The 57,671-nt window shown below is 69.3% G+C and carries 45 protein-coding genes, 2 tRNA genes, 1 rRNA gene and 1 pseudogene (1 of these 49 running past the window's edge); 23 read left to right on the top strand and 26 right to left on the bottom strand.

Features of this window, described 5'->3' with window-relative positions; translation table 11 throughout:
- Both FJ309_03325 and FJ309_03320 read left to right on the top strand, forming a co-directional pair.
- Nucleotides 1-692 carry the end of a hypothetical protein gene (locus FJ309_03325; GenBank protein MBM3953646.1) on the top strand. 850 nt of this gene lie to the left of the window's left edge, so the window shows 692 of its 1,542 coding nt (coding positions 851-1,542); its start codon lies beyond the left edge, outside the window; it ends in the stop codon at nt 690-692.
- A gap of 49 nt (nt 693-741) precedes the next feature.
- Nucleotides 742-823: transfer RNA gene (locus FJ309_03320), tRNA-Leu, on the top strand.
- Nucleotides 824-969: 146 nt separating this feature from the next.
- Here FJ309_03320 and FJ309_03315 read toward each other — a convergent pair.
- Nucleotides 970-1,920, bottom strand: coding sequence for a hypothetical protein (locus FJ309_03315; protein MBM3953645.1), 951 nt, complete (start codon nt 1,918-1,920; stop codon nt 970-972).
- Between the two features lie 457 nt (nt 1,921-2,377).
- On the opposite strand from FJ309_03315, the gene FJ309_03310 reads away from it, so the two are divergent.
- The gene (locus FJ309_03310) at nt 2,378-6,769 is read left to right on the top strand and encodes a tetratricopeptide repeat protein (GenBank protein ID MBM3953644.1); all 4,392 of its coding nucleotides are present in this window, start codon (nt 2,378-2,380) and stop codon (nt 6,767-6,769) included.
- A 27-nt stretch (nt 6,770-6,796) separates the two neighbouring features.
- On the opposite strand, the gene FJ309_03305 is transcribed toward FJ309_03310, so the two are convergent.
- Nucleotides 6,797-7,108, bottom strand: coding sequence for a hypothetical protein (locus FJ309_03305; protein ID MBM3953643.1), 312 nt, complete (start codon nt 7,106-7,108; stop codon nt 6,797-6,799).
- A 263-nt stretch (nt 7,109-7,371) separates the two neighbouring features.
- Between FJ309_03305 and lpxA the strand changes: the two genes are divergently transcribed.
- Entirely contained in the window at nt 7,372-8,259 is an 888-nt protein-coding gene (gene lpxA / locus FJ309_03300; GenBank protein ID MBM3953642.1) for an acyl-ACP--UDP-N-acetylglucosamine O-acyltransferase, read from the top strand.
- 105 nt (nt 8,260-8,364) lie between these two features.
- Here the strand turns inward: lpxA and FJ309_03295 are convergent, their stop codons facing one another.
- Nucleotides 8,365-9,624 (bottom strand): sigma-54-dependent Fis family transcriptional regulator, encoded by a 1,260-nt coding sequence (locus tag FJ309_03295; protein MBM3953641.1) that lies wholly within the window; start codon nt 9,622-9,624, stop codon nt 8,365-8,367.
- Between the two features lie 379 nt (nt 9,625-10,003).
- Between FJ309_03295 and FJ309_03290 the strand changes: the two genes are divergently transcribed.
- The 7 genes from FJ309_03290 to cheB all read left to right on the top strand — a co-directional run bounded on the left by FJ309_03290 (nt 10,004) and on the right by cheB (nt 19,483).
- Entirely contained in the window at nt 10,004-11,425 is a 1,422-nt protein-coding gene (locus FJ309_03290) for a hypothetical protein (protein ID MBM3953640.1), read from the top strand.
- A 38-nt stretch (nt 11,426-11,463) separates the two neighbouring features.
- The gene (locus FJ309_03285) at nt 11,464-13,449 is read left to right on the top strand and encodes a methyl-accepting chemotaxis protein (GenBank protein ID MBM3953639.1); all 1,986 of its coding nucleotides are present in this window, start codon (nt 11,464-11,466) and stop codon (nt 13,447-13,449) included.
- 52 nt (nt 13,450-13,501) lie between these two features.
- Nucleotides 13,502-13,987, top strand: a complete 486-nt coding sequence (locus tag FJ309_03280) for a hypothetical protein (protein MBM3953638.1) — start codon at nt 13,502-13,504, stop codon at nt 13,985-13,987.
- Complete coding sequence (locus tag FJ309_03275; protein MBM3953637.1) at nt 13,984-15,333, top strand: chemotaxis protein; 1,350 nt, start codon at nt 13,984-13,986, stop codon at nt 15,331-15,333. The genes FJ309_03280 and FJ309_03275 overlap by 4 nt, the downstream gene beginning before the upstream one ends.
- Nucleotides 15,330-16,073, top strand: coding sequence for a chemotaxis protein (locus FJ309_03270; GenBank protein ID MBM3953636.1), 744 nt, complete (start codon nt 15,330-15,332; stop codon nt 16,071-16,073). Before FJ309_03275 ends, FJ309_03270 begins: the two co-directional genes overlap by 4 nt.
- A 65-nt stretch (nt 16,074-16,138) precedes the next feature.
- Nucleotides 16,139-18,403, top strand: a complete 2,265-nt coding sequence (locus FJ309_03265) for a hybrid sensor histidine kinase/response regulator (GenBank protein MBM3953635.1) — start codon at nt 16,139-16,141, stop codon at nt 18,401-18,403.
- 75 nt (nt 18,404-18,478) lie between these two features.
- Nucleotides 18,479-19,483 (top strand): chemotaxis-specific protein-glutamate methyltransferase CheB, encoded by a 1,005-nt coding sequence (gene cheB / locus FJ309_03260; protein MBM3953634.1) that lies wholly within the window; start codon nt 18,479-18,481, stop codon nt 19,481-19,483.
- Between the two features lie 40 nt (nt 19,484-19,523).
- On the opposite strand, the gene FJ309_03255 is transcribed toward cheB, so the two are convergent.
- Nucleotides 19,524-21,002 (bottom strand): hypothetical protein, encoded by a 1,479-nt coding sequence (locus FJ309_03255; protein MBM3953633.1) that lies wholly within the window; start codon nt 21,000-21,002, stop codon nt 19,524-19,526.
- A gap of 84 nt (nt 21,003-21,086) precedes the next feature.
- A complete protein-coding gene (locus FJ309_03250) occupies nt 21,087-22,724 on the bottom strand; it encodes a hypothetical protein (GenBank protein ID MBM3953632.1) in 1,638 nt (545 codons plus the stop codon).
- Nucleotides 22,725-22,905: 181 nt separating this feature from the next.
- On the opposite strand from FJ309_03250, the gene bshB1 reads away from it, so the two are divergent.
- From bshB1 to FJ309_03235, 3 genes are all read left to right on the top strand, one after another.
- The gene (gene bshB1 / locus FJ309_03245) at nt 22,906-23,589 is read left to right on the top strand and encodes a bacillithiol biosynthesis deacetylase BshB1 (GenBank protein MBM3953631.1); all 684 of its coding nucleotides are present in this window, start codon (nt 22,906-22,908) and stop codon (nt 23,587-23,589) included.
- A gap of 162 nt (nt 23,590-23,751) precedes the next feature.
- The gene (locus tag FJ309_03240) at nt 23,752-23,970 is read left to right on the top strand and encodes a hypothetical protein (GenBank protein MBM3953630.1); all 219 of its coding nucleotides are present in this window, start codon (nt 23,752-23,754) and stop codon (nt 23,968-23,970) included.
- A 1-nt stretch (nt 23,971) separates the two neighbouring features.
- Complete coding sequence (locus FJ309_03235) at nt 23,972-24,880, top strand: tyrosine recombinase (GenBank protein ID MBM3953629.1); 909 nt, start codon at nt 23,972-23,974, stop codon at nt 24,878-24,880.
- Nucleotides 24,881-24,958: 78 nt separating this feature from the next.
- Here the strand turns inward: FJ309_03235 and FJ309_03230 are convergent, their stop codons facing one another.
- From FJ309_03230 to FJ309_03220, 3 genes are all read right to left on the bottom strand, one after another.
- A complete protein-coding gene (locus tag FJ309_03230; GenBank protein MBM3953628.1) occupies nt 24,959-25,591 on the bottom strand; it encodes a response regulator transcription factor in 633 nt (210 codons plus the stop codon).
- A 251-nt stretch (nt 25,592-25,842) separates the two neighbouring features.
- Complete coding sequence (gene hemC / locus FJ309_03225) at nt 25,843-26,844, bottom strand: hydroxymethylbilane synthase (GenBank protein ID MBM3953627.1); 1,002 nt, start codon at nt 26,842-26,844, stop codon at nt 25,843-25,845.
- Nucleotides 26,837-27,616 carry a ComF family protein gene (locus tag FJ309_03220; GenBank protein ID MBM3953626.1) on the bottom strand — a complete coding sequence of 260 codons (780 nt, stop codon included), beginning with the start codon at nt 27,614-27,616 and terminating at the stop codon, nt 26,837-26,839. The genes hemC and FJ309_03220 overlap by 8 nt, the downstream gene beginning before the upstream one ends.
- On the opposite strand from FJ309_03220, the gene FJ309_03215 reads away from it, so the two are divergent.
- Nucleotides 27,615-28,808, top strand: coding sequence for a YjgP/YjgQ family permease (locus tag FJ309_03215; GenBank protein MBM3953625.1), 1,194 nt, complete (start codon nt 27,615-27,617; stop codon nt 28,806-28,808). The genes FJ309_03220 and FJ309_03215 overlap by 2 nt on opposite strands.
- A gap of 20 nt (nt 28,809-28,828) precedes the next feature.
- On the opposite strand, the gene FJ309_03210 is transcribed toward FJ309_03215, so the two are convergent.
- The gene (locus FJ309_03210) at nt 28,829-29,494 is read right to left on the bottom strand and encodes a hypothetical protein (GenBank protein MBM3953624.1); all 666 of its coding nucleotides are present in this window, start codon (nt 29,492-29,494) and stop codon (nt 28,829-28,831) included.
- Nucleotides 29,495-29,756: 262 nt separating this feature from the next.
- Here FJ309_03210 and FJ309_03205 point away from each other — a divergent pair, with 262 nt between their 5' ends.
- Both FJ309_03205 and csrA (FJ309_03200) read left to right on the top strand, forming a co-directional pair.
- Nucleotides 29,757-30,197 (top strand): hypothetical protein, encoded by a 441-nt coding sequence (locus tag FJ309_03205; protein ID MBM3953623.1) that lies wholly within the window; start codon nt 29,757-29,759, stop codon nt 30,195-30,197.
- A gap of 71 nt (nt 30,198-30,268) precedes the next feature.
- Nucleotides 30,269-30,538: a carbon storage regulator CsrA gene (gene csrA, locus FJ309_03200; GenBank protein MBM3953622.1), complete on the top strand. Its 270-nt coding sequence runs from the start codon at nt 30,269-30,271 to the stop codon at nt 30,536-30,538.
- A gap of 42 nt (nt 30,539-30,580) precedes the next feature.
- Here the strand turns inward: csrA (FJ309_03200) and FJ309_03195 are convergent, their stop codons facing one another.
- From FJ309_03195 to FJ309_03130, 14 genes are all read right to left on the bottom strand, one after another.
- Entirely contained in the window at nt 30,581-31,162 is a 582-nt protein-coding gene (locus FJ309_03195) for a thioredoxin family protein (GenBank protein ID MBM3953621.1), read from the bottom strand.
- A gap of 163 nt (nt 31,163-31,325) precedes the next feature.
- Nucleotides 31,326-32,108: a TatD family deoxyribonuclease gene (locus FJ309_03190; GenBank protein ID MBM3953620.1), complete on the bottom strand. Its 783-nt coding sequence runs from the start codon at nt 32,106-32,108 to the stop codon at nt 31,326-31,328.
- Nucleotides 32,109-32,110: 2 nt separating this feature from the next.
- Nucleotides 32,111-32,542: a hypothetical protein gene (locus tag FJ309_03185; protein ID MBM3953619.1), complete on the bottom strand. Its 432-nt coding sequence runs from the start codon at nt 32,540-32,542 to the stop codon at nt 32,111-32,113.
- 49 nt (nt 32,543-32,591) lie between these two features.
- Entirely contained in the window at nt 32,592-34,241 is a 1,650-nt protein-coding gene (locus tag FJ309_03180; GenBank protein MBM3953618.1) for an NADH-quinone oxidoreductase subunit N, read from the bottom strand.
- Nucleotides 34,238-36,037, bottom strand: coding sequence for an NADH-quinone oxidoreductase subunit M (locus tag FJ309_03175; GenBank protein MBM3953617.1), 1,800 nt, complete (start codon nt 36,035-36,037; stop codon nt 34,238-34,240). The genes FJ309_03180 and FJ309_03175 overlap by 4 nt, the downstream gene beginning before the upstream one ends.
- Nucleotides 36,038-36,085: 48 nt before the next feature.
- Nucleotides 36,086-38,488 (bottom strand): NADH-quinone oxidoreductase subunit L, encoded by a 2,403-nt coding sequence (gene nuoL, locus FJ309_03170; GenBank protein MBM3953616.1) that lies wholly within the window; start codon nt 38,486-38,488, stop codon nt 36,086-36,088.
- A gap of 163 nt (nt 38,489-38,651) precedes the next feature.
- On the bottom strand, nt 38,652-39,047 hold the full coding sequence (gene nuoK, locus FJ309_03165; protein MBM3953615.1) for an NADH-quinone oxidoreductase subunit NuoK: 396 nt from the start codon (nt 39,045-39,047) through the stop codon (nt 38,652-38,654).
- Nucleotides 39,047-39,778 carry an NADH-quinone oxidoreductase subunit J gene (locus tag FJ309_03160; protein MBM3953614.1) on the bottom strand — a complete coding sequence of 244 codons (732 nt, stop codon included), beginning with the start codon at nt 39,776-39,778 and terminating at the stop codon, nt 39,047-39,049. The genes nuoK and FJ309_03160 overlap by 1 nt, the downstream gene beginning before the upstream one ends.
- Nucleotides 39,778-41,019, bottom strand: coding sequence for an NADH-quinone oxidoreductase subunit NuoH (nuoH, locus tag FJ309_03155; GenBank protein ID MBM3953613.1), 1,242 nt, complete (start codon nt 41,017-41,019; stop codon nt 39,778-39,780). The genes FJ309_03160 and nuoH overlap by 1 nt, the downstream gene beginning before the upstream one ends.
- A 193-nt stretch (nt 41,020-41,212) precedes the next feature.
- Nucleotides 41,213-41,410, bottom strand: coding sequence for a hypothetical protein (locus FJ309_03150; GenBank protein MBM3953612.1), 198 nt, complete (start codon nt 41,408-41,410; stop codon nt 41,213-41,215).
- An 18-nt stretch (nt 41,411-41,428) separates the two neighbouring features.
- Nucleotides 41,429-42,637 (bottom strand): NADH-quinone oxidoreductase subunit D, encoded by a 1,209-nt coding sequence (locus FJ309_03145; GenBank protein ID MBM3953611.1) that lies wholly within the window; start codon nt 42,635-42,637, stop codon nt 41,429-41,431.
- 44 nt (nt 42,638-42,681) lie between these two features.
- A complete protein-coding gene (locus FJ309_03140) occupies nt 42,682-43,236 on the bottom strand; it encodes an NADH-quinone oxidoreductase subunit C (protein MBM3953610.1) in 555 nt (184 codons plus the stop codon).
- A gap of 55 nt (nt 43,237-43,291) precedes the next feature.
- Nucleotides 43,292-43,921 (bottom strand): NADH-quinone oxidoreductase subunit A, encoded by a 630-nt coding sequence (locus tag FJ309_03135; GenBank protein ID MBM3953609.1) that lies wholly within the window; start codon nt 43,919-43,921, stop codon nt 43,292-43,294.
- A gap of 88 nt (nt 43,922-44,009) precedes the next feature.
- The gene (locus tag FJ309_03130) at nt 44,010-44,537 is read right to left on the bottom strand and encodes a 4Fe-4S dicluster domain-containing protein (protein ID MBM3953608.1); all 528 of its coding nucleotides are present in this window, start codon (nt 44,535-44,537) and stop codon (nt 44,010-44,012) included.
- 749 nt (nt 44,538-45,286) lie between these two features.
- On the opposite strand from FJ309_03130, the pseudogene csrA (FJ309_03125) reads away from it, so the two are divergent.
- The 5 genes and pseudogenes from csrA (FJ309_03125) to FJ309_03105 all read left to right on the top strand — a co-directional run bounded on the left by csrA (FJ309_03125) (nt 45,287) and on the right by FJ309_03105 (nt 48,686).
- Nucleotides 45,287-45,460 (top strand): annotated as a pseudogene (gene csrA / locus FJ309_03125) (carbon storage regulator CsrA).
- 280 nt (nt 45,461-45,740) lie between these two features.
- Nucleotides 45,741-45,813, top strand: a tRNA-Glu gene (locus tag FJ309_03120).
- A 55-nt stretch (nt 45,814-45,868) separates the two neighbouring features.
- The gene (locus FJ309_03115; protein ID MBM3953607.1) at nt 45,869-46,984 is read left to right on the top strand and encodes a ferrochelatase; all 1,116 of its coding nucleotides are present in this window, start codon (nt 45,869-45,871) and stop codon (nt 46,982-46,984) included.
- Between the two features lie 14 nt (nt 46,985-46,998).
- Nucleotides 46,999-47,715 (top strand): alpha/beta hydrolase, encoded by a 717-nt coding sequence (locus FJ309_03110; protein MBM3953606.1) that lies wholly within the window; start codon nt 46,999-47,001, stop codon nt 47,713-47,715.
- Nucleotides 47,716-47,792: 77 nt separating this feature from the next.
- On the top strand, nt 47,793-48,686 hold the full coding sequence (locus FJ309_03105; GenBank protein MBM3953605.1) for an aldo/keto reductase: 894 nt from the start codon (nt 47,793-47,795) through the stop codon (nt 48,684-48,686).
- A gap of 70 nt (nt 48,687-48,756) precedes the next feature.
- Here FJ309_03105 and FJ309_03100 read toward each other — a convergent pair whose 3' ends face one another.
- The 3 genes from FJ309_03100 to FJ309_03090 form a co-directional block, all read right to left on the bottom strand.
- Nucleotides 48,757-49,272, bottom strand: coding sequence for a PH domain-containing protein (locus FJ309_03100; GenBank protein ID MBM3953604.1), 516 nt, complete (start codon nt 49,270-49,272; stop codon nt 48,757-48,759).
- A gap of 573 nt (nt 49,273-49,845) precedes the next feature.
- Nucleotides 49,846-51,373 (bottom strand): 16S ribosomal RNA (locus FJ309_03095).
- A 540-nt stretch (nt 51,374-51,913) separates the two neighbouring features.
- Nucleotides 51,914-53,065, bottom strand: a complete 1,152-nt coding sequence (locus FJ309_03090) for a trypsin-like serine protease (protein MBM3953603.1) — start codon at nt 53,063-53,065, stop codon at nt 51,914-51,916.
- 216 nt (nt 53,066-53,281) lie between these two features.
- Between FJ309_03090 and FJ309_03085 the strand changes: the two genes are divergently transcribed.
- Nucleotides 53,282-57,671: hypothetical protein (locus tag FJ309_03085; GenBank protein ID MBM3953602.1), on the top strand; the 4,390-nt coding region annotated here is incomplete at its 3' end.

Genomic DNA, 57,671 nt, shown 5'->3' with positions numbered 1-57,671 from the left:
CGATGTCGGTGGGCCTGTTCGCCCCGGTGGGGATCGCCGCCTGGCTGGCACTGATCCCTGGTCCGGTGTGGGACCGGCTCGGTGCCGGCGTGGCCGGCGCGACCGCTTCCAGCCCCCCGCCGTCAGGACCACTCGCGATGGCCGGCCAGGCGGGGGTGATTCCGCTCCTGGCGGTGGCGCTGGCCAGCGCCGCGCTCGCCCATCGGTCGGAGGGAACGCCGATCCCCGACGGGCTGCGGCTGGCGATTCGCCTCTCCGCCCTGGAGCAAGACTGGCGGATGTTCGGCGACGTGCGTCCGCAACAGCAATGGACAAAAGCCGAAGCCCGGGTCGCCGACGGTCGGATCGTCGATCTGCTCCGGAACGGCGAGCCGGTGGTCCCTGGGCCACCGGCGGGAGGGTATTCCTCCCTGCTCCATCATCGCTGGCACAAACTCTGCTGGGACCTCCACCGACCCGTGCAGCGGCGCTTTGCCGCGAGCCTGGCGGCGACCCTGGCCTCCCGTTGGAACCTGACCCATCCCCACGGAGTGAGGGTCGAGGAGGTGGAGATTCGCACCGGCCGCCGCCGCGGCGAGGAGCAGCAGGAGTTCCTCGTCGCCGCCTGGCCGGCCCGTTCACCCGCCGGGCGCGGCAACCTCGAGCGGTTTCTCTCGAGCCCTCCGGCCGCTGGCCCTGATGCCGGGCAGTGACAGGGCTTTCGCTGCGTCACCGGATAGGATGAGCGGGCGGCTCGACCGGGCGAGAGTGGCGAAACTGGCAGACGCGCTGGATTTAGGTTCCAGTGCCGAAAGGCGTGCGGGTTCGACTCCCGCCTCTCGCATGCCCTTTGGCGGTCCGATCGGCTCGCCGCCCGTGGAGCACCACGATCGGTCGCGGAACGCGGCCGGCTGCGTTACGGAAAACCTGCGATGTTTCCCGCGGTCGTCCACGCGGAGACATGCCAGGGCTGGATGTGTCCAACGACAGTCACCGGCGCAGCGGGGCGGCGACACGGATCGGCTTGGAGCGGAGGGTTCCCGGATCGACTTCCGCCGGTTCATTCGCCGCCCCGTTCGCGGTGGCCGGCCCGGCGACAGGTTCGACGTTGGTCGCCAGACGAGTGCCGTCCGTTCCCGCTTCGGCCTCGACCGTGGGCCGGGGCGCGGTGGGTGCCGGCTTCCGCCGGGCACGCCACTGGGCGAGCGTGGACGACGGCTTGGGCGGAGCAGACGACGACGGTTCGAACAGATCGTCGGCCGCCTTGGGCTTCGGCGGCTTCGGCGCCGAGGGTTCATCCTTCTCGACGGCAGGCGCGGGCGGCACGGGCGGCACGGGTTCGGCGGGCGCGGCCGACTTCTCCGCCTCGGCAGCGCCGCGTTGGGGTGCAGCTGCAGCCGGCTCGGGCAACGTGTCGGCCTCGCCGCCCTCGTCCTCCATCGCTTCGTCAGCGACACCACCTTCCTCCTCGATCCCGGGAACCACCGACTTCGGCGGGGAGATCGGAACGGCCTGTTGTTCGAACGACGCCGGTTTGACGACGTTGCCGGGCCAGCGGCGCCAGTTGGTCTGGTAGTAGCCGAAGCGGTCCGGACGCACCGGGCAATGGGCCGGGCAGCCGGGGATCTCGGGCCCCCCGGAGTGATGACGCGAGAGCTTGCGCGCCTGGCACTGCGGGCAGTCGGCACGCTCGCAGGAATCCCCCTTCGTCGCCCGGTGGCGCACGCCGCCTGCGGGCACGACCCCGCTGCCGGTGGCGTTGTCCCCCGGTACCGCGAGAACCACTCCCGACCGATCGGCGGGTTCCGCTCCCGTGGCCGCTCCCGCGGGGTGGGCGATGACCGCCGTGGCCACTGCCAAGGTGGCACACGGGATTCCGAAGCGGCGGACGAGGAACGACGCAACCGCACGGGCGGGAAGCGCGGGGATTCGGCGAGTCATGGCGATGGCACTCCGGAGCGGTTCCCGAAGGTCGTGGGGTATTCGGCGGCGCCCCGTGGCGTCATCGCCGGCACGACCGGATTCTTTTCTCCAATCGTCACAATCGGTCGCGGACTTTGGCGGACGTCCACGAAGCCGAGGGAGTGCGCTCCCTCCCCCCCGAACCGCGCCACTTCCGTTCCCGAAGCCGGCCTCGCGACGGCAGTGATGGCGCAGCCCCCGCCGGCTCGGAAAACCGGTGCAGACCGTGAGTTTTTTGCCCACGAACCCGGTGATTTGCTAGAATAGGAATTCCCCGAAGGTGTGTCGTGGCCGCCACACGACACAGGCTGCCGTAGTCTCCCCGGCCGGCCGCGGTGTTGACGCCGTCCGGCCGGTTCCAAGCCGATCCCCACCACCCACATGGTGGGGATTGTAGTGGCGGACCTGTGGCTTTGCTCGCCCCGAGGCTCTCGCGATGAAGAGATTCAACGTCGCTCTGCTCGTCGGCCTGCTGGTTGTCGTGCTGGCGACGATGATCGGCGTGGCCGTGGTCCACCGTTTCCAGTTGTGGCGCAACGCCGGAGGCATGAAGCGACTGGCGGCCCAGCGCCTGGCCGAAGGGCGCCGCGATGACGCGCTGTTCCTCTATTCACGCTACATGGACATGCGACCGGACGACGCCGACGCCGGGGCCGAGTATGCGAAACTCGTCCTCGACCGGGCCCAGGCGGTACGCGGGAGAGTCGACCTCATCGCCACCTACAAGCTCGCCGAAGACGCACTGCGCAAGAAGCCCGACGACCGTGATCTTCGCTTCAAGTTGGCGCAGTTCTTGTTGAACGCGGGGAATGGTGCCGAAGCCCGCGACCACCTGCTGACGCTCCGGTCAGGCATTCCGGAGGGGACAGACGGGCAGACGGCGGCGGCTGGCGATGGGGCAGGGGACGGCGGTGCCGTGGAATCCGCTCTCGCGGACCACGAAAACCCCATCACCGTCGACATCATGCTCGCCAGAGCCGAGACGGCGATGGGCAAGTTCGAGGAAGGGCTCGCCACCGCGGCACGGATGATCGGCTTCGACCTGCAGACGCGGGCGTTCGTCGACGACGCTCCGGCGGTGCCCGGAACCGGCGGCTCGTACCTCATCGTCGCCACGATCCTCACCGAGCGATTCCGCGACCAAGCCACCGGCGACCGCGTCATGGGACGGTTGGTCGAAGCGCTCCCGAACGATCCGATGGCCTGGCTGGCCCGCGCCCGGTGGAACCGGCAATTCGGCAACCTCGACGCCGCCACGGCTGACCTCGACACGGCGCTGGCGCTCGCGTCGGACAACCCCGACATCCTCTTCACCGCCTTCGAGGTGGCGCTCGCGAAACGCGAGTACGACAAGGCGCGGGGATACATCGAGGAAAACATGGTCCGGTTTCCGCAGGACGAAAAGGTCGTCCGGGGCCGGGCGGTGTTGGCGATGCAGCAGCAACAGCACGAGCAGGCGATCGAGGTCTTGGAGGAAGGCCTGCGGACCCGCCCCGACAATCCGGCCTTCATGACGATGCTCGTCGACACCTTCTTCGCCACGAACCGAATCGACGACGCCGCCAAGACGATCACGCGGTTGCGCGAGGTGGTCGGTGCCGATCATGCGGCCGTGGGGATGTACGAAGCCCGGACGCTGATGGCGCGGCAGGAGTGGAACGACGCGAGGCGCCGGCTCCTTGCGGTGCGCCCGCTGGTCAGCCAGTCCGAAGAACTGACTCGCCAAGTCGACCTGCTTCTCGGGCAGTGCTTCGACCGGCTCGGTCAATTCGACCAGCAGGCCGAGGCGAACCGGCGGGTCCTGCAGGACAGCCCGGAGTCGTTCGCCGCCCGCGTCGGAGTTGCATCGGCCCTGCAGGCCGCCGGGCGACGCGACGAGGCGTTGGCGGAATTCGAAGCGATCAGCCGTTCCTTCCCCGCCGATCGGCTCCCGTCGGCACCGCAAATCTGGAAGCCACTCCTCGAACTGCGGATCCAGAACCAGCTCCAGCGTCCCGTCGCTGAACGCGACTGGACAGAAGCGGACAGCGTCGTCGCGATGCTGCGCGAGTCGTCGGCAATCACCGATTCCCAGCTCACCCTCCTCCAAGCCGAGGTCCTGATCCAGAAGGGGGAAATCGACTCTGCCATCGACCTCCTCCAGCGGGCCCGAGATTCCGCGCCCGAGGACCCTCTCCTCGCCGTCGGCCTGACCAAATCGCTCGCCCAGTCGGGCCGGATCATCGAGGCCCAGGCCGTCGTCGAGTCGTTACCGCCGGAGATCAGGAACTCCGCTGCTGTCCTCGGTGCGGAGATCCGGGTCGCACAGATGGCGAAGGCGGACGAGGCCCGCGAACTGCTCGCCCGGATCGAACGGGACAGCGACAAACTGACGGCCCTCGAAGCCGCCGACGTGCTCAGCGGCGTGGCGGCGGTGCACGCGGGGAGCGGGCGCGAGGAGGAAGCGGAGCGCATCTGGCAGCGGGTCCTCGAAAAGAGCCCCAACGACGTGCGGATCCGGTCCTCACTGATGGAGTCGGCGCTCGATCAAGGAAATGTCGCCAAGGTCCGTCAGTACGCGAAGGCCCTGGTCAACGTCAGTGAGCCCGATTCACCGCAAACCCGCGTGGCGAAAGCCGCCGTCCTGATCGTCGGGGCGTTTAAAGCGCGACGCGACGGCGAGGATCAGGTCGCCGACATCAACGGGAGTTCGTTGGACGCGGGGCGCGCGGTCGAGGACGCCCGGGCCATGCTCCTCGAGGCCGAAAGCGCCAGACCAGGGTGGCCGCTGATCCAGCAATTGTTCGCTAACGTCTCGAACCTCCAAGGGGACGTTCCGGGTGCGATCGGGCATCTGCGCGAAGCGCTGTCCCGCGGCGCCTCCAATCCCAACGTGGCGACGAAACTCGCCGCGATGCTCTACGACACGCAGCAACTCGACGAAGCCCGTTCCGTGCTTGCCCGCGTGGGCGGAGTCGCGTCGCAGGGTGTGGAACGCATCACCGCCGAGATCCTTCTCCGGGAGGGGCGCAAGGACGAGGCCGTCCGCCTCGCACGGGAGGCGGTTCCCGAAGACTCGACCCAGCCCGACTCGTTTCTCTGGCTTGGCCGCCTCCTCGCCCGCTGCGGGCAAGGCACGGCCTCGGAGAGCGCGCTGCGTCGGGCGGCTGAGCTCGCTCCGACGCGTGGGGAACTGTGGATCGAATTGTTGGGGCTGCAGATCGCCAATGGCCACCGGGCCGAAGCAGAACGAACCCTCGAGCAGGCACTCGAGTCGATCGCACCGGAACGGCGCGACCAGTTCTCGGGACTGGGGTACGAAGTCCTCGGACAAAACGAGACGGCCGAGCGGCATTACCGCGCGGCGGTCGCGACCCACGCCGACGACGTCGTCGCCGCCCGCGCGCTGGCTGATTTCCTCGTTCGTCGCGGGCGCGTCAATGAGGCACGCTCCGAGCTGGAGCGGATCTGCTCCCTCCCTGCCGAAGGTCCCACCGCGGACGTGAAACGGTGGGCCCGTCGCATGATCGCCACGCTGGCCGGGTCGAATGCCACGTTTCGGACTCTCGAAAAGACCACGTCGCTGCTCGAGCAGAACGTCGGTGACGACGGGAAGCGTTCCCCGGAGGATCTCGAATTACTCGTCGGGTTGCTGTCCGACCGGCCCGAGCCCGCCTGCTGGCGGCGCAGCCTCGAGTTGCTCGGCGAACTGCGTCGCCAAAAACCCCTGTCGCTCAATCACCGGATCCTGCAGGCTCAAGTGCACGACAAACTCGGTGACTGGGAAGCCTGCCGCCGGGATCTCATCGAACTGGTGTCGACGCCCTCGAGTCCGCCATGGCTGTACACGATCCTGATCGAACTGCTCATTTCCCACGGCGAGATGGAGAGCGCCCGGACCTGGCTGCAGAAGCTCCAGTCACTCGCCGGCGGATCGCCGATGGCCCTGGCGCTGGAGGCCAAACTGGCCGATGCGATGAACGACCGCGACCGGGCGATCGCAGCCGCCCGCCAGTTGATGCCAGCGGGCCCCGTCGGGCAGGAGCAGGGGCCACAGCTGGCGATGGTCGCAAAGCTGCTCGAGGAGCTGGATTTCCCGAAGGCTGCCGACAAGGTCCTGACGCAATACGCCGAGATGACGCCGCAGGGCGGATTGGCCCGCGCCGAGTTTCTCGGACGGCAGGGCCGACCGGCGGAGGCGTTCGACGTCTTGGAGACGCTCTGGGATCGGGTCGCCGTCGAGCGCTTTCTCCAGTCGGCGGTCAACGTCTTCCGCGCGGCACCCGACGGTCTCGACGCCGAGCAGCGCCAGCGTCTCGATCGCTGGTTTGAAAAGGCGAAGCGGCAGGATCCGGGGTCGGTCCGGATCGCGATGGTCGAAGCCTTGCTGCAGGAGACCGAAGGCCGGCTGGCGGAGGCCGAGGACACCTACCGGAAGATCCTCAGCCGTCCTGACGTCGCGCCGATTCATTCAGCCGTCGTGGCCAACAACCTCGCCTTCCTCAAAGCCCATCCGGACACGGTCGATGAGGCCCGGCGGTTGATCGACTCCGCGATTCTCGAGCTCGGTCCCCATCCCGACCTTCTCGACACCCGCGGCTTGGTTTGGCTCGCCGCCGGCGAGACGAACCAGGCGATCATCGACATCACCGAATCGGTGCTGACTCCCTCGCCAGCGAAGTACCTGCACCTGGCGTTGGCACAACTCAAGGCCCAGCAGACCGACGAGGCCCGGGTTTCGCTGGAGAAGGCACGGGAATTGGGACTCGACGAAAAGAAGCTCTCGCCGGATGACAGGCGGCGCCTGCAGATGGTCGAAGAGGCGGTCAGCCAGCCCGTCGGCGCCTGATCGACGGCGAAGGGTCGGGCCTCGATCCTACCCTTGCAAGCCCCGTGATCGCGCCATCGCCTCCTCGGCCTCGGCGATCATGCCGGCCCGCATGCAGGCGACGCTGAGCGCCGTGAAGCTGAACGGGTCGAGGGGCTTCAGTTCGCAGACACGTCGGGCATGCCGGACGGCATCACCATGCCGCTCCAGGCGCGTGCACCACGCCGCGAGTGCCGAGTGGGCAAGATCGAACGTCGGATCGGAACTGACGACGTCCTCGAGATAGGCCACCGCGGCGGCGAGATTTCCCCCGTCCTTGAGCCGCTCGGCTTCAGCGTACCGTTCCTCGCGAGTCTCCATGTCGTTCGCTTCTTTTCTTTCTCGTGGGAGGATGCCGCCGCCGGCGGCGCGGAGACGTTTCCGGCAGTGTAGCCCCCTTCCCGGGCTCGACCGCGGGACCCGGACAACCGACGCGGTGCGGGCAACGGAGGTAAGGTGGGCGACCTGTCCGACATCCCTTGGGAACTGGGATTGAATCATCGCCGCACCGCTGACGATAACCCCTCCGCCGCGGAACTCGTCGGGATCCACGCCGACCCGCGACTCGCACGGTTCGGCGGCTCTTGGCCGCCCTTTACCACCCTCGGGGGACGACCGTGAGCATCCACCCGCTGGCAGTCGTCAGTCCGGACGCCATTCTCGGCGCGGGCGTCACTGTCGGCCCGTTCGCGGTGATCGAGGGCGGGGTCGTCCTCGGAGAACACTGCGCCGTCGGATCCGGGGCGGTGATCAAATCCGGCGTCACCGCCGGATCGGACAACGAGTTCCACGAGCACGTGGTGATCGGCGGCGCTCCTCAGCATGTCGCCCGCCCGGCGCATGTCGGCGGCGTCCGTATCGGACACCGCAACGTGTTTCGCGAGCATTCCACGGTCCACCGGGCGCTCCACGCCGACGGCCACACGTCGATCGGCGACGGCAATTATCTGATGGTCGGCGTTCACGTCGGCCACGACACGGTCATCGGGGACAACTGCATATTCGCCAATGCGGCGCTGCTCGGTGGACACGTCACGGTCGAGGATCGGGCGTTCGTGTCAGGCGCCGTGGCCGTCCATCAGTTTTGCCGTATCGGACGACTGGCGATGGTCGGTGGCCATGCCCGCGTCACCCAGGACGTGCCTCCCTACATGCTCATCGACGGCCAGACTGGATGCGTCGTCGGGCTCAACGTCGTCGGTCTGCGGCGCGGCGGATACACGGGCGCCATGATCACCGAACTGAAGGCCGCTTACCGAATCATCTATCGCCGCGGCATCCCGTGGGCCGAGGTCCTCGAGGCGCTCGCGCTGGAGTTTCCATCGGGACCGGTCGTGCACCTGCAGGCATTCCTGTCGAACGGAAAACGCGGGTTCGCTCAGGAGCGGCGCGGTCCTCCCGGAGTGACTCTGCGGATCCGCACTCCAGAGACCGACCCCGAGAGCGCCCACGCTCACGCGCGAGCGGGCTGAGGCAGAATCACCGCCCCCGTGGCCGCCGTCCGAGCGGTGGGCACCCCGAAGGCTAACGCGGCGATCGACCGAGCCGAGGAAACCGCCGGACTCGCCCGAGGGCACTCAGTCGTCACGCCCTGCGTCGACCGGTCCATCGGAGCTTCCCGGTTCGAGACCATGCCGCTGCAACTTGCGGCGGAGCACGGACCGATCGATTCCCAACAACTTCGCCGCCAGCGACTTGTTGTTGAGGGTCGCGGCGAGGGTCTTCTCGAGGTGCATCCGCTCGACGTCGGCCAGGGTCGGCCAGTCGCCTCCCGGAATCGGCCGCGGCTCACTCGACGGCTCGGCGGGAGCCCGCGCGACACCCACGCCGGGCGACTGCACCTCCGGAGCGACGCGGTACACGCCGGGGAGCCCCGTCGCCGCGAGAACCCCCTGGGTGGCGGCCTTCACCAACCCGGAAACATCGCTGGTCGCGCCCGGAACCGTCGCCTCGGCGCCGGCGAGGCTGACGAAAGCCCCTCCGACCTGGATCGGCCCACCGGACATCATGAACCCCGTCAGGGCATCGGGTTCGATCTCGTCGCCGGACGAGAACATCACCGCCCGCTCGAGGACGTTTTCCAGTTCCCGGACGTTGCCCGGCCACGAGTAGGACTGCAGGGCGTCGATCGCCGCCGGCGACAAGCCAAACAACGGCATGCCGTGCCGGGCGGCGAGCTCCGCCAAGTAGCGAACGGCGAGAACCGGGATGTCCTCAGGCCGTTCGCGAAGGGGGATCGTGCGGATGGTGACGACGTTGAGGCGGTAGAAAAGGTCCTCGCGGAACCGCCCCTCGGCGACCTCCTTCGAGAGATCACGGTTGGTGGCGGCGACGACCCGGACATCGACGGCGATTTCCTGGTGGCTGCCGACGGGCACGACCGTTCGTTGCTGGAGCACACGCAGCAGTTTCGCCTGCAACTCCAACTCCATCTCCCCCATTTCGTCGAGGAAGATGGTGCCGCCGTCAGCAGCCCGGAAACAACCGAGCGTCGAAGCGGTCGCCCCGGTGAAGGAACCCTTGAGGTGGCCGAACATGTGGCTGGCGAACAACTGGCCCGTCGTCGCTGCACAATCGACCGGGATGAACGGCTTGTTCGACCGCTTGCTGCACGCGTGAACGGCGCGGGCGATCAATTCCTTGCCCGTGCCGCTGGGGCCGAGAACCAACACGCTCGACTGATGGCCGGCCACCATCTCGATCGCCCGCCGGACCTGCTGAGCCCACGGCGAGATCCCGACGATCCGCTCGAGGAACGAACTGGATGCAGAGGCCTTCCGCTGCGCCGAGCGATCACTCGGCGTGGCGGCGCTGGATGGCAGAGGCGACGAGTTCATGGTCGGGACTCCCGTGACGGTCCAGTCGATTTCATTCGATGGCACGTATGACGTGCCTACCGCCAAAATCACTATCCCCGCGGCACGACGATTCCCTCCCGAGTCCGTCAGCGACACCGCCGCACGGTGGGGAGACGATCGTTCACCACGCCAAGCCTCGATGAGCCCTGCACCAAAGCCTGAATGGGTGGCGGTACAGTACAGTATTGAGATGGAGGATGCCAACTCCCCCCCGGCAGAGCCGACGCCCTACGGCCGCGAGACAGTCCCTTTGGGGGACCCACCTGACCCGCGGTGACGTGGGGGATCGGCGGCACCCGCTGGACGGCGTGGCCAGCGGCCCGCCGAGGGGTCGCGTTGGACGGCGTTCGAAGTCACGATGAAGTCGGCGTTTCAGGACGATCGATCGACGGCTTCACCGTACGGCCGGCAGACGTCCACGGCCCTTCGACGTCCCCCGCAGCCAGTTCGTCTCTCATCCATGCCGACCCACCCGCCGGACACGCCCGGATTCCTCGACCGCGGACGTTTCCGGTTGTTTGCCGGGCTTGTGTTGCTCGCCGCCGGTTGGTTCGTCGTCGATCGACTGCTGGTCGACCGGACGGCGATCGTGGTCGGCTTGTTGCACTCGCGCACCGGGCCCGATGCCGCGACCGAGGAGCCGATGCTCGAGGCGGAGATCGCCGCTCTCACCGAGTTGAACACCGGCGGTGGACTCCTCGGACGCCCGGTGCGGTGGGTCGTGGCGGACGGCGCCTCCGACCCCCAGTCGTTCGCGCGGCAGGCAGCCCGGCTGATCAGGGACGAAGGGGTGTGCGTGCTGTTCGGCTGCTGGCGGACACCGGGACGGAAGGCGGTCCTGCGAGTCGTCGAGGCCAACGATCACCTGCTCGTCTTCCCGGCTCGTTACGAGGGACTCGAGCAGTCCCGGCATGTCGTCTACGCCGGTCCCGTTGCCAGCCAGTTCGTCGGGCCGGGAGTGCGGTGGCTGACGGAGGACAGGGGAGCGTGGCGATTCTTCCTCGTCACCGCTGACGACACCTGGGGCCGGAGTGTCGAGGCGATCGCCGAGGACCTGCTCATCGGCTTGGGTTGCGAGATCATCGGCCGGTCGACGGTGACGGCGGAGCAGGACCTCGTCACGACGGCTGCCGCGATCACGGCGGCCCGCCCCGATGCCGTGATCAGCATGCTCGAATGGCCGATCTCCGCGAAGCTCTCGCGGAACCTCCGTGGCGGGGGGGTGCGATCCGAGACGACACCCCTGCTGGTGCTGCCCCTCTCCGCGCACGTCGTCCCCGGCGGCGATTCGATGACCGGGGCCGCCACGGTGGTCGCTACCTCGGCCGGCCCCCTCAGTCCGACGGGCCAGCGGCCCCCGGGGAGCCAAAGCGAGTCGACGGCTGGCGCCCGGACGGCCGTCGGCCTCTGGGCGCAGGCGGTCCGTAACGCCGATACCACCGACGTGCGACAGGTCCGCGAAGCGATTCGCTACGGCAGTCTGGCCGAGGCCGACGGCCTGCTCGCGGTCGACCCTGAGTCCCACCACACCTGGCAGCGGATGCGTGTCGCCGTGATCCGTCCCGACGGCCAGGAAGAAGACGCAGCCAAGCCCGTGCCGGCCCCGCTCCGCCCCTTTCCCTTCCCGACGACGCGCTCCCGCTCCCAGTGGGAGCAGTTCACTGCCGCGCTCGTGCGGCGCTGGGGAGGCTCGTGGGCACCACCGACCGCGATCGGGAACGGACCCGGTGACAGTCGTCCCGGCCAACCGCCGTCGCCCGAGCGAGGCACGGTGCGATGACGACGCGTCCCTCGGCCCGCGCGGCGGCGGAGCAATCGATGCCCCGGTCGATCGCCGGGAGGTTGTTGTTCTGGTTCCTGGTGATCGCCCTCATCCCCTGCGCGATCCTCACAGCCACCACGGCCCGGATCGCGACCCGGGCGCTCGAGAACTCGGTGCGCCGGAACCTGGTGCAGATCGCCGGTGCCAAGGCCAACGAACTGGAATCGTTTTCCGCCGAGCGGCTGCGCGACGGGGCGACGCTCGGGCGGTCTCCCGACGTCGCCCGTGCGATTCACGCGCTGGCGGCCGGCGACCGTCCCCGGGCCGGCACGGAACCGGCCATCGACCGGGCGCTGAAGTCGTATCTCGATTACGCCGCCCGCACCCTGGGTTACTCACAACTGCTCCTCGTCGACCGCGACGGCACGGTGCTGTACTCGCTCGACGACTCGGTGCCGACCGGCACCATGCTCGAGGAAGGGCAGCTGGCCGGTTCGGAACTCGCGGCCGGGTTCCGCCTGTCATCGTCGCTCCTGGCACCGGAGTTGTGCCGTTTCCAGGCGTATGGCCCCGCCCAGCGACAACTGGCATTCGTCACCAGCCCGGTCCTCGACGACGGGCGGCTGATCGGTGTGGTCGCTCTGGGACTGGGACCGGACCCGCTATGGCGCATGCTCGACGACTGGAGCGGTCTCGGCGAGACGGGCGAAATCATGGCGGCGATGCGCGTCGGTGACGACATCCTCGTGACCACTCCGTTGCGGCATGCCCCCGACGCGGCCTTCCGCCTGCGGCTCCCGCTCGACAGCCCGCGCGGACAGGCGGTCCTGCGGGCGACGCGCGGCGAGCGCGACGACGGTCCCGGGGTCGATTACCGGGGCGAGGCCGTGGCCGCGGCCTGGTGCTACCTGCCGAGCCTCCGGTGGGGGATGCTCGTCAAGCAGGACGCCCGGGAGGCGCTGTCGCTGGTCAACTTCCAGCGCGCGACGATCATCTGGTTGTCGCTGGCGACGATCGTCGGGGTGACGCTCGCCGCGTTCGTCGTGGCCCGGACGATCTCGACCCCGATCCGGACCGCCGTGGGGGTGGCACGGCAGGTCGCCGGTGGCGACCTGAGGGCCAACGTCGGCAACGGCTCCGACGACGAGACGGGGGCGCTGCTGGCCGCGATCCAGACGATGACCAACGACCTCCGCGGCCTCATCGGCCGGATCCAAAAGTCGTCGGTGGCGCTGATCTCGACCGCCACCGCGATCCAGGCGACGAGCACCGAGCAGCAACAAGTGATCAGCGACTACGGCGCTTCGACGAGCGAGGCCGTCGCCGCGGTCAAGCAGATCTCGGTGACCAGCCAGGAGCTGGTCCGGACGATGACCGAGGTCAACGACATGGCGGCCCACACCGGCGACATGGCGGCCGAGGGCCGGGTCAATCTCGCCGGCATGGGGGCGACGATGCGACACCTCGCCGACAGCACGCTGTCGTTCAACGCGAAACTGGCGGTGATCAGCGAACGGGCCGCCAACATCAACTTGGCGGTGACGACGATCACCAAAGTCGCCGACCAGACGAACCTGCTTTCGATCAACGCCGCGATCGAGGCCGAAAAGGCCGGGGAACTCGGGCTCGGGTTCCTCGTCGTCGCCCGCGAGATCCGCCGGCTCGCCGACCAGACCGCGGTCGCGTCGCTGGACATCGAACGGATGGTCAAGGAGATGCAGAACAGCGTCTCCGCCGGCGTCATGGAGATGGACAAGTTCACCGACCAGGTGCGCAGCGGCGTCCGCGAGATCGGCGAGGTGTCGGCGAAACTCGCCGACATCATCTCCGCCGTCCAGGGAATCACCGGCCGGTTCGGTCAGGTCACCGAGGGGATGCGCGCCCAGTCCCAGGGTGCCGAGCAGATCCGCGAGGCGATGATGCGCCTCGCCGAGGGGGCCGCGCGGACGGCCGAATCACTCACCGACTTCAACAGCGCCACGATCCATCTCCGCGAGGCGGTGGGCGACCTCAAAGAGGAGGTTTCGCGGTTCACGATCTGAAGCCCGCCGCCGCGGGCATTCCCCGCCGCCGGCCGGCCGTGACCGCGCAGGCATGCAACTGATCACCTTCACAATCGACGGCCAGTCGTTCGCCATCGAATCGCGCTACGTGATCGAGGTCCTGCCGCTGGTGCCGCACCGCCAGGTGCCGCTGCTCCCCGACTACGTCGCGGGGATGTTCATGTACCGCGGCCACCTGATCCCCGTCGTCGACCTCGGAGTCCGGCTCCGCGGGCGACCGGCGACGCGGAGGCTGAGCACCCGGATCATCGTCGTGCACTTCACCGCCATCGCAGGCGACAACGCTCCCAGCCGGGCGGTGCGCGTGGGACTGGTGGCGGAAAACGTCATCGCCACCTGCCACGCCGAGGAGGCCGACGCCTCCTATCCGGCACTGCGGCTGGACAACGCTCCTTTTCTGGGAGGTATCCTGCGCCTGGGTCAGGCCACCGTGCACCTGCTCGACGTCGAGCGGCTGCTCCCCCCGGAGATCGTCTCCGGGCTGTTTCCCGATGAACCCCGGCGCGCCCTCCCATGACGCCCGTCGAACCTGTCGACGAGACGACGGCCGAGGCGTTGCTGCGGCGCTGGATCGGCCTCGACCCGGGCACGGTCGGTCCGGCGGCGATTCGCCGCGCCGTCCGCAAACGGATGGCGGTCCTCGCCGAAACCGATGTCGAGCGCTACGCCGCGCGGGCCACCGTCGACCCCCTCGAACGGGATCTGCTGGTCGAGGAAGTCGTCGTCGCCGAGAGTTGGTTCTTCCGCGATCCCCAGGTCTACGGCTTCGTGCGCCGCTTCATCTGCGACCGCGTCGCGAATCGAGACCGGCAGGCGGTCCGGGTGCTGAGCGTGCCCTGCGCCGCCGGCGAGGAACCGTATTCGCTCGCGATGACGCTCCTCGACGCCGGGCTGGAGCCGGGGACGTTCGTCATCGACGCCTCCGACGTCAGCCGGTCCGCGCTCGAGCGGGCCCGCGCCGGCCGCTACACCGCCAACGCGTTCCGGACGAACGACCTCGCCTTCCGCGACCGGTGGTTCCGCACGGAACAGGGCTCTTCGGTGATCGATCCGACGGTTCAAGACGCCGTCCGCTTCTCCTGGGGAAACCTCCTCGACGAGTCGTTCACGGCGACGGCGTTGGCTGCGGGGCGTGCGCCCTACGACGTGATCTTCTGTCGCAATCTGCTCATCTACCTCACTCCCGCCGCACGGGTAGAGGCCGAACGGGCCATCGACGCGCTCCTCCGGCCCGACGGACTTCTCGTCCTCGGTGCTGCCGAACCACCGATCATGAAGGGGGCCTGGGTTCCGGCCGGCGAGGGCTCGGTGTTCGCCTTGCGGCGCGGTGTCGACGGCTTCGCGTCGATCGGCCGGACGGCACGGCGCAGACCGCGCGCCGAGTCGCTGCCCGGTACTCGACCGGGTAGCCCACCCGTGCGCCCCTCCGAGGCACCGGCCGGCGATGCCGCGACGCGGACGCCCTCGGCGCAGGCCGGGCCCACCGTGCCGCGGCCGTCCGTCGGGCCGGGCCCGCGCAGCGCGACGGCATCCGCGGCCGCTTTGCACCTGGCGATCCGGTGCGCCAACGAACTGGCCAATCAAGGGCGGCTGAGCGAGGCGCTCGAGGTCTGCGCCGAACACCAGCGTTCCGCCGGACCGACCCCGGACATCTATTTCCTGATGGGGATGATCCACCAGTCCGCGGCCGATCACGACGCCGCCCAGGACTGCTTCCACAAGACCCTGTACCTCGACGGCGCGCACGCCGACGCCTGCCTCGCCCTGGCCCTGCTCGCCGGACAGCGCGGCGACGCGCGGCTGGCGGAGCTGTACCGCCGTGCCGCCACCCGTGTCGTCGCCCGCCGGGGGGACCTGCGATGACCCCCGACGGCGGACCGCGTGCGTTTCCCATCGCCGGGCAGCCCCCGCCGGCGATCAAGACGATCCCCCCGCCCGATTGCTGGCGGACCATCGGCGTTTCGGGGGACCGCAGTTGCGCCGAGCTGGAGACCTTCATCCATTGCCGGAATTGCCCGGTCCTCGCCGAGGCGGCGCGCACGTTCTTCGACCGCCCCGCTCCGGACGGGTATCTGGAGAACTGGACAGCGATCCTCGACGCGCCCGAGGCCCCCGCCACCACCGCGGCCACGAGCATGCTCCTGTTCCGCCTCGGCCAGGAGTGGTTCGCGCTGCCGGCGGAGGTGCTCGTCGAAGTCACGTCGCTCCGCCCGCTCCACCGCGTCCCCCACCGCGGCGCGGGGGTGCTCGAGGGCCTGGTCAACATCCGCGGCCAGCTCCGGTTGTGCGTCTCGCTCCGTGGGATCCTCGGCCTCGCCGATCTGCGGGCGACCGCCTCGGGAGGTGACGGGGCCCCCGGACCGCCGGCGCGGCTCCTGGTCGTCGAATCCCGTGCCGGAGCTGCCGAAATGTGGGTCTTCGCCGTCGACCAGGTGGCCGGGGTACAGCGCGTCGAGCGCGGGGCACTGCGGTCGGTGCCGTCGACGGTGAGCCAGTCGGCAGCCCGCTATTCCCAGACGCTGTTCGATTGGCAAGGGCAGGCGGTCGGGGTCCTCGACGACGAGCGATTGTTCGCCGATCTGCGCGGCATGATGGCGAGCTAGGGCGGTCGCTGAACGGGACGGAAAGGGGCAACGCGGTGGCGGACGAAGACCTCAGCGGCTTTTCGATGCTGGAGCTGTTCCGCCTCGAGGCGGAGAGCCAGACGTCCGTCCTGTCCGCCGGTGTGCTGGCCGTCGAATCCCCGGACCGCTCGCCGCGTCTCGTGGAGTCGCTGATGCGCGCCGCCCACTCGCTCAAGGGCGCGGCGCGGATCGTGGGTCTCGATCCAGCCGTCCGGGTGGCCCACGCGCTGGAGGATTGCTTCGTGGCCGCCGGTGTCGGCACGCTGCGCGTCGGCCCGGAACACGTCGACGCCCTTCTCGAGGGCATCGATTTCCTGTCGGCGATCGCTGCCGCCGACGACGCCCTCGCTCCCGACGGACCGTGGAGCCGACGCGCCGACACCGTCGTCGCTCGGCTGACGTCGTTGGGCAGCACCACCGCACCGGCCCCCGCCCTCGTTCCGGCCGCAGCACCGCCGCCCCTCGTGCCCGACACCGCGGTGGCGGTCCCCTGGCACGCCGTCGCGTTGCCGCCCGATCCGGTCACGATCGCCGCCAGTGAAACGATGCTCGAGCCGGTCGACCGGGTCGTCCGTGTCTCGGCCGACAGCCTGACGCGGCTGGTCGGTCTCGCCGGCGAGTCGCTGGTGGAGACGCGGCAGTTGCGCCCGTTCGTCGACTCGGTGCTCTCGCTCCGGGCTGCCCAGGTCGATCTGTGCGACACCGTGGCGGCCCTCGAGGACCGGGTGACCGTCGACCGCTCGGGCCCCGCCTCCCCGCTGCCGGCGATGGTGGAGCGGCTCCGGGCGCGGTGCGAGGAGACACTGGTCGCGATCAATCGCCATCTCGAGGACTTCGAGAGCTTCGCCCGCCGCAACGAAGACCTCTCCGGCCGGCTGCACCACGAGGTGATCGTCAGCCGGATGCGCCCGCTCGCCGACGGTCTGCGCGGCATCCCGCGCCTCGTCCGTGACCTGTCGCGGACGCTCGGCAAGCAGGTCCGGCTCGAGGTCCGCGGCGAGCAGACGGGGGTCGACCGCGACATCCTCGACAAACTCGAGGCTCCCCTCACCCATCTGCTCCGCAACGCCCTCGACCACGGCATCGAACCGGTCACGGACCGCATCGCCGCCGGCAAGCCGGCCGCGGGAACGATTCTCCTCGAAGCCCGGCACCGCGCCGGGATGCTGCAGATCGTCCTCTCCGACGACGGACGTGGTGTCGACATCGAACGCCTCCGGTCGCGGGCCGTCGAACGCGATCTCGTCGCCCGGCAGGTGGCGGAGCGGCTCTCCGAGGCCGAGATCCTCGAGTTCCTCTTCCTCCCCGGCTTCTCGACGAAGGAACTGGTGACGGAACTCTCCGGCCGGGGTGTCGGCCTCGACGTGGTCCAGAGCATGGTCAAGGGCGTCGGCGGGACCGTGCGCGTCGCCAGCCAGCCGGGGCGACGGACCGTGTTCACCCTCCAGCTGCCGATCACGATGTCGGTGATCCGCGCGTTGCTGGTCGACATCGGCGGCGAGCCCTACGCCTTTCCGCTGACGCGGATCGACCGCATCCTGCTCTGCGGGCATGCCGATGTCCGCACGATCGAGGGCCGGCAGTACTTCGACCACGACGGCGGCTCGATCGGGCTGGTGGTGGCGGCACAGATCCTCGACGTCGACGGCGGGGAAGCCCCCGGTGATCCGATGCCGGTGGTGGTGATCAGCGATCGCGGCCAGCGCTTCGGGCTGGTTGTCAACGCGATCCTCGGCGAACGCGACCTGGAGGTCCGTCCTCTCGATCCGCGGCTCGGCAAGGTGCCCGACATCAGCAGCGCGTCGCTGCTGGAGAACGGGGATCCTGTCCTGATCGTCGACGTCGAGGATCTCGTCCTGTCGATCGACAACGTGCTGATGGGCCGCCGGCTGTCGCGGCTGGAGTTCGAGCGGATCGCGCAGCAGACCAGACGCTCCAAACGGATCCTCGTCGTGGACGACTCGATCACCGTCCGTGAACTGGAGAGACAACTCCTCCAATCGCGGGGCTTCACCGTCGACGTCGCCGTCGACGGGATGGACGCCTGGAACGCGATCCGGGGGGGCGACTACGATCTGGTGGTGACCGATGTCGACATGCCCCGGATGGACGGCGTCGGCCTCGTGACCCTGCTCAAGAACGATCCGCTCCGGCGCCACATCCCGGTCGTCATCGTCTCCTACAAGGATCGCGAGGAAGACCGGCTCCGCGGCCTCGATGCGGGGGCCAACCGCTACCTGACCAAGAGCAGCTTCCACGACGAGACGTTCCTCCACACCGTCATCGACCTGGTGGGCGAACCGGCCTGAAAGTTGAACTGTCCGCGGAGGCCTCGGTGCCTGCCGTGGCACCCTGACCCGTCCCGCCCCCCCGGAAACCCCGCCGTGCGCATCGCCATCGTCAACGACGTCCGGGCCGCCTGCGAGGCCCTGCGGCGGATCGTCGAGGGTCGGACCGGTCACGAGGTCGCCTGGACGGCCGTCGATGGTGTCGAGGCGGTCGCGATGGCCCGCCGCGACCGCCCCGACCTGATCCTCATGGACCTGCTGATGCCGCACCTCGACGGGGTGCAGGCGACGCGGCAGATCATGGCGGCCGCGCCGTGTGCGATCCTGATCGTCACCGCCACCGTGAGCGGCAACATCTCGCTGGTCTACGAGGCGATGGGCCATGGGGCCCTCGACGCGGTCGACACGCCGGTGCTCGGCCCCGACGGCGAGCAGGGTGCCGATGCACTGGTCGACAAGATCACGATGATCGCCAAGCTGGTCGGTGTCGCCACCGAGACGCGCCGCCCGGCTCGCCCCGCCCCCACCGCCGCCGTGCCACCGCAGCTGCTGGTCATCGGCGCCTCGACCGGGGGCCCGAAAGCGGTGTCCGACCTGCTGGCGCCGCTGCCGCGTGACTGGAACACGGCCGTGGTGATCGTCCAGCACGTCGACGTGGCCTTCGCCCCGGGGCTGGCGAAGTGGCTCTCCGAACGGACGGGAAGACCGGTGCGGGTGGTCGAAACGGGCCAGTCCCCGGTCGCCGGCGACGTGCTCGTGGCCGGGACCAACGACCACCTCGTGCTTACGGCGGGCCGGTTTCTCGAGTACCGCCAGGAACCCCACGACGTATTTTTCAGGCCAAGCGTCGACGTGTTCTTCGACAGCGTCGCCGCCAACTGGCCGCGGACCGGCGTGGCGGTGCTGCTGACCGGCATGGGAAGGGACGGGGCCCGCGGCCTGCTCCGCCTCAAGGAGCGGGGCTGGTACACGATTGCCCAGGACGAGGCGACGAGCGTCGTCTGGAGCATGCCCAAGGCGGCGATCGACCTCCACGCCCAGTGCGACGTCCTGCCGATCGGGCAGATCGCCCGGGCGGTGATTCCGCGCCTGTCGTCCTGAGCGACGACGGGCCTCGGCGAGCGTGGACCGGCGGCGGCGATCAAACAGTTCGTTCGATCGCCATGGGCGCCGCAGCACCGCCGGCGATCGTCGCGAGGCACTCCAGGACGGTCGCCTCGCCGCCGCGGAGGGCGACCACCTGCACTCCGACGGGAAGCCCGGCACTGCCGCGATCGACCGCGCGCGCCGCCGCCGCGACCGGATCGACCGACCAGGGGCGAGCCGCTTGCTCGTCGGCCTGGACGGTGGTGACCGGCACGCTGCCGGCAGCGAGATCGAGGAGGTTGGCGAGGAAGCAGGGCGCCGCGGCGAGCACGAGCAGCGCCGCGGTGCCATGGCGCAGGGCCGGCAGGGCAGACACCGGGCAGACGAGCGCGTCGTACCGCTCGGCGAGCGCCGCGACCCGGGCCGCGAAGGCCGTCCGCGCCGCGATCACCTCGGCCAGTTCACGGTCGTCGCGCGGTCCGGTGGCGAGGAGCGCCGAGGCCTCGATCCGACGCCCGAGCGACCGGGCGGCCACGGCGACCGTCGGCCGCCAGCGCCGTGGCAGTCGGGCGAGCCCGAGGATCCGCCGGATGCCGGCGATCGGCCGCTCGCCGGCGAACAACCGCCGCACGTCGGCCCCGCCGTCGGCCGACAACAGTGCCAGGTGCAGCCACGCGGCCTCGGTCGCGAGATCGTCGTCGATCCGCGTGGCGACCGCCCCCCGCGCCACGAGGATCCCGACCGCCTCGGCGACGGCACGGCGGATCGCCGGCGAGGCGCCGACCGGCCCGGCTTCGTCCCACCAGCCCACGGTGAGCGGCCCGTCGCGCGCCGGTGCCCCGGCGCCACCGATGAGCGTTGCCGCGGCGAGGTGCAGATCGGCGACTTCGCGGGCGAGGAACCCGGCGCGCGGACGGACGACGGTGAGGCTCGGGAGGTTGTCGAAGGCCCCCCCCTCGCCGAGCGCCGTGGTCCGGGGCACGAGGCTGCAGAGACCGCAGGCGTGCGCCGGTTGGCGGATGCTCCCGGCGAGGTCGTTTCCCAACGCCAGCGGCACCACCCCCGCGCCGACCAACGCCGCATCGCCTCCGCTCGACCCGCCGGGCCCGCGGGCGGGATCCGTCGGGTGTGCGGTGCGGCCGTGGACCGGGTTGTCGGTCTCGTGGAGGTACATCGCCTGGGGAACGTTGGCCTTCCCGACGACGATGGCGCCCGCCGCCCGGAGCCGGGCCACGAGGAGGGCGTCGGTGCGGTCGATCCGACCGCGACGGTTTCGGATACCCAACGTGGTGGGCAGGCCGACGACCCCGAAGCATTCCTTCACGCTCACCGGCACGCCGGCCAGCGGACGGCCGTGGCAGCCGCTGGCGTCGAGGGCGGCGGCCTCGGTGGCGGCCCCATCGTGGCGGGGCAGCACGAGGGCGTTGAGACGGGCATGGGACGCGCGATGGAGCCGGACATGCTCGGCCAACACCGCCGCAGCCGACGAACCGCCGGCGACCGCTGCCGCGATGGACCGTGCGGACGGGATCATCGGATGGCGCGGGCGACGGTCACCCGTCACCGTCTCCTGGGAACCAGTGGACAAAAACCCTGGAGCGCTTCGGCCAAGGACCAGCTACCGAGCGGGATGCCAGACCGCGGCGCCCCACACCACCCCATCGACGAGCGGAATGCCGGCGACCACGACGCTTTCGCCCACCTGGGCCGCCGGAGCGTGACGGGAGACGACGACGACCGACCGGGGCGCGGCAGCATCGCCGCCCGCCGCCGGCTGGAGGACCACCGCCGACGACCACATCCCGCCGCGACGGGTCGATGCCGTGAGCGTTCCGGTGACGACGAGCCCATCGTCGCCATTTGTCAAGGCCGCGGCCCCCGGCGGGGGCAGTGTGCCGAGGGGAGCGAACGCCCCCGGTTCGCCGATCCGCGCCGGCAGCGCCTCGGCGAGCTCCCGGTGCAGGTCGGGCAGCGGGCGTCCCGCGGCAGCGGCGGAATTGTCGACTACCACCAGTTCGGCCGCTGCCGCGGTGATCGCCCGGTACCACTGTTCCACGAGCTCCGGCCGGCGGTCGTCGTCGTCCGCGACGCCGTCGATGGCCCGGGCCGCGCTGGTCGCGCGGGCCACCGTGGCGGTGAGTCCGGCCCGGTCGATCTCCGCTGTCGCGGGCTCGGCGGGCAGCGGCGCGACCGTGCCGATCGCGGTCTCAGGATCGACCTCGGCAATTCCGGCGGGCTCGGCCGGGGAGCCGGCGGTCTCGATCGCGGTCGTGAAGGCAGTGCCGCGTTCGCCACGGCCCCTGGGCGGTGGCGGCAGCCGATCGAGGGTCGGGAGCCGTGGGCGCCCCGAGGCCCCGCGAACCTTGGCAGGCACGAGGAACCGCATGCCTTCCGGCAGGGCGGCGCCGACCCGGAACGGATCGCGGTGGAAACCCCACAGCAGGATCGCGTAGGCGACGGGAATCGAGAGCAGGCCGCCGAGGACGATCCCGGGCAGTTGCCGAAGGGCGCCGCCGTCGTCGGCGCGGCGGGGACGCCGCGCCCCGGCTCCGGGCAGCGTGGCGAGGTCATGAGCCAAGGCGATGCCGTCGGTGACCCCCTGCGAATCACCGACGAACGATTCGGATCCGCCGGAGCCCTCGCCGGAGCTCTCCGCGGAGCCGACCCCCTCGAAGGCCGTCGACTCGTCGACGACGGCGTTGAACAGGGCCGACTCCGAAGCTCCGTCGGGCTCCCGAACCGAGTCGCCATCGGGATCCTCGGCGATCACGACCGAAGCGTTGTCACCAGGGTCGTGGGCCGATTCACCGCCACCCGCGGGAAGAAACACGGCCGGCCGGCGTGACAGCGGGTCGACGGGCTCGGCTGCGTCGAAACCGCCCGGGTCGTCGAGGGCTTCTTCACCGTCTGAATCGAAGACCGAGTCGCCGGGTTCGGCCTCCGCCTCGGCGAAGCTCAAGTCGTCGGCAGCGCGCGGCGCATCGCGACGTGAAGGGGAGATCCCGTCGCCCCCGTCCTGCTCGCCATCATGGTCGCCGACGACGAAGTCGGGAGGGGGAAAGACCGTCAGCGCCGGAACAGGCCCGCGGCCGGAGGATTCGTCGGCGAGGGGCACGGGACCTTCCCCCTCCCCCCCCTCGGCCCGCGCCCGGTCGCTGTCCCCGCCCCCGGCGTCGCCGTGATCGACGGGCTCATTGGCGCCGGCCCGCTCGTCATCCCCGGCCGATCCCGGCGCAGGGTCGGAACGATCGTCCATGCCTGGCTCTCTCTCCGCGGGCCGCAGACCGTCGCTCGACGCACGACGCCTCCCGCCGATTCTACCCGACGGCCCTGCCCGGAGCCGCGTGCAGCGTCACGGCCGCAGCCGCCCCGCGGGTATGCTGTTTCCGTGGTCGCTGGCCGACCGTCGCCACTCCCCGTTCGTCCACTGGCCGGCCATGATCGACGCCCTCGTCATTGCCCCGCATCCGGACGATGCCGAACTGGGCATGGCGGGCACGATCGCCCTGCTCCGGGCCCAGGGACACTCCGTCGGCGTTCTCGACCTGACCGACGGCGAACCCACGCCCCATGGATCGGTGGAAACGCGGGCGCTGGAGACGGCAGCGGCGACACGGGAACTGGGACTCGACTGGCGGGAGAACCTCGGCCTCCCCAACCGCCGTCTCCGGGCGAACCTCGCCGCCCGCGCCGCCCTCGCCGGCGTCATCCGTCGCACCCGTCCGCGCTGGTTGTTCGCGCCGCACTGGGTCGATGCCCACCCCGATCACATCGCCGCCACTCGTCTGGTCACCGCGGCGCGGTTCTGGGCGAAGCTCACGAAATGCGACCTGCCGGGGGAACCGTGGCACCCCCAGCGGATCTACCACTACGCCGCCGTCCACCTCAAGGTCCACTTCCGACCCGCCTTCGTCGTCGACATCTCTTCGACGTGGGAGGTGAAGCGACGTTGCCTGTCCTGTTACGCCAGCCAGTTCCCCCCCGACGCCCCGCCTCCGACGGTCCTCGACCGCGTCGAGGCCGCCGCCCGGTACTTCGGCGCACTCGCGGGAGTCAGCCACGGCGAGGCGTTCACCTGCCGCGAACCGATCTGTCTGCGGAATCTCGGCGGTTTGTTCTGACCGCGGCGGCGGTGGACGGCGGTAGCCCCGCAGGATCGCAGGGACTTGACCGCGCCATCCCCGGATCAGTGGGGCGGCAGGTTGACGGCGACCGATAGCACCTCGGTGGGCGCGTCGCGTCCGACCGATCCCCGAGGGCCGCCCCGCATGCCGTCGCGCGACATCAACGTGATTGCCCTGGTCAAGGGGGGGGAACGCTACGTGTTCCTCTACGACGACGAGAGCCGCGACGCGGCCGTGAGGGTGCTGGGGAAGTATGCCGCCGATCCGGACCTGAACTTCTCGTGGCACGACGCCGCGGTGCTCGGCGACAAGGTCCGCCGGGCCCCGGCCCGCGCCGGGCGCGTCCGTTTCGTGCCCCCAGCCGATCGGCCGGCCTGAGATGGCGGCGCGGGAAGGCGGCCCGTTCGACGCGCGCGCCGAGCGGTTCCTGGAGCACCTCGCCTCCCAGCGCGGCGCGTCCCCGCTGACCCTCAAGAGCTATCGCGAGGACCTTCTCCAGCTCGGCGGGTTCCTCGCCTCGGCCGGCTGCGCGGACCCTGCCGGCGCGACCACGACCCTGCTGAGGCGCTACGCCGGAGGCCTCGCGGCCAGCGGCTACGCCGCGACGACCGTCGCCCGCAAACTCGCCAGCATGCGAAGCTTCTACGCCTTCGGCCAGCGCGAGGGCTGGGTGCGTGCCAACCCGGCGCGGCCCGTCCGTAGCCCCCGCAAGGCGCGCCGCCTGCCCCGATTCCTCTCCGGCGAGGAGATCGCCCGGCTCCTCGCCGCCCCGAATCCACGGGCCGCCGGCGGTCTCCGCGACCGGGCGATCCTCGAGCTGATGTACTCCGCCGGGCTGCGCGTCCGCGAGGTGGTCAGCCTCGACGAGGCCGATCTCGACCTCGACGACGGTTCGGTCCGGGTCCGGGGCAAAGGGCGACGCGAACGGTTGGGGATGGTCGGGCGCCACGCCCGCGACGCGCTGTCGGCATGGCTTACCTCACGAAGCGACGGTCACAGCGGGCGCAGCCGGGCGCTGTTCACCAACCGCGCCGGCGGCCGGTTGAGCGTGCGGGGCGTCGCCCGGCTCCTCGAAAAGCACCTTGCAGCGGTCGGGCTGGCCGGACGGGCCAGCCCCCACACGTTGCGGCACAGCTTCGCGACCCATCTGCTCGACGCCGGCGCCGACATCCGCAGCGTCCAGGAGCTCCTCGGGCACAAGAGCCTGGCGACGACGCAGATTTACACCCACGTCACCACCAGCCGGCTCCTCGAGGCCTTCGACAAGGCACATCCGCGGGCGCGGTGACGGACGATCCCCTCGCCAAGGGCTGGCGGCGGCGCTCCACGGGCTGTTCCGGCCTGGCGGTCGTCCCCGAGCAGCCGCTCAGACCAAGCCGCGGCGCACGGCCCACACCGCCGCCTGGGTCCGGTCGGAGACCGCGATCTTGCGGAGGATGTTCTGCACGTGCTCCTTCACGGTCTCGACGCTGATCGTCAGCGACTGGGCGATCTCCTTGTTGGACAGCCCCAACGCCATGTGACGGAGGACCTGCGTCTCGCGCTGCGTCAGCGGGATGTCGGGATCCGGCGCCGCCACGCGGTTGGCCATCGTGGTCGCCACGCGGCGCAACTCCCCCGCCCGCATCGGCAACTGCCCGGCCGCTGCACCGGCGATCGAGCCGAGCAACTCGGCCCGCGACGCTCCCTTGAGGATGTAGTCGTGTGCTCCGCCGGCGACCGCACGGGCGACGTACGTGGGATTGTCGAAGGTCGAGAGCATCACGACCTTCACGTCGGGGCGTTCGGCCCGGATCTTCTCCAGCGCCGTCAGGCCGTCCTTCCCCGGCATGCGGATGTCGAGCAGCACGACATCGGGGCTGAGTTTCTTGGTCAGCCGGATCGCTTCTTCTCCATCACAGGCCTCACCGACCACCTTGACGTCCGACCCGGCCAGCAGGCTGTTGAGACCGCGCCGAACCACTTCATGGTCATCGGCGATCACGACCTTGATCGACATGGAGCTACCTCTTGGGGGGGAGAAACTCGACCAATATTCTGCGTCACCCGCGCACCGTGGGCAAGCCGCCACGACGCCCAACCTGTTGAACCTGTCATTTTACGCGAATTGCGCCCGGGGCCTGGCGGCCGCCTTTCACGACACGCGCGCTACGACGGCACGGAGAATCACGCGACGAGCGTCGATCGCGCACAAGCACCGCCATCCTCCGCGGCGTGATCCCGGTCTGGAGGCGACGTCAAGGCTTCCCGTCACTGCCCGCTCTGTTCCCAGCGCTGCCGCATCCGCGCGAGCATCCCGTCGGCCCCGCGATCGCGGAGCCGTTCGGCGATCCGGAGCCCCAGGGGCGCGCCATCCATGGCCGGGGGCGCGAAGCCGGTCTCGACGATCCGTGACACCGCGGAGTCGCGTTCCTCGAGGACACATGCGGTGAGCGACAAACCACCGTCGGCACGGGCGCGAGCGACGGCGCCGATCGGGGCGAGGCACCCTCCGGCGAGGGCCGCCAGGCAGGCCCGCTCGGCCGTCACGGCCCGCCGGCTGAGGGGATCGTCGAGCGGGGCCAGGAAGCTGGCGAGCGCCGCGTCGTCGGTGCGGATCTGCACTGCCAGCGCCCCCTGGGCGATGGCGGGCCAGAAGCCGGTGGCGGCTTCGCCAGCCGGCGACGAGGCGCTGTCGATCGCCACTGGACCGGGCGTGAGGACCTCGTCGACCCGCGCGGCGAGACCGAGGCGCTCGAGGCCGGCACCGGCGAGGATCAACGCGTCGTACCGGCCCTCGTCGAGTAACCGCAGACGCGTGTCGACGTTGCCGCGCACGGGGAGGATGCGGAGATCGGGTCGCACCAGCCGCACCTGGGCCACGCGGCGGATGCTCGACGTTCCCACGACCGCCCCGGCGGGGAGCGCCGCCAAGGTCCGAGCCGTGCGCCCGACGAACACGTCCCAGGGCAGCGCTCGGGGGGGGATGCATGCGAGCGACAGACCGGCCGAGTCGGCCGTGGGGAGATCCTTGAGGCTGTGCACGGCGGCGTCGATCCGACTTTCCCGGAGTGCCGACTCCAACTCGCGCACGAAGACTCCGTCGCTCCCCAGCCGCGGTGGCTGCGGATTGCCCTCGTCTCCGCGGGTCAGGATCGGAACGGTCACGACCCGGGCCCCGAGCGCCTCGAGGCGGCGCACGACCCAGCCGGTCTGGACGCGTGCCAGACGGCTTCCCCTCGTGCCGACGCGGATGACGGTCTGATCAGGCATCGCTGGCTCTGGCCCGGGCGACGACGACGCCTGCCACCGCTGCCGCTCCTCCGGCGGCGAGGGCGCGGTGGCACGCGCGCAGCGTCGCCCCGGTCGTCATCACGTCGTCGACGAGGAGCACGCGGCGTCCCGCCACGGCGCGGCGGACGGCGATCGCGTCGGCGAGATTGCCCTGCCGGTCCGCGACCGGGATGCGGTTCTGCATCACCGTCGCGCGGGTCCGCCGCAGGGCGGCGACGACCGGCAGCCCCGCCGCCCGCGCCAGTCCGCGGGCGATGTCACCGGTGGCGCTCGTCCCCCGGCCCAACCGGCGCAGCCAGTGCATCGGCACCGGAACGACGACGTCGGGGCACCACGCACGCAGCCGTTCCGCGTGGCGCTCGGCGACCAGGCCGCCGAGCGCCTGCGCCACGAGGGCCCCGGCGGGGCGCTTGCAGCGCAGCACCGCCTCGCGGAGCGGGCCTGCGTAGGGCCCGAGGACGAGACACCGCGGATCGGTCGCGCCGGCGGTCGGCCCCGGGCCGGCAGTGCCGGCGCCACGGTCGGGCGCGGCGAACGGACACTCCGTCGCGGCATGCGCGAACTCCGCCGCACAGGGGGCGCAGAGCCGCGGCACCACGACGGACTCCGCCGCGGGCAGGTCGACGGCGCACCAGGCACACCGCAGCGGAAAGAGCAGGTCGGCGGCGACGGCAGCGAGCCGCCGCCCCGCGGCGAGGAGGCCGGTTCGCCCAGCTTCCACCGTCCCCGTCGCCGACAGCGGTTGACCCATGGCCCGCGTCTTCCTATCGTCCGCCGCCCGGCTGCACGCCACCACCCCGCGGGTCCCACCGATGCTGATCGACCGGTACGTCACGCGGGCGCAGCTTCACGCCTTCCTGATCGTGTTTCTCAGTCTCGCAGGGCTGTCGTTCGTTGTCGATGCCTTCACCAACCTCGAGGAGTTCATCGGCCACGCTGCCTCCGCCGGGGGCCTCGGCCGCGTCCTCGGGCAGTACTACGGCTGTCGGCTGATCTCGTTTTTCGACGCGACGAGCAGCATCGTCGCCCTCGCCAGCGCGATGTTCGCCCTGTCGTGGCTCGAGCGCCACAACGAGCTGACCGCCCTGTTGGCGGCGGGAATCGACCGCTGGCGGATCGCCCGGCCGACGCTGGTCTTCGCCGCGGTCGTCAGCCTGCTGGCGGTTGTCAACCGTGAGCTCGTCCTGCCGCAGATCCGGACGGCGATCTCGCGCAACGCCCAGGACCTGCGCGGCGACCGTCCCCAACCGTTCGAAGCCCGCTACGACCACGACACCGAGATCCTGTTCCGTGGGCGGACGGCGCAGGCCGGCCTGGCGCGGATCGAGGCCCCGAGCCTGCTTTTGCCCCCGGCACTCGCCGAGCACGGTGTCACGCTCGATGCCGCGGAGGCGGTGTGGCTTCCGCACGACGACCGTCACCCCGCCGGGTACGTGCTCCGCGGCGTCACCGAGCCGGCCGGGATCGACCGGCTGCCGGCGGTCGCCCTCCGTGGCCGGGACGTTGTCCTGACCCGCACCGACCACGACTGGCTCGCGCCTGGCGAATGCTTCGTCGTCAGTGCCGTGACGTTCGAGCAGCTCATCGGCTCGACCAACTGGAGCCAGTACTCGTCGACGGGGGAACTTGTCCGGGCGATCGCCAACCCGGCGCTCGGGGTGAGCGCCGACGTACCCCTGCGCGTGCACGCCCGCCAGGTGCAGCCGCTGCTCGACATGACGCTCGCCGTCCTCGGGCTCCCCTTGGTGGCGGGCCCGTCCCGGCGGGGGATCTTCGTCGCCGTCGGCCTGTGCGTGGGGCTGACGGTGCTGTTCTTCCTCGTCGTGCTCGGCTGCCACGCCCTGGCGACCGGCTACGTCGTCTCACCGAGCGTCGGCGCCTGGCTGCCGGTGCTGATCCTCGCCCCGTTGGCCGCCTGGCTCTCACAACCGATGTGGGAGTGACGAACCGGACGCGGCGGTCGTCAGCCGCCGGCGGGGGCCGCTGCAGCCGGTGCCTGGTCGACCGGAAGCGGAGGGGGGAGGACTTCGAGCGATCGGGCGACGAGCGGGGCGATCGCCTCCAGCGGCAGCGCCGCAGCGGCCTCCTGCCCGACCTGCCAGGCCAGGACGTTGCAAAACTCCTGGTCGTCGTTGGCGGAGATCCAGACTTCGCCCGTGCCGGGCACCTTGAGCACCTTCCAACGCCCGACGACGCCGCTGCGCGCGGTCTCGTCGCGGGGGCCTTCCCACTTGGCGTCGGCGACCCGCACCTGTTGGAGGATCGCGGCCTCGACATCCTCGCGGCGGCGTTCGGCCTTGGGCACCACGCCGAGGGCGAGGATCGCCGGGGGGGCTCCGGCGGCGGCGGCGAATTCGAAGCCGGCCTGGAAGCCGGGCACGTCGGGAAGGAACGCCGGCCGGCCGCGCGGCGGCGGCGCCGTCGGGTCGACCTGCTCGGTGAACACGCGCGGGACGCGGACCCCGATCCGCCCGCCGGCGACCGAGACCGGCTGGGGATGCAGCAGCGAAAACTGCGAATCGAGCCGGTGGTCACTGACCGCTTTGGTGTACTGCTTTTGCCAATCCCCCGAGAAGCACCCGGCGACGACACACACCAGCGGCACCCACCACATGCGGCGCTCGTTCACGGTCCACCTCCCTCGCCCCGGTCGCCGGTCGCTGGGGCGGCCACCGGCGGCTCCCCACTCCCGACACGACCGACAATGTAGTCAAAAACCGTCGCCTCGCCCCGTCCCCCGCCGCCGTCGCCCCTTGCCCGATCCGGTTTTGTTCGCCAAGCCTTTTTTCTCCACCCCGCCACCCCCGACTGCCGATCATTCCTCGGGCGGACATGGTCCCGATCCGGGAGTCTCCCGGACGGGGCCGTCCGCGCTGGCAAGGGAGTGCCCCATGCGGATCAACACCACGCGCTTCGGCCGGATCGACGTCGACGACGCCGACCTGCTCACGTTTCCCAGCGGCCTTCCCGGCCTCGAGGGGTGCCGCGAATGGGCGCTGCTGGCCGATGCCGCCAACGACGCCCTCGGCTGGCTGCAGAGCACCGATCGGCCCGATGTCGCCCTCGCGGTGGTCAGCCCGCGGCGCTTCGTGCCCGGCTACCAGGTGCGGATCCCGCGCAGCGAGTTGCTGCCGCTGGCGATCGGCAACCTGCGTGACGCCCAGCTCGTGGTGGTGGTGTCGCGCAACGGCCACCGGCTGACGCTCAACCTCAAGGCTCCGATCGTCATCAACCTCGCCGCCCGGACCGGACGGCAGGTGGTGGCCAGCGGCGAGTTGCCGTTGCAACACGAACTGGGCGACGAGCGCCCGCACCTGAAACACAGCGCATAATTCGGCAGCAGGCCCGCCCCCGTGCCGGCCACCACGGATAGGTAGCGAAAGGATCAGCGAAGGAGCGATCGATGCTCGTGCTCTCCCGGCAACGCGACGAAAGCATCATGATCGGTGACAATATCGTCATCACGGTCGTGGACATCCGCGGAGACAAGGTGCGGTTGGGGATCAATGCCCCGGCCGAGATCCCGGTGCACCGCCAGGAGGTGTACGAGGCGATCCAGATGGAGAACCTCCGGGCCTCGCGGCTCGATCCGGGGGAGGCCCGGGGCCTGCGGTCGGCGTCCGATTCGCGCCCCGAACAGAGCGGGAAGCCCGGCGATCCGCCGCGGCGCTGAGCACGCGGCGTCGTGCCGGAGCCGACGGCCGTCCGGCTGACGTCAGGCGGCGAAGTAGTCGGGCTCGTGCCCCGGCTTCCACTTGATGTTGCAGCCGATGCTCGGCTTCTGCTCCGTGGCGACCGGCCGTCCGCCGACGAGGGCGTCGATCGCGGCGCGGAGGTCGCCACCGTCGACCGGCACGCCATTGCCGGGGCGGCTGTCGTCGAGCTGGCCCCGGTACACCAGCCGGCGCTCGGCATCGAACAGGAAGAAATCGGGCGTGCAGGCGGCCCGGTAGGCTTTCGCCACCTGCTGGGTCTCGTCGTAGAGATAGGGAAACGGATACCCCCGTTCCTCGGCCTCGCGGACCATCTGCTCGGGCGAATCGGCGGGATGGCTGGAGACGTCGTTGGCGCTGATCGCGACCACGCCGATGCCGCGGCCGATCGCCTCGCGACCGAGGCTCGCAAGCTGGTCGGCGACGTGCTTCACGAACGGGCAGTGGTTGCAGATGAACATCACCAGCGTGCCGCGCGGACCGGCGGCATCGTCGAGCGTGACGACCCGCCCGTCGACATTGGGCAGGGCGAAGGCCGCCGCCGGCGTCCCCAGGGGCATCATCGTGCTCGCCGTTCTCGCCATCGCTGACTCCTCTCGGGCAACGGGCCGTGGATCCGCGGCCCGCCCGTCGCCACCGGCGGGACCGCGCGGGACGGCCGCCGCCGTCGACGCCATCGTAGCAGCGTTCGCCGGGTGACTCACCCCGGCGCCGGCAGGCGAGGCGCTGCACGGCCCCGTGCCACCGTCAGGCGGCGGAGCGGTGGAGGAACAGCCGCCGTGCGTTGGCGGTCGTCAGTGCGGCGATCTCCTCGAGCGTCACACCCCGCGCGATCGCCAGGCAACGCGCCGTGTGGACGACGTGCGCCGGCTCGTTCCGCCTGCCGCGGAGCGGTTCGGGGGACAGAAACGGGCTGTCGGTCTCGACGAGGAGACGATCGGCCGGCAGCGCCGCAGCCGCGGCGCGGAGGGTGCCGGACGACCGGAAGGTGACCATCCCGGCGAAGCCGAGAAAACACCCCAACTCGACCGCCTCGGCCGCTTCCTCCACGGAACCGGTGTAGGCATGGAGGATCGCGGTCAGCGGCCCGCGTGCCAGGGCGGCACGCACGGCATCGAGGACGTCGCGGAGGCTGTCACGGGTGTGGACCACGACCGGAAGCCGGTGGTTCTGGGCGAGGCGCAGGTGCCGGTCGAACCAATCCAGCTGTCGGTCGCGCGGAGCAGTGTCCCGATACCAGTCGAGCCCGGTCTCCCCGACCCCGGCCACCCGCCCCGAGGCCACCAGCCGGACGAGACGGTCCCACTCGGCGTCGTCGGCCTCGTGGACGTCGTTGGGATGCAGTCCTGCAGTGGCCACGATCCCCGGCTCGGCCGCGGCGAGCGCAGCCGCCGCCTCGCTGTCGAGGGCCCGGGTGCCTATCACCGCCATCCCCGAGACGCCGGCGCCACGGGCCCGCGTGAGGACGTCCGCCAGATCCCCGCCGTACCGCATCGGGTCGAGATGACAGTGGCTGTCGAAAAGCTCCATGGTCAGGAGAGCGTCGCCGCCGGTCGCGGCGCGGCCAGCGCCCGCAGGGCGTCGCCGTGGAACCGTGCCGACTGCAGCGCGTCACGGACCAGGTCGGCTTCGGGCCCGGGTGCGGTCGAGCCGAGCAGCGTGTCGAGGGCGGCAGCCTGCTGGTCGATGCCCGTCACGAGACCGGGAAGCAACGACGCCAGATCGACGTCGTGGAGGGCGGTGTAGCGGATCGGATAGCCGCGGCGCGGCGCGGCGCCCCCTTGGTCGTCGAGGAGCGTCCCGGCCCTCTCCACGAGGTCCCGCTGGTCGGCGACCAGGGAGCCCAACGCCGCACGGATCGACTCTGGACCGGGGAACGTGGTCAGACCGGCGTCGGCGAGGAACATCGGCAGCGTCGGCTCGATGAGGTCGAGCAGCTGCTGGAGGATGGCGGGCTGTGGCATGGTGGGCGTGCGAGCGACAGGAGTTGCGGTTTCCCGCTCCGGGCATCGGTCAGGAGGCGAACCCGCCGGCGAACCTCGCGCAGGCGTAGAGCCCGGCAAAAAATACGCCGAACACCACCACCGGCGCCACCAGTCCGGTCACCAGAGCGCCGGGGAACGAGACCAGCGGGAGCGGCTCGGCGACGCGGTCGGCCGGTGGCGGGCTGAAAATCATCAATGCCAGGACGCGCATGTAGTAGACGAGGCTGAACACCGTGTTGAGGCCGCCGACGGCGAGGAGGACGATCATCAGCGGCTTCTCGGCACCGAGCGTGATCGCCTGGGCAGCCGAGGCGAAGACGAGGAACTTGGCGGTGAACCCGGCCAGCGGAGGCAGGCCGATGAGGCTCACCAGCACGATCCCCATCGCCACCACGATGCCGGGACTCGACTGGATGAGCCCCGCGTAGGCGGCGATCTCCTCGCTCCGCAGGACGTTGCGGAGGAAGGCGACGATCGCGAACGCGGCAAGATTCATGAACAGGTAGACGCCGAGATAGAAGGCGACCGCCGCCACGGCGTCCCGCGCGACCCCCGCACCGGCGGCTCCCGCCATCCCGGCACCCCCCAAGGCAATCGCCGCGGCCACGCCGATCATCAGATAGCCGGCGTGGGCGATCGTCGAATAGGCGAGCATCCGCTTGATGTTCGTCTGGCCGTACGCGCCGAGATTCCCGAGCGTGCAGGTGAGCACCGCCAGCAGACCGATCACGTGGGCGGCGTACGACCGGGCGTCGGCGAGCCCGGCCAGCACCGTGGCATCACTCCCGCTCGGCGCGGTCAGCCCGCACCCCAAGCGGATGGCAAGGGCCACGGCGGCAGCCTTGCTGGCCACCGAGAGGAATGCGCCCACCTCGGCAGCCGCACCCTCGAACACGTCGGGGCACCAGAAATGGAACGGCACGGCCGACAGCTTGAACGCCAACCCGACGGCCAGCATCAGCCCGCCGAGCATCAGAGCCGTCGTCACCCCTCCCGGGCTCCCGGCGGCGAGCAGCGCCGACAGCTTCGTCGCCATCGTCGGCAGGTGAAGCGAGCCGAGGACACCGCCCAACAGGCTGATGCCGTAGAGCATGATCCCGGCCGCACCCGCGCCGTAGACGGCGTATTTGAGCGCCGCCTCCGACGCCGCCTTCCGCCCCTTGAGGAAGCCGGCGAGGGCATACGACGGCACGCTTGCCATCTCCACCGCCATGAACACCATCAGGAGGTGGTTGGCCGAGGCCATCAGGCACATCCCGAGCACGGCCCCGAGAAGGAGCACGTGGAAATCGGTTTCCTCCTCACGGCCAGGGATCCCCGACAGCTTCGTGAACGGGATGTAGAGGACGAGGAACCCGGTGAGGATCAGGCGAACGTAGGCGGTGAAGCCGTCGAACACGAGCAAACCGCCGAACAGCTCCTCGCGAAACGCCCCCGCCGACACCGGCTGCCACGGCGATCCGGGCAGGCTACGGAGATCGGCCCAGGCGTAGGCAGCGGCGAAGAGCACGCCGCCGAACGCCACCCACGACGAGTGGAGGAGCCGTGCCCCGGGAAGCATCCGGCACAGGAGCAGCAGCACGACCGTCACCGCGAGGCAGGCCTCGGGGCGGAACGCGGGTAGCGAGACGTTGAGCGTGTCGCTGACCAGATCCGTCAGCAGGACGCCGAGGTTCACGGTTGGGCTCCGGTGGAGGCGACGTCGGCGACCGGCCCGCCTGCCGACAGCGCGGGGCGGGCATCGTGAACCTGCCGCGTCCAGGTGGCGAGCGCCTCCACCTGCCGGTTCACGGTCGGGGTGACGGTGCGGAAGATCGCCTGCGGGGCGACACCGAACACGATCGCCAGCAGGACCAGCGGCACCGCGATCGCCAACTCACGCTGCGACAGCGGCTCGAGATGATCGCCGTGGGGCCCCTTGTACTCGGCGCCCAGGTACACCCGCTGGATCGCCCAGAGGATATAGGCGGCGGTGATGATCACCGTGAACGCCGAACAGACCGCCAGCGCCTGGCTGTACTTCCAGCTCGACAGCGTGACGAGGACCTCGCCGATGAACCCGCACAAGCCGGGGAGGCCGAGGCCGGCGAAGAAGATCGTCACCGCCAGGCCGGCGTAGACCGGCATCCGCGCGAAGATCCCGCCGAATTCCTCGAGGTTGCGGTGGTGCACACGGTCGTAGAGCACGCCGACCATGAAGAACATCCCCGCGGAACTGATGCCGTGGGCGAGCATCTGGAACATCGCGCCGTTGACCCCCTGGGCCCAGGCGTCCCAGGCGTATTGCGTACCGGCGACCGCGCTCCACACGCCGAGGCCGAGCATCACGTAACCCATGTGGCTGACGGAGCTGTAGGCCACCATCCGCTTGAAGTCCTTCTGGGCCAGGGCCGCGAACGCCCCGTAGACCATCGATACGACACCGAGGCCGCACACCAGCCAGGCAAGGCTCAGGCCGCCCCCCGGGCAGATCGGATAGCAGATCCGCAGGATCCCGTAGCCGCCGAGCTTGAGCAGGACGCCGGCCAGGATCATCGAGATCGGCGTCGGCGCCTCGACGTGGGCGTCGGGAAGCCAGGTGTGGACCGGCACGACCGGGACCTTGATCACGAACCCGATCAGGAGGAGAAGGAAAGCGAGCGTCTCGACGCTCCACCCCCAGACCCTCGCCGTGGCGAACGGGCTGTCGGGCGACTGCCCGATTTCCGCCAAGGCGAGGATGTTGAACGTGTGGATCGGGGCCGGCGCCGAGCGGATCTTCTCCACCGCCGCGATCCGCGCCGCCGGCTCGAGATCGGGGCTGACGACGTGCGCCGCGAGGAGCTTTTCCGGCGACAGCGTCCGAACGTCGCTGGTGAAGTACAGCATCAGGATCGCGATCAACATCAGCACGCTGCCGAGCAGCGTGTACAGGAAGAACTTGATCGCCGCGTACTCGCGCCGCGGGCCGCCCCAGATGCCGATGAGGAAATACATCGGCAGCAGCATCACTTCCCAGAACACGTAGAACAGGAAGAAGTCGAGGCCGAGGAACACGCCGAGCATGCCGGTCTCGAGGAGTAGAAACAGCACGAAATAGGCTTTGACATGCTTGGTGATCGGCCAGCTCGCGGCCGCCGCCAGCACCGACAGGAACGTCGTCAGGAGCACCAGCGGCATGCTGATCCCGTCGAGCCCGAGCAGGTACTCGATGTTGAAGGCCGGGATCCACGGCAGCTTGACCACCGACTGCATCCGGGCGAGCCCGCTCTCGAACTGCCCCGGCCCGCGGCCGCCGAACAGCCATGGCAGGCAGATCCAGGCGGAGAGCAGGAACACGACCGCCGTGGTCCCCAGGGCGATCCAGCGCACCGTCTCGTCACGGCCGCGGGGGATGATCGGCAGCGAGAGGAATGCCGCCACGAGGGCGGGGAGGAACAGCATCAGCGTCAGCGGCCAGAAGGCGGGCTGCACGGCGGCGGCGGCGTCGGGCATGGTCGATCCGTGGGAAGGAGCGGTGGGTGCGGTGTCGGGCGGCGGCGATCAGCCGGCCAGCGCCGTGCGGTAGAGGAAACTCACGAGGACGAACAGGGCGACGGTACCGAGGGCGATGAACAGGACGTACTGGCGGAGCCGACCGGTCTGCAATTTCTTCAGTTCCAATCCGGCGTTCCATGTGACGTCGGCAGTGGCATCGACGAGCCCGTCGACCACCCAGCGGTCGATCCAGGCGTCGATCCCGGCGATCCGCCGGGCGCACCAGGCGACGCCGTCGATGATCCGGTCGATGATGCCCCGATCGGCGCCGCTGGCGATTCCCGCCAGCGCCAGTGCGGGCTTGACGAACACCGCGTCGTAGAGCTCGTCGACGTACCAGCGGTTCGCGAGGAACGTGTACACCGGACGGAACAGCCCGGCGACCAGGCCAGGGGAGAGGATCTTCCACCAGTACATCGCCGCCGCGAGCAGCACGCCGGCCGTGGCGGTCGCGAACGCGGTCAGCGTCGCCGTGACATGGACGGCCCCGACATGGCTCTCGTGCTCGGCGGGGATCGTGAGCCCCGGAAACAGGTAGCCGCTCGATTCGGTGCCGCCGGTGCCGGCCGGCCGCGCCTGTTCGATCAGGTTCGCGATTCCGAACCCGCCGGGCAGCGTCCACCCGGCGACCACGGCAAGGACTGCCAGCACCAACAACGGCCTCACCATCACGTCGGGCGACTCGTGGGCGTGCTCGGCGACGTGGTGGTCGCGCGGGCTGCCGAGGAACGTCATGAACCAGAGGCGGAACATGTAGAACGCGGTCAGGAAGGCACCTCCGGCGACCGCCAGAAACAGCCACCCACGCCCGGGGTTGGCATTGGCGAACGACAGCGCCTGGGCGAGGATCGCGTCTTTCGAGTAGTAGCCGCTGGTGCCGATCACGAACGGGATCCCGGCACCGATGATCGCCAGGCAACCGACGAGCATCGTCCACGCCGTCGCCGGCATCGGGCGGAGCAGGCCGCCCATCTTCCGCATGTCGTTGGTGTGGCAGGCGTGGATCACCGACCCCGAGCAGAGGAACAACAGGCTCTTGAAGAAGGCGTGGGTGACCAGGTGGAACAGGCCCGCCGCCCAGCCGCCAACCCCCAGCGCGAGCATCATGTAGCCGAGCTGGCTGACGGTCGAATAGGCGAGCACGCGCTTGATGTCGTTGGCGACCAAGGCGATCGTCGCCGCGATGAACAGCGTGATCGCCCCGATGACGGCGATCACGAACAGCACGTCGGGGGTGAGCACCGGATAGAAACGGCCGACGAGGTACACGCCCGCCGCGACCATCGTCGCCGAATGCACCAGCGCCGACACCGGCGTCGGCCCCTCCATCGCGTCGGGGAGCCAGACGAAGAGCGGGAACTGGGCGCTCTTCCCCACGCACCCGCAGAAGATCCCCACCCCCGCCACGAACAGCAGCCATCGCCCCAGCCCGCGTGATCGCCAGCCCTCGACGTTGGCGGCGACGGCGGTGGCGGTGGCAGCGGGGTCGCCAGCGCCCGTCCGGACGATGGCGGCGACGTCGGCGGCCGCCTCGGCGGCGACCATGCCGTCGGGGACCGTGAGCGCGTGACCGCGGGCGGGCGGCCGCACGAGGCTGAACAACCCCTGGCGATTGACCGGCGTGCCGAGGTCGTCGGGCACGACCCGGTCGCCGAAGTGGAGCGTGCCCAGCGCCCCCCACAGGGCCATCAGGCCGATCAGCATGCCGAAGTCACCGACCCGGTTGACGATGAACGCCTTGTTGGCGGCGGTCGAAGCCGAGCGACGCTCGAAATAGAAGCCGATCAGGAACCACGAGCAGATGCCGACGAGCTCCCAGAAGATGAACACCATCGCCAGATTGCCGGCGATCACGATGCCGAGCATCGAAAAGCAGAACAACGACAGGGCCTGGAAGAACCGCGGAAACCGCCCCGGCCGGTGGAGGTGGTGGCCGTCGGCGAGCGTCACCTCGTGGTCGGTCACGCCGTGGAGCTCGTCGTGCATGTAGCCCGACGCGTAGACGTGGATGCAGGTCGCGATCAGCGTGACGACCACGAACATCAACACGGTGAGGGCGTCGATCCACCACCCGATCGACAGCGTGAGGCCCCCTGCCTCGTAGAGCGTGTACCAATCGCCGCTGTACGACGGCGGCAGCGGCGCACCGTGACCGCCGGCACCATGGCCGTCGTCGGCGTGCCCGTGGGCCGATTCGCCCCCCGCGGCCGCTCCCTGATGTCCGTCGCCGGCCCCGCCTGGGCCGGCGGCGCCGTCGTCACCGACGGCACCATGGTCCGCGCCGCCATGGGAAACCGCGACGACGGGGTGGTTGGAAACCCAGACGCCCGCCGCGAGCAGGGACAGCACCAGCGACGTGGCGATCGCCGCGGTCGCGAGCCGCGCCGCGTCGCGCCCGTGCGGCCCCATCCGCGGCCCGTAGAACAGGATCGCGACGAACGACACCAGGGGCGCCAGCCAAGCCAGGCCGAGGAGGAACGGCAGGGTCGACGAAGCGTCCATGGAATGTCGTGAGGCGGTGCGGCGGGATCGGAATCGCCCGGACGGCGGCAACCCGCCTTCCGGCGCGGCCTCACCCCTTGAGGTCTTCGCCACGGTCGACGTCGACGGTGGCATGGTTGTTGTAGAAATTCAGCGTGATGGCGAGGGCGACCGCGGCCTCGGCCGCCGCCAGCAGGATCACGAACAGGGCCGTCACCTGCCCATCGAGCCCGAGCCCGCCGCTCGGATCGCCGAGTCCGCGGAGGTAAGGAGACGCGAGGGCGACGAAGTTGATGTTGGCACCGTTGAGCACCAACTCGATCCCCATCAGCACGCCCAGGGCGTTGCGCTTCACCGCCATGCAGACGACGCCGGCGACGAACATCACCGCCCCGACCGCCATGTAGTGGGCGACGCTCACCGGTTCGCTGATCGGCCAGACGGCCAGCAGCGCGGGGCCGGCGGTGGCGTGAAACGACTCCCCCATCAGCGCGCCCCTCCGTCGTTGACAGTCGATGCGACCAGAGCGGACCTGCTCCCGCCGGGAGCAGCGCGTGCCACGGCCGCTCCCGGCGGCGCCACGGACACCGACTCCACCGGATCAGCCGACGCCACCGCGTCGAGCGACCGCGGGGTGCGCCGGCGCTTGGCGCGGGCGAGGTAAGCCGCGCCGACGAGCACGACCAGCAGGTGGACGGAAACGATCTCGAAGGGAAGCAGATACCCTGCCCGCCCGTGGCCCGGGCCGCCATCGACGCGGACCCCGAGCAACGCCATACCGAGCGGCGTGGCCGACGGCTCCGCGACCGTTCCTGTCGCGGGCAGGCTCCAGGCCTCGACACCGACCACGGCCCACACGAGCAGCGCCAACAGCCCCAGGCCGGCGATGCCGCCGAGAAGCCGATCGCGCGCCGGCGTCGCCAACGACACGAACGGCGACCGGGCCGTGAGCATCACGCCGAACACGAGCAGAACGAGCGTGCCGCCGACGTAGATCATCAGCTGCATCGCTCCGACGAACTCCGCTCCGGCGAGGAAAAACAACCCCGCCGTCGCCGCCAGCGAGAAGACCAGATGGAGGGCCATCCGCACCACGTTGGTGGAGGCGACGACCGCGACGGCGAAACCACAGGCGAGCAGCGCGAACAGGAGAAAGAACAGCGTGTGCCAATTGATGGCGGCCAGTGGCACGAGGGCAGCCAGGGGGAGCAGCGACATCACCGTGTCCCTCCCACCGCGATCGCTTCGCCGGATGGCACGGCCGCGGGAGCCGAAACACGACCTGCGGCGCGACCGCCGATCCCCGTGTCTCCGAGCCAGCCCTCACGGACCTCGCCCGCCGGCCGCCGGCTCACGGCAGCGGACCGGACCGCGCCGATGCCGCCGGGAAAGGCGAGCGTCCACAGCATCGCGCCGGCGAACATCGCCGCCGCGATCGGTGTGCAGTACTTCAGGCAGGTGGTCATCACCTGATCGATCCGCAGGCGCGGGAGTGTCCAGCGGACCCACATCATCACCAGCACGCCGAGCGTGGCCTTGCCGAGCAGGTTTGCGATGCCGATCAACCGCGCCAGGTAATGGGCAGTCTCCCCCGAGCCGTCGCTGAGCCCGACGAGCGTCGCCACCGGAACCGGCCCGTTCCAGCCGCCGAGAAACAGGATCGCCGCCAGGGCGCTGACCAGGAACATCGAGCCGTACTCCGCCATGAAGAAGAAGCTCCAGCGGAGCCCGGAGTATTCGGTGTGGAAGCCGGCGACCAGCTCGCTCTCTGCCTCGGCCAGATCGAACGGCGCCCGGTTCACGCTGGCGACGGCGCAGGTGAAATAAACCCAGAACACGACGAACGTGAACGGGTCGTGGAACAGGTACCAATTGGTGAGCCAGCCGGCCTGTTTTTCCCCGATCGTCACCAGGTCCATGCTGCCGGCGAGCATCACCGGGACGACGACGCACATCCCGAGGGGAACTTCGTAGCTGACGACCTGCGCCGCCTCGCGCATCGCGCCGAACAGCGACCACTTCGACGCCGAGGCGTAGCCGGCGAGGATCACGCCGAACACCTCGAGCCCGAGGACCGCGATCACGAAAAACACGCCGACGTTGAGCCGCTGGGCGACGACATCGAACGCGAACGGCAGCGCGAGAAACGCACAGAAAGAAGCGCAGAAGCTGACGTACGGGGCGATGCGGAACAGCACTCCGTCGGCCCCTTCCGGCATCAGGTCTTCCTTGGCGAGGAGCTTGATGCCATCGGCGAGCGACTGCAGCCACCCGAACCGGCCGCCCGTGCGGGTCGGACCGAGCCGGTCCTGGATCCGGGCGGCGATCTTGCGCTCGGCCCAGATGAACACCAGCGCCCCGCCGGCGATGATGTTGAGGATCAGGACAGCCGAGACCAGCGCCGTGATCGACCAGGCGAGCCAGCCGGGCAGACCGAGATTGAGAAGGAAGGCTGCCATCGACCGTCACCCGCACCGCGTGGGGCCAGGGGCCGCCGGTCCGCCGGTGGGCAATTCCCCGGCGAAAACCGGACTTCGTGAAAAATCGCACGAAGTGTGCATGAAGTTCACGGTCTCCACAAGTGGCCGAGAATTCATGCCGGATACGCCCGGGCCGGCGCCGCCCGGGCGTCTCGGCCCATCGCGCTCGACGTCAACCCGCAGGCTCCCCCTCGCAACACGTTTCGCAGATCCGATGGCACGCGCCACAGACGAATTTGGACCGAATCTCGATCAATCCCCCGCCGCACGCCGGACATGCGCCCCATGGAGAAGGAAACCGCAAGTCTTCGGCAGCGCCGCGGTTCGGCTCGGGGCATCGCTCCGCGGCCCCCTGCTCGGGTTCGTTCATCGGTCACCCTTGGCCCCGTCAGCGGTCGATTTCCCCCATCACGATGTCGAGACTTCCGACGATCGCCGGCACGTCGGCGATCAGGCAGCCGCGGCACAGTTCGGCGAGCACGGACAAGTTCGAGAACGAACTCGATCGCGCCCTGGCTCGCCACGGGATCGCACTGCCGTCGCCGATGAGGTAGAAGCCCATCTGACCCTTGGGGCACTCGGTTTCGAGGTAGGCATCGCCCACCGGGAGTTTTTCAGTCAGCTTGGCCGGCTCGCCGATCGTTCCCGGGCACGACGCGTAGCGGTCGATCGCCTGCCTGACCAAGTCCATCGACTGGACGACCTCGATCATCCGCACGAAGAACCGGTGCCAGCAGTCGCCGAGCACCGCATCCGCGGGGACGGGGGGATAGGTGTGGTCACGCGGGTACCGTCCCCCCTTTTGCACGGCCACCTCGAAGGCATAGCCGTCGTACATCGACGTGTAGATGCTCTCGCCGTCGCGGCGCAGGTCCTGGTCGACGCCGCTGCCCCGCAGCACCGGCCCCGAACAGCCGTAGTCGATCGCCAACTCGCGCGACAGCACGCCGATCCCGGCGGTGCGTTTCACGAAGATCGCGTTGGTCGTGAGCAGCGAGTGGTACTCGGCGATCACCGGTGCGAATTGGTCGAGGAACGCCTCGCAGCGCCGCAGCCAACCGGCCGGAAGATCAGCCGTCAGCCCGCCGACGGTGATGTAGCTGTAGGTCAGCCGCGCGCCGCAGGCCTCCTCGAACAGGTCGAGGATCTTCTCCCGCTCCCGGAAGGCGTACAGAAACGGGCTGAACGTCCCGAGATCGAGGCCGTAGGCACCCATCCCGACAAGGTGGCTGGAGATCCGGCCCAATTCCGCGATCAACACCCGCAGATGCCGGGCTTTCTCGGTGACCTCGAGACGCATCAGCTTCTCGACGGCCAGCGCCCAGCCGAGATTCATGTTCATCGCCGCCAGATAGTCCATCCGGTCGGTGTACGGAATCCACTGGCGGGGCGTGAGGTTCTCGCCGATCTTCTCGGCGCAGCGGTGGAGATAGCCGATGTGGGGTTCGATCTCGGAGACGATCTCGCCATCCGTGCGGAGCACGAGCCGCAGCACACCGTGGGTACTGGGATGCTGCGGCCCCATGTTGACGAGCATCTCGTCGGTGCGGACGTCGAACTCGATGATCCGCGGATCGTCATCCACCGAAAGCGACATCGTCGGGATCCTGCTGGCGGGAAAGGGTCGGGGGTGGGACGCGGTCACTTGCCGCGGATGCCGTGGTATTCCAGCGGCATGACATAGTCGCGCCGCAACGGGTGGCCTTCCCAATCCTCGGGGCAGAGGATCCTCCGCAGGTCGGGATGCCCGGTGAACATCACGCCCGAGAGGTCGAAGACCTCGCGCTCGTGCCAATCGGCGGTCCGCCAGATGCCGGCGACGCTCGGCAGCTCGGGAAGACGCCCCGACGCGTCACCCGCCCAGCGCGGCAGTTTCACCTTGACGACGAGGCTGACGCGGGCGTCGGTGCTCCAGAGGTGATAGACGACCTCGAGGTGCGGCTGCCACGAGACCTTCGCCGCCTTCTTCGGATCGGGCTCGAACCAATCGACTGCCGTGATGCACTCAAGCGAGTCGAAACGCACGTGGCGGTTGGTTTTCAGCCAGCGGCACAACTCGGTCAGGCGCTCCGGTGGGCACTCGACCCAGGGGTCAAGTGCCTCGAGGTTGCGCCCGCTCACGACTCCCGGCAGGGCTTCGTCGAGAAGGTCGAGGAACCCTGGCCCTCGGGGGGCCGCCGTGCCACGCTCGCTCATCGCCACCTCGCCACTGCGCCTCGTCGACACACGCCGGGACCCCGTCCGCGGTCAGCTACCGCGCGGGAGATCGTTCCGCGGCAACCGCCCGCACCCAATCGAGATCGCCGCGGTACCAGACGTAGGCGAACCCGGTGAGCAACACCGCGAAGAACACCATCATGTCGCAGACTGCGGCAAGCGCGAGCGTCCTCCCCGCCGTCGCGGTCGACCATTCCGCCGCCGCCTGCGCGGGCGTCGTGCCGTCGCGACGGGCCAGTGCCGCGCGGACCGCGTCTTCCTCAGCCGGCGTCCGATCGGCCGACAGCCGCGGCACTTCGTCGCCTGGCAAACCCAATTCGCGGAGGAGGCCCGAGGTGGCCGCGGTCGGCAGGCCGTCGGCGGTCGCCGTCACGAGCGTCGGATCGGCGAGTTGAGTCGCCTTCCCGAACACGGTCGCCCACGGAAAGAACAACGCGACCTCGACGTCGAAAATGATGAACAGCAGGGCGACGACGTAGAACCGCAGGTCGAATTGGACGAAGCTCGAGCCGATCGTCGGCTCGCCACACTCGTAGACCTCCAGTTTCTCCTCGTTCGGTTCCCGGGGCCGGACGAGCCACCCGACCAGCAGGTTGACGCACAGGAACGCCCCGCCGATCGCGACGAACAGGGCGACGAACCCGGCGATCAGCACGGGATGCATGTTCACCTCAACTCCCTGCCCGCTCTGCACGCGATTTCCGTGGAGACACCGAGGCCGGCGGCCGGCTCGAACGCTTGAACCGACGGGGTCACTGGTTCGGCCCGCCGTGGACGGGTTCGACGATCACCTTCGACGCGGCGACCGCCGTCGGATTGAGCGTCGACCGTCCCCAGGCGACGTCGACGGGAAGCCTGGCGAAGTCGACGATCGTTCCATCCCGACTGTAGCAACTCAGATCGAGCGTCGAGCCCATGAAAATGCAGTCCACTGGGCATGGCTCGACGCACAGCGCGCAGAACATGCACTTCGAGTAATCGATGGTGAAGCCGCTGACGCGGAAACCCTTCCCGTCGGTGACCCGCTCCTTGCCGATGTAGATGCAGTCCACCGGACAGGCTTTCGCACACTGATCGCAGGCGATGCAGGTGGTCAGGTCGTAGCGGTGAAACCCGCGGTAGCGGGCGGCGACCGGCGCGGGGAGTTCCGGATACTCGAACTGCTCCGTGAAGGTCCGCCGCGCCGGGTCATAGGTGCTGCCGAAGACGCGGAACGTGACCAGCATGCCCTCGACGACGGTCCAGATCGCTTGGAACAGATTGCGGAACCATTCTTTCATCGCACACCCTTCGCCACGAACTGTCGGTCGTCGCCGGTCTCGGCCCGTGTCCACCTCGGGGAACGGGACCCGCTGGCCCCCGCGGTCTTTCCGCCAACAGACACCCGACGGGGGACTCTTCCCAACCGGAAGCAGCCGTCGGGACGGAGCGGGGCGGGGTCGCGGCAAGTTGCGGCGAAGTATAGATTCATCGACTCGGTCAGCAAGGCGCCGACCGTGCCGCCGCGGCCCCGCTGCCCCACCTCTCCCGCCAGACGAGCCGTCTGGGGAGACGGCGATCCTGATCGTGCCGATCTGGACGGGTGAGCAACCGAGTCCCCGTCGCCGCGTCGGTGGCCGTTGCCGGTCCTCGACGTCTGGCCGGCTAGTTCCTGTTCAGACGGTCCGTGGATTCACAGCCGACGGGCTGCTTCGAGCCGCCGACACGGCACCGCGACCGCCGTCCACCACGGCGCTCGCCGGGAAACCGCAAACCGATTCAAACACGGCTTCATTCATGATCGCGACACCATCCCGCGTTTCCCACCACCAGGGCTCATTTGCCGAACATCGGACCGAAACCGGCGATTGTGGTCCAGGAATTGCTTGACGGCCGCCTGAGATCCTCTACATTCAGGGTGGCTCATGCTGCGTCTTTCCACCTCCGAGCAGGGGGTGAACTGACCGCCTGACAAGTGCCTCGTGTTTGGCGGCTCGAGGTGTTCGGTCGTCACCGCTTCCCCCCGCGTGGTTCGCGGGGAAGGTGTCCCATGCTCGTCCTGTCGAGAAAAAAAGACGAGTGCATCGTCATCAACAACGACATCACGATCGTCGTTGTTGAGATTCGTGGAGACAAGGTGCGTCTGGGCATCGAGGCGCCAAAGGAGGTGCCGGTCCACAGACGCGAGGTCTTCGAAGCCATTGCGCGTGGGACCGACGCCACGGTCACCGAAGAGGTCCAGGCGGAAGCCGTCCCGGCGGCTGAAGACGCCCTGCGTGGTCCGGCTCCTGATGGCCAGGCGGTTCAGGCGACGGTGCCACCGGTGGGAGAACGTGCGATCGCCGAGAGCCGTTCGGTGCATACCGACGCCGTCCGCTGAGCCGCACTGAAGACTGGCCTTCACGCGGCTGGGCTCATCTCGGGAGTCTCCGGTCGCCTCGCTTGCCGGAACTGCTTCCTGCGGCGACAATCAGATCGGTTTGTGAAGTCGATCGACTGCTTTCGGCCCCGTCGTCTAGAGGCCTAGGACACGGGCCTTTCAAGCCTGCAACACGGGTTCGAATCCCGTCGGGGTCAGTGCCGAACGCGTTGTGACCGATCCGGAGTCGGAGCCGCCAGGAGGACCAGCACGATGCCGACCGATCCCCGTGGCGACCGGTCAGGAGCGGCCGGTGGTCTGGGCGATGGCGGGCTCTACGACGCGGTGCTGCTGGTCTCGTTCGGGGGCCCGGACGGGCCCGACGACGTGATGCCGTTCCTCGAGAACGTGGTCCGCGGTCGCCCCGTGCCACGCGAGCGACTTCTCGAGGTCGCCGAGCACTACCACCACTTCGGCGGCCGCAGCCTGATCAACGAGCAGAATCAGGCGCTGCTCTCGGCCCTCCGCGCCGAACTGGCGAGCCGCGGGCCTCAGCTCCCCGTCTACTGGGGAAACCGCAACTGGCACCCGCTGCTTCCCGACACCCTGAAGCAGATGACCACCGACGGTGTCACACGCGCCGTGGCGCTCGTGACGAGTGCGTTCAGCTGCTACTCGGGCTGTCGGCAGTACCGGGAAAACGTCGCCGCCGCCTGTGCGACCGTCGGTGGCGACGCACCGACGGTCGACAAAATCCGCGTGTTCTTCAACCACCCCGGGTTCGTCGACACGATGGCGGACAACCTCCGCCGGGCGTTGGCCGATCTGGGTGGTCGCGGTGAGCCCGTCACGGTCTTGTTCACGGCGCACAGCATCCCGATGTCGATGGCCGACACCAGCCGATACGTTCCCCAACTCGAGGAGTCGTCGCGGCTGGTCGCCGAGGCGGCCGGTGTCTCCGACTGGCGGCTCGTCTTCCAAAGCCGGAGCGGCCCGCCCTCCCAGCCCTGGCTCGAGCCAGACGTGTGCGACGCGATCCGCGGGCTGGCCGGGGGTGGCGTGTCCCGCGTCGCGATCGTCCCGATCGGCTTCATTTCGGACCACATGGAGGTGCTGTACGACCTCGACACGGAGGCAGCCGACCTGTGCCGTGAACTGGGCGTGCAGATGGTTCGGGTGCCCACGGCCGGCACCGCACCGCGCTTCGTGTCGATGCTCCGTGACCTGATCGCCGAACGGCACTGGCAACTTCCCGACCGTCCGGCCGTCGGAAGGCTTTCGGCCAGTCACGACGTCTGCCCTGCCGACTGCTGCCCCGCTCCCGCAGCCCGTCCGCCGGCGAACCCGACGGGAAGTGGAGAGCGCCCCGCGCGAGGTCCGGGACGATGACCGGGACTCCGTCCGTGACGCCATCGCCCCGCACACCGCGCGAACGCGTTGCGCTCGTCCATGGTTTTCTCGCCAACACGCTGATGCTGGCGCTTCTCGCCCGTCGTCTCCGACACCATGGCTACCAGACGCGGGTATGGGGCTACGGCAACATGTGCTGCTCGATCCTGCGGCACGCTGAACGGTTCGCCACCGAACTGCGGCGAATGGATGCCGACCCCGCCTGCGGCCGTCTGCATCTGGTCACGCACAGCATGGGCTGCATCATCGCCAGGGCTGCTCTGGGGATGTTTCGCCCCTCCAAGCTCGGCCGCTTCGTGATGCTCGCCCCGCCGAATCGCGGCTCCCGCGTGGCCACTGCCGCCGAACGCGTCTTCGGCGGCATCTTCCGTCCGGTCAGGGAACTGACCACCATCCCCACCAGCCTGGTCAATACGCTGCCGATACCACCGGGGCTCGAGATCGGCGTCGTCGCCGCGGCGCACGACCTGCTCGTGACACCGGAGAGCACCCGTCCCGACGTGCATCACGACCACGTGACGTTACCCTGCATGCATTCGAGCCTGCTGTTCCGCCGTGATGCCGCAGAGCTCGTTGCCGGGTTCCTCGCGACCGGGTCTTTTCTGCTGCCCGCCACGGCCATTCCCGAACGGGCGGGTGACGTCGACCGATCACGGCTGCCTGCGCTGGCTTCGTGGTCGCCGCCACCCGGCGTGGGTGAGTCGTCGTGAACCGGACAGCGCGACGCCTCGGCAACTCCACGGTCCACGTCGGGCCGCTCGGCCTGGGCTGCTGGCCCCTGGCCGGCATGACGCGCGGTGGCATCACCGCCGCCGACGCCCGGGCCACGGTGGCGGCAGCGATCGCGGCGGGAATCACGCACCTCGACACCGCCTACTGCTACGGCGAAGCCGGCGAAAGCGAGGCCGCGATCGCGGCCGCGCTGTCCACCCATCGGCGTGCCGACGTGGTGCTCGCAGGCAAGTGCGGGATCCATTGGGAGCCGGGGCGGAAACAGGTGGTCGATGGCCGGCCCGAGCGCTTGCGGCGCGAAGTCGACGAGAGCCTGCGACGGCTCGGGACCGATCATGTGGACCTGCTTTACCTTCACGCCCCCGATCCACGGATCCCGATCGAAGAGTCTGCCGGAACCCTGGCATCGCTGCGGGCGGAGGGCAAGACGTTGGCGGTCGGAGCGTCGAACATTTCGGTCGACCTCCTCGATCGCTTCGTCGCCGTCTGCCCGCTGGACGCCTGCCAGATGCACTACAACATCCTCCAACGCGAGATCGAGGCGGACGTCCTCCCCTGGTGCCGGGCCCGCGGGGTGTCGGTGGTCGCCTACTGGCCGCTGATGAAAGGCCTGCTGACCGACACGATGGCGCGGGATCGTGTTTTTCCCACCACCGACAGCCGCCACAAATACCCGATGTTCCAGGGGGACGAGTTCCAGCGGAATCTCGATTTCGTCGATGCGCTGCGCCCGATCGCTCACCGACTGGGGCGACGCGTGCCGGACATCGTTCTGGCTTGGACCGCGGAACAGGACGGGATCATAAGTGTCCTGGTCGGTGCGACGAATCCCGACCAGGTTCGGGAAAACGCCGGCAGCCTGACGTGCGAGCTCGACGACGAAGCCCGTCAGGCGATCGCGCGGGCCGTGGCTGCACGCGGCGCGGTGGCCTCCCGGAAGCCCGTGTGACCGGGCGGCGGAGCTCCGCGCGAGCGGCCCGCGCGACTCGCCGGGAATTGCCCCCTGGCGACTCGAGCCATCAACGCCGCGCGTAGGCGTCGGAACGCAGGGCCTCGACCGCGGTGAACGATTGCCTCGTCTCGAGGCAGGTGCGGCGGAAAGCCTCCGGGCGGCTCACGCCGGCCAGCCGCAGCACACCCACCGCTCCCCGACGAAAGACGAGGTCACCGGCCGCAAACCACTCCTGGCCGGGTTCCACCTGGACATCGATCGCATCGAATCCGCCGAGATCGACAAACTGCCGAACCGTCGGATTGACACCCTCCTCCACCAACACGCGGCGATTCGTCAATCGATAGCGGGTGAAACGCCACGGCAACCGCATCGACAGGTAGAGCATGAGTCCCAGGGGGATCGTGGCAAGCAGGGCCACTCTTCCGAGAGTCAACGCCCCGAATCCCCCACGCAATCCATACAGCCGACCGAGCATCCTCCCCACGCCAGTCGAGGCAACCGACGGCCAAACGGTCATGACGGTGGTTTCGGTGACCTCGGGAGGCGAGACCCCGGCGATCGGATGCACTGTTCGCGACATACGCCCACACCCCGCAACGGGAGAACTCACGGACCACCGACGACTTCGCTTCCATCGAGGAGGACGACGCCCACACCACCAGTGCTTCGCGCGTCGATCGCGGAAACACAAGCTCAGGAAACCGCGTCGCCGCTGCTCCGATCGGTTTAGCGAATCGTACACCGCCGAGGGGTGCTGCACAGCCACCCGACCCGAGATCGACTGTGCCGTGCACCGGTGTCGATGTCCCCGGCAAGTCGACCGACAAACGAGCTCCGTAAAAAGAAAAAACCCGTTGTGGCTCGGCCGAGCCACAACGGGTTTCGTTCGTTCACGACCGCAACCACGAGGGATGCGTTCGGGCAGTTTTGCTCTCCTTCACCACGGCGGAATCCGCCGGACTCAGGATTGCATGATCTCTTTCGGTGGCACGAACCCAGCCCCTCCCCGAAGGTCGAGGCCAGTACGATCGTCTCCACAATTCTTTGAAACCGTCGCCACCTTCGGGTCACCAAACCGGAAAAACCGGCAGGCTATCCGAAGCCGACGACAGCCACCCCAGGAGTGCCCGAAGGCACCGCGAGGTGTTTCCTTTAGAAAGGAGGTGATCCAGCCGCAGGTTCCCCTACGGCTACCTTGTTACGACTTAGTCCCAATTGCAGAGTTCATCTTAGGCGCCTGGCTCCTTGCGGTTACCTCAGCGACTTCGGATGCCCCCCACTTTCGTGGCTTGACGGGCGGTGTGTACAAGGCTCAGGAACACATTCACCGCGGTATGCTGACCCGCGATTACTAGCGATTCCAGCTTCATGCAGGCGAGTTGCAGCCTGCAATCCGAACTAGGGGCCGTTTTTTGGGATTTGCTCGACCTCGCGGCTTTGCATCCCTTTGTGCGACCCATTGTAGGACGTGTGCAGCCCTAGTCATAAGGGCCATGAGGACTTGACGTCATCCCCACCTTCCTCCGGTTTAACACCGGCGGTCTCTCTAGAGTCCCCGACTTTACTCGCTGGCAACTAGAGACAAGGGTTTCGCTCGTTAAGCGACTTAACGCGACATCTCACGACACGAGCTGACGACAGCCATGCAGCACCTGTGCACGTTGTACCCGAAGGCCTGGCTCGGCTTTCACCGAGTTAATCCGTGCATGTCAAGACTAGGATAAGGTTCTTCGCGTAGCCTCGAATTAAGCCACATCCTCCACCGCTTGTGTGAGCCCCCGTCAATTTCTTTGAGTTTCAGCCTTGCGACCATACTCCCCAGGCGGAGCACTTAACACTTTCGCTACGACTGAAAGGCTATGGAGGACCCTTCAATCAAGTGCTCATCGTTTACAGCCAAGACTACCGGGGTATCTAATCCCGTTTGCTACCTTGGCTTTCGTGCCTCAGCGTCAGAAAAGACCCAGTGAGCCGCTTTCGCCACCGGTGTTCCTCAAGATATCAACGCATTTCACCGCTCCACCTTGAGTTCCGCTCACCTCTGTCTCCCTCGAGCACGGTAGTTTTGAGTGCAATTCCTCAGTTGAGCTGAGGGCTTTCACACCCAACTTTCCGCGCAGCCTACGCACCCTTTAAGCCCAGTAATTCCGAGTAACGTTTGTACGGTTCGTCTTACCGCGGCTGCTGGCACGAACTTAGCCCGTACTTCCTCCTAGAATAGGTCAAACAGAAGGGAGAACCCTCCTGCATTTCCTCCCCTACGACAGCGGTTTACAACCCGAAGGCCGTCATCCCGCACGCGGCGTCGCTCGGTCAGGCTTGCGCCCATTGCCGAATATCCTCGACTGCAGCCACCCGTAGGTGTCTGGGCAGTGTCTCAGTCCCAATGACGCGGGTCGTGCTCTCACACCCGCTACCCATCGTTGCCTTGGTGAGCCGTTACCCCACCAACAAGCTAATAGGATGCAGGCCCCTCCCAAGGTGGAATCACACCTTTGGTCCGGAGACATTATTCGGTATTACCTGCAGTTTCCCGCAGCTATCCCGAACCCTGGGGTAGGTACCTACACATTACTGTCCCTTTCGCCGCTTTCCCCGTATCGCTACGGTTCTCGCTCGACTTGCATGCCTAATCCACGCCGCCAACGTTCACTCTGAGCCAGAATCAAACCCTTCAATTTGTTGGATCATGACCGCACAACTCGCCGGGAAACCCGGTGGGATGCGCGGAAAAGCCTGAGCCCCCGAGGGGGCATTGAAAGGCTCATCTGTCTTCGATCTTGCCGATCCAGAATGTGGCGAACCAAATGGCTCGCCGCGCTCGGATCAGCGCCGGTCACGATCGCGTGCCGGCCGAAACCGAAAGAGATCAAACTGCCGAATTGTCAATGAACGACCGGCGACAGGTCCCGAGGGATCGTCGTCCGGGTGATCCGAGGGTAGCAGGGATTCGGTTCGAGTCAACGGGCGATTTTCCCAATTCCCGCCAAACCGTCACCTTTCACGTTGTTTTCCCAGTCAATTCCCGGAAGAACGGCTCGATCGCGCATGTTTGCCAAGGCGGAACGATCCCTCACGGAGGGCCCGTGGCGGCGCTCGATGGTGATCGATGTCGGCTACGAAGACGTTTCTCCAGTGGACCGCGGAGCGAGAATCGCGTCTGTCCAAGCCTCGGCGTCGGTCGGCATCCGTCCGTGAAAACAGAGCATTTCCCGGGAGATTCAGCGCTCTGCTTCCAGGCTGACGGGAATCTCGAGGCGGCGGCCTTCGCGCTCGACCGCGATCAGCACGGACTCCCCCATCTTGTGGGTCTCGATGGCGGCGAGAAAATCGTCGGCAGTCTGCACCGCAGCACCGTCCACGGCGACGATGAGATCGGCGCCCTGGCGGTCGACCCGCTCGAACTCGGCCACGAAAGGGCCTTGGCGGCGCCGCTCCCGGATCACCTTGAAGCCCCGCAAACCCGCCCGTTCGGCCGGCCCGTCGGGAGTCAGGGCGGCGACCAGCAGCCCGCGATCGGTTTGGTAGACCCGGGCGATCCCCGCCTCCGGTCGGACCACCTTTCCATGCTCGATGAGCTGGGGAACCACCCGGGCCAGCGTCCCGACCGGAATTGCGAAACCGACGCCGGAATGCTGCCCCGTGCGGCTGGCGATCGCCGTGTTCATCCCGATCAGTCGGCTCGAGCTGTCGACCAAGGGGCCACCCGAGTTGCCCGGATTGATCGCGGCGTCTGTCTGGATGATCGACTTGATCGTCCGGCCGCTTCGGGTCGGGAGGGAGCGGTTGAGGCTCGAAATGATCCCCGTGGTCAGCGTCCGCTCCAGGCCGAACGGATTGCCGATCGCGAACACGCGCTGCCCGACGAGCAGGTCGGCGGAGCTGCCGAACACGACCGGCACGAGGGCTTCCGGAGGGGCGTCGATCTTCAGCACGGCGACGTCCGTCGCCGGGTCATGCCCCACGAGCGTCGCCTGATGGTCGCGGCCATCGACCAGAGTGACGCGGATTTCCCGGGCATTCTCGACGACGTGGAAATTGGTGAGCACGTGCCCGCGGGTGTCGAGCACGACCCCGGAACCGGCCCCTTCGGACGGCAGATCGAGGAAAAACAGGCCGCCCTGGGCCGTCGAGCGGGTGGTGATGTTGATGACGCTGCGGTTGACGGCTTCGTAGACCGCGATGTTGGTTCGCTCGTCCGGCGTCAGGACCCGAGGTGGCGCGCCGCCGCCCGGCGGCATCCCCTGGGCCGCGAGCCTCTTCGCCGGCGTTCCGGCCAACGCTGCCGCGACCAGCGTCATGACGGCCATTCCGACGATGCCGCGCCGCATTCCCCCTCTCGTGCCGCAGTGCGTCGTGACGATCATGCCCATTGCGTCCTCGTCGCGGTCGCCGGTCGGGCCGTGACGGCATCGGCGCGCCCCGGTCTCCGCCTGGCAGGGGCTCAGCACAGCCGTTCCCGAAGTCCGCAGTATTGCCGGCTCCGCCGGGAGGGCCAACAGCTTTTCCGCACTGCTCCAGCGGCGAAAACTCCCTGAACCCCGCAAAACTCGGCCATAACGACGTTGGCTTGAACAGACCGACGAAATATGCTTAAGGCCGTTCCCGCTTCCGTAGCCATATCGATTTCGCCGCCCGGAGGGACCATGGCGTACCTTCACCCGATCGGACCGATGCCGCACGACGCGGCCCCTGCCGGCACCGTTCGCACGCGACGTGACGGCGCCCGCCGCCGCACGGTCGTCGGGGCCGCGATCGCGCTAGTCGGCCTCGGCGCCGCCACGGCAGTGCGGGCGGCCGACGCGCCGGCGACCGTGACGTTCGTGGAGCGCTTCCAGCGTGACGAACTGTCGCCCCAGGTGACGGCGGTGGGAATCCGTGGCCCGGCAACGCCGCGGGAGGCCGAAGCGACGCAGATCGTCGTCCTGGTCGACACGTCGGCCAGCCAGTCGGGACCGCACCGCCGGCGGGCGTTGGAGGCCGTCGAGGCGTTCCTCGGAAAGTGCCGCCCCGCCGACCGCGTGTTCCTCGCCGCCGTCGATCTGTCGTGCACGCCACTGTCGAAGCGGTTCGATGGCCCCACCGGAGGCGACATCAAAGGCGCCCTGGCGGCTCTCGGCAATCGCACGCCGCTCGGTTCGACGGACCTCGTCACCGGCATCGACGAGGCAGCGCAGTTGTTCGCCCCGGGCTCGGCACAGCGGACGATGGTGTATGTCGGCGATGGCCCGGGGCTGACGGGCCTGGAGGCCGCCGAGTACCGGCGGATGCTCGACGGGCTGCGCGGCCGTCGGATCTCGTTCTCCGCCCTCGGCATCGGGGCCGACGTCAACTGGACCTGCCTGGCAGCGATCGCCAATGCGACCGGCGGGATGCTCCTCGTGCCCGAGGGCGCCACGTCGCCGGCCGATGCCGGGGCGCGGATGGCGGGGCTGGCAGCCGCTCCGGTGACCTGGCCGGAGGACACGCTCCTGTCCACCAACGCGGCGGATGCCCGCGTGAAACTCCTCCCCGGCGACGCTCCCCCACTCCGCGGAGACCGGGATTCGGTGCTGATCGCCGTCGGCCCGCTCACCGACGCGCGGCTCGAATTCGCCGTCGAGGTTCCCTCCGGCAAGGGGCTGGTGCAGAAGCAGGTGACGCTTGCGCTCCCCGACGCCGAGTCGCGTTCCGACAATGCCTTTCTGGAGGAACTCGCCCGCAATGCCTTCGACTCCGCCGGCATTTTCCTTCCCACGCTCGGCCGTGAAGGTCTCGATGTGGCCCGCGGCGTGATCCGCGGCGAGGCGGCGACGCTGGCGACGATGTCGCGCCAGGCGGAGAGTTCCGGTGCCCACGGATCGGCGCTGCGCCTGGCTTTCGCCGCGCTGCGACGCGATCCCGACAACGCCGAAGCCGCCGTCGTTTTCACCGCCGCGCAGAAGAGCATCGCCGACGGGATGCGCCTCGCACAGGCCGGGCAGCCTCCGGCGGGCGACGACCCGTTCGCGCCGGTCGATCCTCCGGCACCCGCGGAGCGGGCCGGTGACGCTCCCCCCCGCCCCGCCGCCGACCCGCTGCGCATCGAGGAGCCGCGGCAGCCGCTCGGCCGGGACACGGTCGAACTCGAACCGGAGGATCGCCCGGTCGCCGAACCGCTCCCCCCGGCGGGGATCACGGCCGAGCCGGCCGAGCCCTGGATCGAGGATGCCGATCCGGGGGTCGAGGCGCTCCGGCGCCCCACCGCGGCGGCCGGCGAGGACCTCGCCGCCATCACCCGGATGCGGAAGGTTCGCGCCCAACGCCTCGAACAGGAGACAGCCGTCCGGCTGCGCACCGCGCGCCAGACCTGCGCGATCGATCCCGATCGTGCCCGACTCGATCTCAAGGAACTGCAGCGCGTCGTGCTGTCGTCGGACGATCTCGATCCGGCGGTCCGTGACCGGCTCAACCGCCAGATCGAGATCGGGATCCGCGATGCGATCGTCCGCGCCCGGTCGAAGGCCGAGCACGACCTGGCCGCCGATCGCAACCGGGCGATCGCCCTGGAACGCGCCCGGCTCGACGGGGAGCTGCGGCGCCGCGAAGAACGCTTCAAGCAGCTCACCGAGCGCTACCACGCGCTGGTGGAGGAGGGGATCCGGGTCGGCTTCCAACGGCCCACCGACGCCTTCACCGAGGCCGAGCGGGTCGTCGGCAAGGAGATGGGCGAGGAGGCCTCGTGGCTGTACGCCAACCGCGGCATGCCGATGGCGGCCCGCGAGGTGGCGGTGACTGCGCCGCTCGTGGCACGGATTCTCGACTACCACGCCGAGAACACACGCGTCCGGCGCGACCAGCAGCGTGGGTTCATGGACTCGCTCCACCTCGCCGACGTGGCGGCAATCCCTTATCCCGACGAGCCGCCGGTGATCTACCCCAGCGCCGCGCGCTGGCAGGAGATCACCCGGCTGCGCGAGAAGTACAAGTCGGTCGATCTCGCCAATCCGGGCACCGCCGAGCAGACGATCTACGACGCGCTCGACAAGCCGGTCGAGAGCTTGGATTTTTCCGAGACGCCGCTGCGCGACGTGATCTCGCAGCTCCAGGATTCCCAGGGGATCCCGATCCAAGTCGACAACAAGGCCCTTGAGGAACAAGGTTTCGACCTCGACGCCCCCGTGACGCGCAGACTCTCCGGGGTGTCGCTGCGCTCGGCGCTGCGGCTGATTCTCGGTGACCTCGACATGACGTATCTCGTGAAGGACGAGGTCCTCAAGATCACCACCAAGGAAAAGGCGGCCGAGGAACTGATCGTGAAGGTCTACCCTGTCGCCGACTTGGTGATGCCGCTGAACGCCGCCGGCGGCGTCAACCCGTTTCAGGGTGGCGGTGGCATGGGGGGGGGCATGGGCGGCGGCATGGGCGGCATGGGCGGTGGCATGGGTGGCATGGGTGGCGGCATGTTCCAGGTCTCCGATGCCAAGTCGCGCATCGGCATGCGTGAGAAGAAACCCGACACCACCGGAACGCCTGCTCCCCGGAAACCCGCCGCGCCGGCTCCCGCTGCCGGAACCGAAGCCGACTCCGCGACCTCGGGCGCCGGCGTCGACAGCCTCGGGCTTCCCGAGCGCATCGTCGAAGCGGCCGACATCACCGCCGCGGTCGCCGGCTACCTCCACGACGGCGATCGCGCCGACCTCGGTGGCCGGCTGGCGCGGCTGCGGATTTCCGCGGCGGAGCTGGGACGCAAGGGGCGTTTCGACCGGGCGGCCGACCTGATCGCCGCCGCGATCGCCGCCGGCTCCCCCGAGCCGTGGATGTACGAGTCGCTCGCCCTGGCGCTCGAGGCTGCGGGCAAACCGACCGCCGACGTCGAGCGGGCGCTCCTCTCGAGTGCCGACTTCGCCCGATCGCCGACCGAGTTGCTGGCTCTCGCCAACTATCTGGCACGGTTCGGATCGAATCGCCAGGCCCTCCGGCTGTGCCGCCAGGTGGTGCGCGTCGACCGGGCCAACCGCGAGGCCTACGCCCTGGCGATGGCGCTGGCCGCCAAGGACAAGGACGATGCAGCGCTCCGCTGGGCCTGTGCCGGGGTGCTGGCCCACGAGTGGCCCGCCGCCCAGCAGGAGGTGCCGACGCGGGCGGCCCGGCTGGCGAAGGCGGCGATCGAGCGGCAGCGGAAGGAGGGACGCGGCGACGAGGCTGATGCGTTCGCCGCCGATATCGATGCGGCGCTGGTCCGCGACGTGGAACTCGAGTTCTCCTGGAACGGCGATGCCGACATCGACGTCGTCGTCGAGGAACCGGCCGGGACGATCTGCTCGGTCGCCAGCCCGCGGAGCATTTCCGGCGGCACGCTGCTCGCCGACCTCGACGCCGGCCCGGATCGCGACAACGGCACGCACCGCGAGCGCTACATCGCCGCCGAGGCGTTCCCAGGCCGTTACCACGTGCTCGTCCACCGCACCTACGGGAAGGTGGCGGCCGACACCGTGACGGCCGAGTTGATCCTGCACCGCGGCACGGACCGCGAACAGCGGTTGCGCCGGCAAGTTCCACTGGGTGCGGACGACACGGTGTTCTCGATCGACGTCCCCGACGGCCGCAGACGCGAGCCGCTGCTGGAGGCGCAGATCGCCCAGGACTTCGCCGCCCAGCAGGACATCAGCCGCGCGGTCCTCGCACAGCAGCTGGCGGGGATCAACGATCCGGCGCTGGCGGGCTCGATGTCGCAGGGGCGCGGCTCGGCGCCCGGCGGTGAATCGTCACCGTTGCTGCCGTTCACCCGCGGTGGCGCGGCCGGGTATCAGCCCATCATCTCGACGCTTCCCGAAGGCACCAACCTTCAGGCGACGGCGGTGGTGTCGGCCGACCGGCGCTACGTTCGCGTCTCGGTGACGCCGCTGTTCTCCGGTGTCGGACAGGTGACCACGTTCAACTTCGCCGGCGGCGGTGCGATGGGCACCGGCGGGATGGGTGGCGGTGGCATGGGCGGCATGGGTGGCGGTGGCATGGGCG

The organism is Planctomycetota bacterium, assembly GCA_016872555.1.
GTDB lineage: Bacteria > Planctomycetota > Planctomycetia > Pirellulales > UBA1268 > F1-20-MAGs016.
The sequence above is the reverse complement of the archived record's forward strand: the minus strand, read 5'-3'. Positions and strand labels throughout refer to the sequence as shown.

Coding starts and splice junctions, on each gene's coding strand:
- FJ309_03315 (MBM3953645.1), bottom strand. CDS start 1,920: ATGACTCGCCGAATCCCCGCGCTTCCCGCCCGTGCGGTTGCGTCGTTC.
- FJ309_03310 (MBM3953644.1), top strand. CDS start 2,378: ATGAAGAGATTCAACGTCGCTCTGCTCGTCGGCCTGCTGGTTGTCGTG.
- FJ309_03305 (MBM3953643.1), bottom strand. CDS start 7,108: ATGGAGACTCGCGAGGAACGGTACGCTGAAGCCGAGCGGCTCAAGGAC.
- FJ309_03295 (MBM3953641.1), bottom strand. CDS start 9,624: ATGAACTCGTCGCCTCTGCCATCCAGCGCCGCCACGCCGAGTGATCGC.
- FJ309_03290 (MBM3953640.1), top strand. CDS start 10,004: ATGAAGTCGGCGTTTCAGGACGATCGATCGACGGCTTCACCGTACGGC.
- FJ309_03285 (MBM3953639.1), top strand. CDS start 11,464: ATGCCCCGGTCGATCGCCGGGAGGTTGTTGTTCTGGTTCCTGGTGATC.
- FJ309_03280 (MBM3953638.1), top strand. CDS start 13,502: ATGCAACTGATCACCTTCACAATCGACGGCCAGTCGTTCGCCATCGAA.
- FJ309_03275 (MBM3953637.1), top strand. CDS start 13,984: ATGACGCCCGTCGAACCTGTCGACGAGACGACGGCCGAGGCGTTGCTG.
- FJ309_03270 (MBM3953636.1), top strand. CDS start 15,330: ATGACCCCCGACGGCGGACCGCGTGCGTTTCCCATCGCCGGGCAGCCC.
- FJ309_03265 (MBM3953635.1), top strand. CDS start 16,139: ATGCTGGAGCTGTTCCGCCTCGAGGCGGAGAGCCAGACGTCCGTCCTG.
- FJ309_03255 (MBM3953633.1), bottom strand. CDS start 21,002: ATGATCCCGTCCGCACGGTCCATCGCGGCAGCGGTCGCCGGCGGTTCG.
- FJ309_03250 (MBM3953632.1), bottom strand. CDS start 22,724: ATGGACGATCGTTCCGACCCTGCGCCGGGATCGGCCGGGGATGACGAG.
- bshB1 (MBM3953631.1), top strand. CDS start 22,906: ATGATCGACGCCCTCGTCATTGCCCCGCATCCGGACGATGCCGAACTG.
- FJ309_03235 (MBM3953629.1), top strand. CDS start 23,972: ATGGCGGCGCGGGAAGGCGGCCCGTTCGACGCGCGCGCCGAGCGGTTC.
- FJ309_03230 (MBM3953628.1), bottom strand. CDS start 25,591: ATGTCGATCAAGGTCGTGATCGCCGATGACCATGAAGTGGTTCGGCGC.
- hemC (MBM3953627.1), bottom strand. CDS start 26,844: ATGCCTGATCAGACCGTCATCCGCGTCGGCACGAGGGGAAGCCGTCTG.
- FJ309_03215 (MBM3953625.1), top strand. CDS start 27,615: ATGGCCCGCGTCTTCCTATCGTCCGCCGCCCGGCTGCACGCCACCACC.
- FJ309_03220 (MBM3953626.1), bottom strand. CDS start 27,616: ATGGGTCAACCGCTGTCGGCGACGGGGACGGTGGAAGCTGGGCGAACC.
- FJ309_03205 (MBM3953623.1), top strand. CDS start 29,757: ATGCGGATCAACACCACGCGCTTCGGCCGGATCGACGTCGACGACGCC.
- csrA (MBM3953622.1), top strand. CDS start 30,269: ATGCTCGTGCTCTCCCGGCAACGCGACGAAAGCATCATGATCGGTGAC.
- FJ309_03195 (MBM3953621.1), bottom strand. CDS start 31,162: ATGGCGAGAACGGCGAGCACGATGATGCCCCTGGGGACGCCGGCGGCG.
- FJ309_03190 (MBM3953620.1), bottom strand. CDS start 32,108: ATGGAGCTTTTCGACAGCCACTGTCATCTCGACCCGATGCGGTACGGC.
- FJ309_03185 (MBM3953619.1), bottom strand. CDS start 32,542: ATGCCACAGCCCGCCATCCTCCAGCAGCTGCTCGACCTCATCGAGCCG.
- FJ309_03175 (MBM3953617.1), bottom strand. CDS start 36,037: ATGCCCGACGCCGCCGCCGCCGTGCAGCCCGCCTTCTGGCCGCTGACG.
- nuoL (MBM3953616.1), bottom strand. CDS start 38,488: ATGGGGCCGCACGGGCGCGACGCGGCGCGGCTCGCGACCGCGGCGATC.
- nuoK (MBM3953615.1), bottom strand. CDS start 39,047: ATGGGGGAGTCGTTTCACGCCACCGCCGGCCCCGCGCTGCTGGCCGTC.
- FJ309_03160 (MBM3953614.1), bottom strand. CDS start 39,778: ATGTCGCTGCTCCCCCTGGCTGCCCTCGTGCCACTGGCCGCCATCAAT.
- nuoH (MBM3953613.1), bottom strand. CDS start 41,019: ATGGCAGCCTTCCTTCTCAATCTCGGTCTGCCCGGCTGGCTCGCCTGG.
- FJ309_03150 (MBM3953612.1), bottom strand. CDS start 41,410: ATGAACGAACCCGAGCAGGGGGCCGCGGAGCGATGCCCCGAGCCGAAC.
- FJ309_03145 (MBM3953611.1), bottom strand. CDS start 42,637: ATGTCGCTTTCGGTGGATGACGATCCGCGGATCATCGAGTTCGACGTC.
- FJ309_03140 (MBM3953610.1), bottom strand. CDS start 43,236: ATGAGCGAGCGTGGCACGGCGGCCCCCCGAGGGCCAGGGTTCCTCGAC.
- FJ309_03135 (MBM3953609.1), bottom strand. CDS start 43,921: ATGCATCCCGTGCTGATCGCCGGGTTCGTCGCCCTGTTCGTCGCGATC.
- FJ309_03130 (MBM3953608.1), bottom strand. CDS start 44,537: ATGAAAGAATGGTTCCGCAATCTGTTCCAAGCGATCTGGACCGTCGTC.
- FJ309_03115 (MBM3953607.1), top strand. CDS start 45,869: ATGCCGACCGATCCCCGTGGCGACCGGTCAGGAGCGGCCGGTGGTCTG.
- FJ309_03105 (MBM3953605.1), top strand. CDS start 47,793: ATGACGCGCGGTGGCATCACCGCCGCCGACGCCCGGGCCACGGTGGCG.
- FJ309_03100 (MBM3953604.1), bottom strand. CDS start 49,272: ATGTCGCGAACAGTGCATCCGATCGCCGGGGTCTCGCCTCCCGAGGTC.
- FJ309_03090 (MBM3953603.1), bottom strand. CDS start 53,065: ATGGGCATGATCGTCACGACGCACTGCGGCACGAGAGGGGGAATGCGG.